This is a genomic window from Pseudarthrobacter ribosi (assembly GCF_055412865.1).
Map to the genome: position 1 here is coordinate 54255 of NZ_JBVAYZ010000008.1, position 56365 is coordinate 110619.

Below are 56365 nucleotides of genomic sequence, written 5' to 3' on the forward strand. Positions count from 1 at the left end.
TATGCAATCTTTGCCTTCCTGTATGCGCTATTCATAGTCATCGGAGACCTTTTCCGTGACCATCAGCTGAGCGGATGGTGGAAGGCCGTCTGGTTCATCTTCCTGGCCTTCGTACCCTTCTTGACGCTGTTGGTGTACATGATTGCCCGTGGCAAGGGCATGACCGAGCGGTCCATGGAACGGGCCCGTCGAAACCAAGAGAGCGCCGATGCGTACATCCGCCAGGTTGCCACCGCGAGCCCGACGGACGAGATCACGCGGGCCAAGGCCCTTCTGGACTCCGGAACTATCAGCGCTGACGAGTTCGAAAGGATCAAGACCAGGGTCATGAGCTGACGCTTCCGCGACCGCATCGCCGGGCGGCTGGAGAGCGACACCGGTCACTACCAAGGGGCCGCCGCGGCTTTTGACAATGTCCGATCCGAACGAAGGAGCGCCCCATGGGGCCGGAACCAGCGGATTCATTCCCAAGCCCCGCTCTCCCCCGTTCCGCCGCTATCCTACTCACTTTGGCCTGTGCAACGGTCGTAGCTTTCGGCCTTGCCGCGCTGCGGGGGATTGTCACCCCAGTGTTCTTTGCTTTTGTGCTGACACTCTGTGTTCATCCGCTACGGCGCTGGATGCAAGGGCACGGAGTGCCCCGGGGACTTGCCACGGGATCCACCATCGGGGCCGTCTTCGCCCTGCTGACCGGTTTCGGCGCAGTGTTGTTTGCCTCTCTCGCCCAGTTCTCCGCGCTATTGCCGCAATACGCTCCCCAACTTGAACAACTGGGCGCCTCCATCACGGAGCTGCTGGAATCCGTGGGCTTCGGCCCCGAGCAATCGCAGGCCGTCGTGCAGGGGCTTACTCCCGGGCGCATCATCGGATTCCTCGGCGGACTCCTGGGCAACATCGCCAGTATTGTGGCCGGCCTCGTGGTGATCCTGACGATGCTGATCCTCATGGCGGTCGACGGCTCGAGCATACCGGCTTTGCTGACCCATCTGAACAACCACCGGCCGGACCTGGTGACTGCTTTCAACGGCTTTGGCTGGGGCGTCCGCCGGTACATGATCGCCACCACCGTCCTTGGAGTGGTGCAGGGCCTCTTCAACTGGCTGGTCCTGGTCCTCCTGCAGATACCGGGCGCCCTGCTCTGGGGGCTGCTCTCCTTCATTTGCAGTTTCATTCCGAACATCGGCTACTTCATCGCGATCATCCCGCCCCTGTTCTTCGGATTCCTCACCGGCGGGTGGCCGACCGTACTGGCCGTCATCGTTGTTTATGGCGGGATCAACGGTGTCATCCAGTCCATCATCCAACCCAGGTACGTCGGCAATGCGGTGGCTCTCAGTGAGACATTGACGTTCGCCTCGGTGCTGTTCTGGGCCGTCATCCTGGGGCCCGTCGGTGCCATCCTCGCCGTGCCACTGACCCTCCTTGCCCGCACAATCCTCCTTGACTCCGACCCGACCATCGCCTGGTGGCGGCCCTTGACAGGGGACAAGAAGGACCTCGAGGTACTTCTCAAGGTAGAAGACGACGCGATCCGCGCCCGCCGGGCACGGCGGGGATCCAACAACACGGACCCCGGCATCCCGCCGAAGGCATGACATGCCGTCGGTTAATCCCCCGGGCCAGGTGACTGCATGCTGAGCGTCATCCCAAGCCTGCTGCTGTTCGCTCTCGCAGGGGCGATCAGCACCGTGCCTGTGAGCATCACCATCATGATCCTGCTCTCCCCCGATCCACGCCGCGGCGCAGTGCCCTTCCTGGTTGGCAGCGTTGCCGGATCAATTGTGGTGGTCGGCCTCTCGGCTGTCGGACTGCAGTTCCTGCCGCGCACGCCCGCCTGGAAGCAGGACGAGCTCTTGGCGTGGCTCGGCTTCTTGATTGGATTCTTCCTGATTGCCTACGCCCTGTACCTCTTCGGGCACAGAAGCCAGGGTGACAGCGCTGTAATGGCCAAGATGCAGACGAGATTCCAAACCGCACGCCCGTGGGAATACGTAGTCCTGGGCCTGGGACTGAATCTGCGTCCCAAGGCAATCCTGCTCGCCGTTACAGCCGGCGCGCTCATCAGCGTCCGGGAACCGCCGGCGCTCCAGGGGATTCTGTTCGTCGTCGCCTATGCCGTCGTCACGCAGTCAGCGGTCGTCGTGCCCATCGCCGCATGGATGCGTTCCCCCGAGCGGGCCGAAGTGCCGCTGGCCGCCATCTACACGTGGATTCAGCGTAACGGCCAGACAATTGCGGCGATCGCAACGCTGGCGATCGGCGTTTTAATTGTCGGCTACACCGTGGTCCAGCTCTGAACGGACCTTGCGGTACCGTTCAGAGCTGCAACGCCAGAGCGCCTGTCGTCAGACCAGGACGCTGCTCTTGATCTTTTCGTACTCGTCAGGACTGATGGTTCCGGCATCCAGAAGAGCCTTGGCTTTTGAAATCTCTTCGGTTGGGCTCGGTGCGGCCACCTGGCGGATGTACGCATCGGAGGCCTCCTTGTGCTTGCGGGACCGTTCCATCATCCTCTCGGTCATGCCCTTACCGCGGGCAATCAGGTACACCAGCACGCTCAGGAAGGGCAGGAAGGCCAGGAAAACGATCCAGACCGCTTTCAACCAGCCGTTCAGCTCTTTGTCGCGAAAGATGTCGCCAATGATCGCGAATAGCGCGAACAGGAATGCGAAGAATACGTACACACAAATGAACCACCAGAAAATGTCCCAAAAATTCTCCCAGAAACTCATGTGGCTGCCCTACTTTCAATTGATGCGGCTTTGTACGTGGACGCAGCCTCGGGTTGGAACGGAGCTAACTGCAGGTCTGGGTCGTCCCCTGTCAGCCTGACCACTGGCAGGTACAATCATTTTCTGCCCGGCGCCCCGGTAAATTCCTCATCCGAGGAGGGTTAATTCCCGCTCTAAGGGCAGGCACTGCAGTGCTCAACCCAAAATGGCGCCTTCTCCAGTACCGGAGGGTTTGGGGTCGGGTAGCCGCATCATGCGGAAGGAGGTGCCGAGGCCGGCGAGTTGTTGCTGGAGTTGCGCGTCGCTCATCGCCTGGGCGTCCTCTTCCAGGACGGTTGCGGCCTGCTGCTTCTCGGCGGGCGGGAGGACCGTGCTGGCATTGGACAAGCCGATGAAGATGGTCGAGAGCGATGCGAGCATGATGCCGCCGGCGAACGCGAGCCCCGAACGATAGACCGAATGATCCGGCGGCCGAGTTCACGCTGGCGGCCTCGCTGACCCGCTCGTCCGAGATCGGGGACAGGGTGTAGTTGTTCAGCCGGGATACCAGCAGCCCCAGGCCAAATCCTGAAATGATCAGCGGGATCAGGAGCCACCAGCCGGAGTCCGCGCGCGGCACGATCGGGACCAGCACCACCAAACCCACGACCAGGAACTGGAACCCCACCGGATGAGGCTGGCCGGGCGCCACTTCCCGGATCTCTTCCCGGCGACCAGGAACATAGTGAGTGAGAGCGAGGAGATCGACAGCCTTGCCTGCATCGCGTTGTAGCCGCGCACCATTTGCAGGTAGACGGGCAGCACGATCATCGTGCCGCCCAGGGCTATCTGCTGGGCCGCGCGCGAGTCTCTGGTTGAACGGCGCCCGCCGGGCCGCCGCCGTCGTCCGGCTTTTCCATCTGTCATCGGCTCCCGGGCTTGCCGGCTGTGCTGCTCCCCCAACGCTAGCCACTCGGCATGGCCGGCAAATCATTCCCGGGGTTTGACCCTGCAGCCAGGCTGCTAACCCTCCCCGACGTGGCGTTCCTTCTTCGCCTCGGCCTCTTCCGCCTCCACCGCCCGGTAGATGTTGCCGTGGATTTTGTCGGCGCCGATACGCTCGATCACCCCGTCCCTTGCCAGGGTGGCCCGGACGGCGGGTTTCAGCCGGGCCAGGCGCAGGGTGACGCCAGCCTCCCGGGCGAGGTCCGCGATGTCTGCCATCTTCGCGGCACCCTGGGAGTCGACGAAATTGATCCCGCCGCAGTCCAGGACGATGCCGGTGAGGCCGGACGTTGAGTGGATCATCTCGCGCAGACGATCCTCCAGTGCGTCCGCGGTGGCGAAGAAGAGGCCGCCGTCGAACCGGATCACGGCGACCCCGGGAATCACCTCGTCACCGGGGTACTCAGCCACTTCGCGGAAAACCTGCGTGCCCCGTTCCCGTCCGAGGGACGGCATCTCCGGGTGGGTGGCCACACCGACGAGCCAGATGAGCGAGAGTCCGATCCCGATGATGACGCCGGCGAGCACACCGAAGACGAGGGTGCCGACAATGGCGGCGACGGCAATCCAGAAGTCAAACCTTTGCACGCGGGCCAGCCGCCGCATCTCCGGCACGTTCATCATGCCCATGACGACGGCCTCGATGATCAGCGCCGCCAGCACAGGTTTGGGCAGGACCGAGAAGAGTGGCGCCAGGAACAGCAGCGTGAGCAAGACGGTGGCACCGGAGGTGAGCGAGGCCAGACCGGTTCTCGCTCCGGAGTGGTCGTTGAGCGAACTCGCCGACAGGCTCGTCGAGACGGGCATCCCCTTAAATACTCCCGCGGCCATGTTGGCGAACGACTGGGCAATGGACTCCTGGTTGATGTCGATCTGGTAGCGGTGCTTGGCGGCAAACGCCCGCGCATCCCCCGCGGTCTGGGAAAAGCCGATCAGGACCAGCGCCACCGCCGCGAGGGCCACGGTTCCCGCGTTGTCCCACATCAACTGGCCATCCGGGATTTCCGGCCGCGGCAGCCCGCTGGGCACGTCACCCACCAGCGCCACTCCCTTCGCCCCGAGATCGAACACCGCCTCCGCCACCAGCCCACCCACCACCAGGACCAGGGCGCCGGGAACCCTGGGCGCGATCGCCTTCAATCCGAAGACCACAACGAGCGAGACAACGCCCACGACCACGGTGCTCTGATGCGCCTCGCCCAAGGTCCCCAGCCACGACCGCAGTTCCTGGATCGGGTTGGAGCCGGTGACCTCGGTGCCAGTGAGCTTCGGAAGTTCCCCAATCACGACGTCGATCGCCGCACCGAAAAGGAATCCGGTGACCACCGCCCGCGAGAGGAATTGCGCAATCCAGCCCATCCTCAGGACGGCAATCAGCAGGAACAGGATGCCTGAGGCGAGGGTGATCCCCGCAACGAACGAGGCGACATCCGGCCCGCTGGTGATGCCGGCCGCGAGCACCGCGCTCGCGGCCACCGCCGCCAGGCCCGAACTCGGGCCCATCGAGATCTGCCGGCACGAGCCGAAGATCCCGTACACGATCGCGCCGGCAGCCGCCGCATAGAGGCCGTTCTGCAGCGGGATCCCCGCGATTCCGGCATACCCCAGGTTCTTGGGAACGATCAGGGCCGCGACGGTCACCCCGGCGATCAGATCGCCTCTCAGCCAGGCGCGGTCGTAGGTGCGGAGCTGGCCGGCGATGGGCAATCCGGTAGGGCGTCCCGGCTGCAACTTCTTCATGCCTCGTCCCCCCGGTCGCGTTTCTCTTTAGGACCCCGTGGCGGTCCTGTCCGTTCCGGGTGCCGCAGTATTGCCGGCGGTGTCGCTGCGTTGGGACTGCAGGCCGTCCGGCGGGTTGGCCGCGAGTTGGTCGGCGTCGACGGCGGCGAGGTTGCGGATCAGGACGATCAGCCAGGCGAAGACCAGCGAGGCGGCGATGAGCTCCACGGCCGTGAGATTGTAGTAGCCGACGGGGAAGTACATCACCACGGCGAAGGCGATGACCGCCAGGAACACCAGACCCAGCACGTTGAACGTCGCCGGAATCGAGGGGACCAGCGAACGCATGCGGACTATCAGGGTTCCGAACACCACGACCATGCCGGACGCTGCCGCGGTGTGGAGCCAGAATTGCTCATCGACGGGGAACAATCCCACGCAGGCGAGGAGAATTCCGATGAGGATAATGCCGCCTTCCAGCTCTCGCACCCGGCGGCGCGAGGGCGCGGTATCTGCCGTCGCTTCGAGCGTGCTGGTGGAGTATCCGGCCAGGGTTGTGACCACGGCGCCGGCAATGATCAGCGTGAGGTTGAACGCCGCCCCCGAGACGTCGGAAGTCGTGCCGAGGGCACTGAGGTTTTCCTGCCACCACTGCGGGTCTTCCGCGGTGAGCATGCTCGTCAGGACACCCGTGACGAGGAAGACGGCGAGGAGCGCGGCGAGCCGGTAGGCGTTCATTGTGACTGCCGACAGGTATGCGATGTAGGCGCTGATGGCTCCGGTGACCCCGACGAGGATTGCCGCGGCCAGGGGGTACAGCACTGCACCCACGAACGCCCGCTGGAAAATCGAGAACAACGCCAGCCAGCCGAGCAGGAAGACGCAGGCATGGGCCAGCGCGAGGGCGCCGATGTCGATGTTATGGCGTGTTCGGCCGCCCGCAGCGGATTGTGATGATCCCGGCCCCCGGCGTTGCAGGGAACCGATCACCACCGCTGCGGCACCGAGCACCGCCGTCCCGAGCGCAGCGATGTCGCCCACCGAACCCCGTCCGGCCAAGGCGACGGGTTCCCGCCCCACCAGCAGGAATGCGACCACGCCGAGGATGAGGAAGCCTGCACTGCCGATGATGAGCGCCCGCGACTCGGCCGTGACCGCACCACGTGTCTTCAGGGTTATCATCGTTCACTTCGCTTCGCCTGGGCTGTGGGGGTTCTGGAAGAGGCACCGTCGCCGGCGGCTCGTCCTGCTTTGGGCGAAACGCCGCGGTGCCTGGTCCGGTTCCGGGGTACCGCCAACGCTACGGTTGCCCCGTCCGGGTGCCGTCACCCGGAAAGGATGAAACCGTCCGGCCCAAACTTAAGGGTGGACCTCAGATATTTCTCGCCGTTCCTGCATACAAGGTGTTGAATGGTAGTAGGTCCGCGCCTCTGCCGAACTCTGCGAGGTGCTGGATTGAGTACCTTTACTTGCCGGTGTCTGGGGGTCCGGTGTGAGACGGGGTCGGCGACGCTCGAGAACCCTCTGAGACCGGGGTTCTCTCCCCCCAGCCGTCGTCGGCCCCTTTGCCCTCTGGGAACGAAAAGGGGCGGGCCAGAACCAAATGGTTCGGGCCCGCCCCTTTTTCGGGACTGCTCGCTGAGAGATCCTAGCGCCCTGCGCCGTTGGCCTTTACCGCGAGGACGGGACGATCGGCCTGGATCAAGATGCGCTGGGCATGGCTGCCCATGATGAACTTGCCCACCTGGGAGCGGTGGCGGAGTCCGATGACGATCAGCGAAGCGTTGACCTCCCGCGCGAGCTCCAGGAACTCATCGGCGAGGTCGTGCTGATAGGACGGCTGCAGCACGGACGTTGTGACGCCGGCATCCGCGGCTCGCTTCGCGGCCTCCTCGAGGAGCCCGGCAGTGGCCACGGCCTTGTCCACCAGCGCACCTTCCCGGGCCGAATTGACGATGACCAGGTCTTCGTTCCGGAGTTGCGCTTCGGCTATGCCCGCCGTGAGCGCGGCCTCTCCCGCTGGTGTGGGGACGAATCCGACTATGATGCTCATACGTTCTCCTTCTCCTTGATGTATTCCGGTGCGGGCGCTCCCGAATCGGAGACCTTCCGTTTGGCGAGCAGTGCGCGGATGCCCGGGAGCACTGCCACAAGCACAAAGACAATCAGCAGGGTCGCGGAGATGGGACGGCTGAAGAAGCCCGCCGGGTCGCCACCGAAGACCAGCAGCGAACGCCGCAAGGAGCTTTCCAGAAGCGAGCCCAGGACGAAGGCCAGCACCAGCGGTCCCGGTTCGAAGCCGAATTTCTTCATCAGGTAGCCAATGACGCCGAAGACCACTACCAAGGTGACGTCGAACATGCTGTTGTTGATGGTGTAAGCGCCCAGCAGCGTGATCAGGGCGGTGACGGGGGCCAGGATGGCTGCGCGCACGCGAAGGATCTTCACGAACAGGCCCACGAGCGGCAGGCTCATGATCAGCAGCAGGATATTGCCGATGTACATCGAGTTCACGACGCCCCAGAACAACTCCGGGTTCTCCTCGACGAGCTGCGGACCCGGGGTGACGCCCTGGATCAGGAGGGCACCGAACATCAGCGCCATGGTGGCGTTGGCCGGGATCCCCAGCGTAAGCAGCGGAATGAACGACGATGTCGCGGCCGCGTTGTTGGCGGTTTCCGGTCCGGCCACGCCTTCCGGGGCTCCCTTGCCGAAACGCTCGGGCTGTTTGGCACGCTTTTTCTCCATGGCGTAGGACGCCATGGAGGCGATGGTCGCGCCGCCGCCGGGCAGGATGCCAAGGAAGAAGCCCAGGACTGAGCCGCGTCCGATGGAACCGGATGCCTGCTTGAGATCCTGTCTCGAGGGCCATACGTTCGTTACCTTGGAGGGGGCTTTTGCCGCCCGGTGGCGCTCCTCGAGGTTGTAGAGGATTTCGCCCAGGCCGAAGACGCCCATGGCGATCGGTACGAAGTCGATGCCGTCGGCCAGCTCCAGGCTCCCGAAGGTGAAGCGGCTCTCACCGGTAAAGATATCGCGGCCGACCGTCGCCAGCAGCAGGCCCAGGGCCGCGGCGATGAGTGCCTTGGTTTTGGAGCCGCTGCTGATCGTGGCCACCAGCAGAATTCCGAGCAGTGCCAGCGCCGAATATTCGGCAGGTCCGAAGTCCAGGGCGAAACTCGCCACGATGGGCGCAAGAAAAGTCAGGCCGATGATGGCGGCAGTGCCGCCGACGAAAGAACCGATGGAAGCCAGGCCGAGGGCCGTTCCGGCTTTGCCCTGTCTGGCCATCTGGTAGCCGTCGAAGACCGTGACCACCGATGATGCCTCACCTGGAAGCTTGAGGAGTACGGAGGTGATGGTTCCGCCGTACTGTGCCCCGTAGAAAATTCCGGCGAGCATGATGATGGCGGTGACGGGTTCGACGTTGTAGGTCAGCGGGAGCAGGATGGCGATAGTTGCCGCGGGCCCCAGTCCGGGCAGCACCCCGATCAGCATGCCGATGACGACGCCGATCAGGCAGTACAGGAGATTGGTCGGCTCCAGGACGACGGCAAAGCCGTTGATCACGGGATTCAGAAAATCCACGGGGGTCTCCTAGAAAAGGTGGGGAATGGAGGTGTTGAGCGCCAGGACGAAGATGCCGTAGAACGCTGCAACGACGATGGCGCTTACCAGCAGCGTTGAGCGCCAGGTTTCGCCGCCGAGGAACCGCATCCAGATGACGCACAGGACGAGGGCGGGCAGCTCAAACCCGATAACCGGCATGAGTGCAACCATGGCGGCGAGGGTGACGAGGCCGGTGAGGGGCGCCGTGGACATGCGGGTGAACTTCTCGGCGTCCCGGTTGTGCCGCCCGACGATGAGCTGGAAAAGTCCCAGAAGCACCATGACGCAACTGATCATGAACGGCCACAGTCCGGGCTGCGGTGCGGCCGGGGTTCCCAGCCCCATTGCCACCGACAGGACTAGCGCGCCGATGCCGACGCCAAGGACCACAAGCGAGGAGGCCGAATTGGCCAGGGCACCGGCGGCCGGTGGCTTCTCTTCCTCCCACTGGGCGGCGAGCTGTTCCGGTGTGAAGTCCTCCGGAAGGTCAACAGGAATGCCGGGGGCGTCCCCGCCGGAGCGGACAGCCGCGTGGCTTCCCTCTCCGGCGGGCACTTTGGGTGTTGCTGTCACTCGGATCACTTCGTCCCGTTGAGGCTGATGCTGTACTTCTCCACCAATGCCTTGTACTTGGCGGCGTAGTCCTTCCACTGCGTGACAACTTCCTCGCCGGAGATTTCCTTCGGGGTCAGCAGGTTCTGCTCGTTGAATGCCTTGTAGGCATCCGACTTGAAGGTCTCCCGGAACGCGGCGAGCAGCTTGTCCTTCACGTCCTGCGGGGTGCCCTTGGGGGCAGCGACTGCCCGGTACTGGGCCACGGGGACGTCATAGCCCGATTCCTTGGCAGTCGGGGTGTCCGGGAGGAAGGAGTTCCGCTCCTCGGAGAAGACGAGGAGCGGGGCGACCTTGCCGGCCTTGATCTGCGGCATTGCTTCGCCGAGCTGAACCGTCGCCAGTTCCACCTGGTTACCCAGGACCGCGGTCAGTGCCGGCTTGCCGCTGTCGAACGGAACGTCAGTTCCCTTCACATCGGCCTGCTTGAACAGCACGGTCTGCGCCAGCTGGCTGCCGGTACCAACGCCGGTGGTGCCGAAGGTGATGTTCCGGCCAGCTCCGGTCACATCTGTGATCGTCTTGAATCCGGACTTTTCGCTGGCCACCAGCACGTAGTCGTCCTGGGACAACCCGGCAATGACATCGAAGTCATCGATGTTCACAGCCTCATCCGCGGTGACCGCCAGCGGGGTGATGGTGATCAGGGACGCGTTGAGCAGGATCAGGTTCTGTCCGTCAGCGGGCTTGCCGGCTACCTCTTTGCTGGCCAGGGCGCCGTTGGCACCTGGCTTGTTTACCACCGGCACCGGGGCGCCGAGAGACTTGGACGCGCCCTCGGAGATGGCCCGGGCGATCAGGTCGGTACTGCCGCCGGGCGCCTGTCCCACAGTGAGGTTGACGGGCCCGTTGGGATACTTGGCGGAATCGGCGCTCCCGCCGGCGACGTTGCCGCAGGCGGTCAGCGCCAAGAGTGTGACGGCGGACGCCGCTCCGAGCACGGTGCGACGCGAAGGGAAGTGCATCATTGGAACTCCTCGTTGGTGGTCGGGGCCTTGCCCCGGAAGCATTGTGAACCGCATCACGCCGGTTCGCTTAACCGAGTGTAGGGAGCCGCTATGATGCCTGTCTAAGCCCAAATATGCATGGGGTGATACCAGGAAGGCATCATGTTTACCTTTGACCAGCTGGCCGGCTTCATCGCGGTCGCGGAAGAACTCCACTTCGGACGCGCGGCGGAGCGCCTGCAGATGACGCAGCCGCCGCTGAGCCGCCAGATCCAAAAACTGGAGCGGAGCGTCGGCGCGGAACTCCTCGAGCGAGACAACCGGAAGGTCCAGCTCACGCACGCGGGGGTAGCCTTTCTCGACGAGGCCCGGCGCCTGCTGGCGCTCGCCGAGCGTGCCCCCGTGACCGCGCGCCGCATCGCCTCCGGCCGCTCGGGCCTGCTGCGCATCGGCTTCACTGCCGCCAGCGGCCTCAGCATCCTGGGTCCGCTGCTCGAAGAGATTTCCACGCGGCTGCCCGACGTCGACATCGACCTCCAGGAGTTGGTGACCGGCGAGCAGATCCAGGCGCTGCAGACCGGCGAACTGGATCTGGGCCTGGCCCGGCCGCCCTTTGACCGCGATGTTTTTGATTCCCACCTGCTGTACCGCGAGTCCATGGTCCTCGCCGTCCCGTCCGGTCACCGGCTGGCAGGCCTGGGCCGGGACATCGACAACGACGAGCTGAAGGACGAGCCGCTCATCATGCACTCGCCGCTGCAGGCCCGGTACTTCTACGACCTCGTGATCCGCACGTTCCCCATCCAGCACGGCAATGTAGTCCACACCGTGAGCCAGATCCTGACCATGGTTTCGCTGGTCGCCGCCAAGCGCGGCGTCGCCTTCGTGCCGCACTCCGCCACGGCCCTGGGAATCCACGGTGTTGAATTCCTGCCGTTGAGCGGCAGCCCGGGGGAACCCGTGGAACTGCACGCCATCTGGAACCGCAAGGTGGCAAACCCGGCACTGGGCCGGCTCCTGACTGAGCTCGACTACCAAATGGAGTAAATCTCTGATGATGCACAGAGAGTATCAATACATACAAAAATGAACTTAGACAGGCATGATCGCCGAGCCTACGCTGGAGGGGAACCGACCCACTCACGCCCATCTCGGCGCTCACCCGGAGGACCACATCGTGACAAAGTACACACCCCAGGAACTCGCAGACACCCTCAAGAACGGCCTGTTGTCGTTCCCCGTGACCTCATTCGATGCGCAGCTGCAATTCGATGAGGAGAACTACCGCAAGCACCTGGCCTGGCAGGCTAGTTTCCCGGTGGCGGGCCTCTTTGCCGCCGGCGGCACCGGCGAAGGCTTCTCCCTGACACCGGACGAGTCGGCAAGGGTGGTCCGTGCCGCCGTCGAGGAGGTCGGTGCACTGGTGCCCGTCCTGGCCTCAGCTGGCGGGTCCACCGCGCAGGCCATCGGCAACGCCCAGGCCGCCGAAGCGGCCGGCGCGGACGGCATCCTGCTCCTGCCGCCCTACCTGACGGAAGCGGACCAGGGCGGCTTGATCGACCACGTGGGCGCCATCTGCGAGTCCACCTCACTCGGCGTCATTATCTACAACCGCGCCAATGCCATTTACAAGGACACCACGGTGGCCACCCTGGCGGACCGCCATGAGAACCTGATCGGTTTCAAGGACGGCGTGGGCGATCTTGAGCACGACGCCCGCGTCTACGCCAAGCTCGGCGACCGCCTGTTCTACCTCGGGGGCCTTCCCACTGCGGAGACGTTTGCCCTGCCGCTGCTCCAGCTGGGCATGAGCACCTATTCCAGCGCGATGTACAACTTCGTCCCGCAGTTCGCCCTGGACTTCTACCAGGACGTCCGCAACGAGGACCGCGTTGCCGTCAACAAGAAGCTCAACGACTTCGTGATCCCCTACCTGGACATCCGCGACCGGGTGAAGGGCTACTCCGTTTCCATCGTGAAGGGCGGCCTCGACGCGATTGGCCGCTCCGCCGGCGGAGTGCGCCCACCCCTGCAGAACCTCGCACCGGAGGACCTCGCCGACCTCACAGCCCTCATCGCAACCCTTTCCTAGGAGGACGCACCGTGACCCTCAACGGACACTCACTGATCGCAGGCCAGCCGGTACCCGGGGACGGCAAGACCGCCCATGGCTACAACCCCGTCAACAACGAGCAGCTGGAGCCCGGTTACTCGCTGCTGACCGAAGGACAGCTCGCGACGGCGACCTCCGCCGCCGCCGCAGCCTACCCGTCCTTCAGCACCCTTGACCCGGAGACCCATGCGGGCTTCCTGGAGGCCATCGCCGATAACATCGAGGCGATCGGCGAGGAGCTCATCACGCGTGCCGGTCTCGAGACCGGCCTGCCGGCCGCGAGACTGCAGGGCGAGCGGGCACGCACCGCCGGCCAGCTCCGCCTCTTCGCTGCGGTTGTCCGGCAGGGCGATTTCCGCGGCGTCCGGGTCGACCCCGCACTGCCGGACCGCGCTCCCCTGCCGCGGGCTGACATCCGGCAGCGACAGATCCCGCTGGGTCCGGTGGCAGTCTTTGGCGCCAGCAACTTCCCGCTGGCCTTCTCGACGGCGGGCGGGGACACCGCCTCCGCCCTCGCCGCCGGCTGCCCGGTGGTCTTCAAGGCGCACAACGCCCACCCGGGCACCGGCGAGCTCGTCGGCCAGGCGATTGTCAAAGCCGTCAAGGACTTCGGCCTCCACCCGGGCGTGTTCTCCCTTATCTACGGACCCGGCAGCAGCATTGGCCAGGCCCTCGTCGCTGATCCGGCGATCAAGGCCGTCGGCTTCACCGGCTCACAGTCAGCCGGCATCGCCCTGATGCGCACCGCCGCCGCGCGGCCGGAGCCGATTCCCGTCTACGCGGAAATGTCCTCACTCAACCCGGTCTTCGTCTTCCCCGGAGCCCTCGCCGGCGACGCCGATGAAATCGACGCCCTGGCGTCCCAGTACGTTGCGGCCGTCACGGGCAGCTCAGGACAGCTGTGCACCTCCCCCGGGCTGCTGTTCGCGCCCACCGGTGCGGCGGGCGATAAATTTGCCGCCGCCGTCGGCCGGGCTGTGGCCTCCTGCGCCGGGCAGACCATGCTGACCGCGGGAATCGCCGGATCCCGGAACTCCGGCGCGGAGGCGCTGGGCTCCGCCGACAATGTCAGCGTCCTCGGGCTGGGCGCCGAAGGTGCCACCGAGAACGCCCCGCCCCCCGCCATCTTCGGCACCAGTGTCGCCGAGTTCGTGTCCAACCCCGTGCTGCACGCGGAGGTCTTCGGCGCCGCCAGCCTGGTGATCCGGTATTCGGACACCAAGGAACTCATCGACGCCGCCAGCCGGCTCGAGGGTCAGCTCACCGCATCCCTGCAACTCGCCCCGGCCGACTACCGGTCGGCGGCGCCCCTCGTGCCGGTACTGGAGCAGAAGGTCGGCAGGATCATCGTCAACGGCTGGCCCACCGGCGTCGAGGTCGGGCATGCCATGGTCCACGGCGGCCCGTTCCCCGCCACCTCGGACACCCGGACCACCTCCGTGGGCACCCTGGCCATCAACCGCTTCCTGCGGCCGGTCGCGTACCAGAACCTGCCCCAGGAACTGCTGCCGGCGCCGCTCCGGGACGGCAATCCGTGGCGGCTGAACCGCCGAATCAACGGCGTCGTCGACACTGCTGCAGCAACCGAGAAAGCGGAGGTCAACGCGTGACCACGCAGCCCACCATTGCCCATGTCGAAGTCGTTCCCGTCGCGGGCCACGACAGCATGCTGATGAACCTTAGCGGCGCGCATGGCCCGTTCTTCACCCGCAACATCGTCATCGTGACCGATTCGGACGGCCGCACCGGCCTCGGTGAAGTGCCCGGCGGGGAGAAGATCCGCAGCACCATCGAGGAGGCGGGCAAGCTGATCGCGGGCCGGCCCGTGGCACGTTACCGCTCGTTGCTGCGGGAAGTCTCGACGGCCTTTGCGGACCGCGACGCCGGCGGCCGGGGTCTGCAGACCTTCGACCTGCGCACCACCGTGCACGCCGTCACCGCCGTCGAATCAGCACTGCTGGACCTCCATGGCCAGTTCCTCGGCGTCCCCGTCGCGGAACTCCTGGGCGACGGGCAGCAGCGCGGCTCGGTACCGATGCTCGGATACCTCTTCTTCATCGGCGACCACACCCGGACGGACCTGCCGTATCTGGTGGAGGAAAACCCGGCAGACCGCTGGGAGACGCTGCGCCGGCAGGAGGCCATGACCCCCGAGGCCGTGGTGGCCCTGGCTGAAGCCGCCCAGGAACGCTACGGCTTCAGCGACTTCAAGCTCAAGGGCGGTGTGCTCTCCGGCGACGCCGAGGTGGACGTGGTCACTGCCCTGGCCCGGCGCTTCCCGGAAGCGCGGATCACGCTGGATCCCAACGGCGCCTGGCTCCTGGACGAAGCCGTCCGCCTGGGCAAGCGGATGCAGGGCGTGGTGGCCTACGCCGAGGACCCCTGCGGCGCTGAGGGCCGGTTCTCCGGCCGCGAGGTGATGGCGGAGTTCCGCCGCGCCACCGGGCTGAGAACGGCCACCAACATGATCGCCACGGACTGGCGCGAGATGTCCCATGCCATCCGGAGCAACGCCGTCGACATCCCCCTGGCCGACCCGCATTTCTGGACCATGCACGGCTCGGTCCGGGTGGCGCAGCTATGCCACGAATTCGGATTGACCTGGGGCTCGCACTCGAACAACCACTTCGACATCTCCCTGGCCATGTTCACCCACACAGGAGCGGCCGCCCCGGGCGAGATCACGGCGCTGGACACGCACTGGATCTGGCAGGACGGCCAGGGCCTCACCCGGGAACCGCTGCAGATCCGGGACGGCGCGATCGAAGTTCCGGCGGCTCCGGGGCTTGGAATCGAGCTGGACCGCGCCGCTCTGGACAAGGCACACCAGCTGTATCTGGAGCACGGGCTCGACGCCCGCGACGACAGCATGGGCATGCAGTACTACGTCGACGGCTGGACCTTCGACCCCAAGCGGCCCTGCCTGGTCCGCTAGTCGGCGCGGCCCAGGTCGCCCCTGAAACCCCGCACGGCCGTCTCCCCTCGCAACCGGAGCCGGCCGTGCGGATTCCCATGTCCGGCCGGAAACCGGCCCGCAGCTACCTTCGAAGGACCAATTTTGGGCGGCGTTGTCTCAGGAATCCTGATTGTCTCCGCAGTCATCGCCGTCGGCTATTGCGCCGCGCGGCTGCGGATCCTGGGGCCCGAGGTCCAGGGCGCCCTCACCCGCACCGCCTTTTACGTCACCAACCCCGCGCTGCTGTTCACCGTCGTCGCCGGAAGTGACATCCGCGCCGCGCTGGGCACGGATGCCCCGCTGGCGCTGCTGTCCGCGGCGGCCGTGGGGGTTCTCTACTGCCTGCTCAGCTTCCTTTTCTTCCGGCGGCCCGTCGCCGAGACCGCCGTCGGCGCCATGGCCAGCAGTTATGCCAACGCCAACAACATCGGCATCCCCGTGTCGCTCTACGCCGTCGGAACCGCGCAGCACGTGGCCCCGGTGCTGTTGGTGCAGATCCTGGTCATGGCCCCGTTCTACCTCACCGTCCTGGGACTGGCCGGGGGCTCCAGGATCTCCTGGAAAAGGCTTCTGCTGCAGCCGTTCGCGAATCCGATGATCATCGCGTCCGGGCTGGGCGCCGCCGCCGCCCTGACCGGCTGGAACGCACCGGAGCTGCTCCAGAAACCCATCGATATGCTCGCCGGCGGGGCCGTCCCCATGGTCCTGCTCGCTTTTGGCCTCTCCCTGGCCGGCAAGGCGCCCCTGCAGAAGGGGGACGGCCGCACCGAGACACTGGTCGCCACCGCCCTCAAGATTGCCGGGATGCCGCTCATCGTGTGGGCGCTGGGCCGCTTCGTCTTTGGCCTGGAGGGCCAGCACCTGCTGGCGATCGTCATCATGGCGGCCCTGCCCACCGCCCAGAACGTGTTCCTCTTCGCTTCCCCTTACGGGCGGGGCATGACGATGGCCCGCGACGTGATCCTCTGCACCACCATCCTCAGCGCCGGAGCGCTCCTCGTCGCCGCCTGGCTGCTCGGCTAGGGTTTTTTCCAGAAATACTTGTTATACAAGTTATTGACTTGTATCCTAAGTAGGTGCGGGGCGGTGAAGCCCGGCAATACTTCCAGGGAGAATCCATGACCAGCGTAGATCTGATCCGCCACGTAAAACTTTCCACCGCGCGGCTGCCGCTCGCCGTCCCCATCAGTGACGCGAAAGTCTTCACCGGGCGCCAGAAGCCCATGACTGAAGTTGTCTTCCTCTTCGCCGAAATCACCACCGAGCAGGGCCACAGCGGAATCGGCTTCAGCTACTCCAAGCGCGCCGGAGGCCCGGCCCAGTACGCCCACGCCAAGGAGGTCGCCGAAGGGATTATCGGAGAGGACCCGAACGACATCGGCAAGCTCTACACCAAGCTCCTTTGGGCGGGTGCGTCCGTCGGCCGTTCCGGCGTCGCCACGCAGGCACTCGCCGCCATTGACATCGCGCTCTACGACCTCAAGGCCAAGCGCGCCGGACTGCCGCTGGCCAAGTTCCTCGGCTCCTACCGCGACTCCGTGCAGACCTACAACACCTCCGGCGGCTTCCTGAACGCCTCGCTCGACGAGGTCAAGGCCCGCGCCACGACCCTTCTGGACGACGGAATCGGCGGCATCAAGATCAAGGTGGGCCTGCCGGACACGGCCGAGGACCTCCGCCGTGTGGCCGGTATCCGCGAACACATCGGCTGGGACGTGCCGCTGATGGTCGACGCCAACCAGCAGTGGGACCGCGCCACCGCCCTGCGGATGGGCCGCCAGCTGGAGGAATTCAACCTTGTCTGGATCGAGGAGCCCCTCGACGCCTACGACTTCGAAGGCCACGCACACCTCGCCCAAATCCTGGATACCCCCATCGCCACCGGCGAAATGCTGGCTTCCGTCGCCGAACACCAGGGCCTCATCAAGGCCAACGGCTGCGACATCATCCAGCCCGATGCGCCGCGCGTCGGCGGCATCACCCAGTTCCTCCGCCTCGCTGCCATGGCGGATGAGCGCGGCCTGGGCCTGGCCCCGCACTTCGCGATGGAAATCCACCTGCACCTCGCCGCAGCCTACCCGCGCGAACCGTGGGTGGAGCACTTCGACTGGCTGGATCCGCTCTTCAACGAACGCCTCGAAACCAAGAACGGCCGCATGCTGGTTCCGGACCGTCCCGGACTGGGCATCACGCTCAGCGACCAGGCGCGGGCCTGGACGACCGAATCGGTGGAATTCGGCAAGTAACCTTGTACTCATGAGCCGGAACCTGACCGCGGACCTCGCCGCCGATCTTCGCATGCGCATTGTCGATGGCGTCATCCAGCCGGGAGAGAAGCTTCCTAGCGAAAACACCCTGATCGGCGAGTTCGGCGTCAGCCGGACAGTGGTCCGCTCCGCGCTCACCCGCTTGCAGGCCGAAGGGCTCGTCGAAACCGAACGGGGGCGGGGCAGTTTTGCGCTGACCCCTCCCCCGGCGGACGCGCATCCGGTGCCCGGAACCCGGCCGGTGGTCAGCCTGGAAGACCGCGCCAAGCTGCTCGAGTTCCGCATCGGCGTCGAGTCCGAGGCTGCCGCCCTGGCGGCCGGGAACCGCTCGGAACGGCAGCTGCAGGCGGTCCGGACGGCGCTGGCGGAGTTCATCGCCAGCGGGAGCCACCCGGCGCACGCCATGAAATCCGACTATGAGTTCCACCGGGCCATCGCCGCCGCCACCGGGAACCCGTTCTATTCCGACTGCCTGGCGGCGCTGGGACAGACCATGATCGCCATGCCCCGGACCCGCCTCATGACCGGCGGCGAGCACCACGTGCGGGAGCATTTCGAGCAAGTGGTGCTGGAACACGAGTCCATCTACGCCGCCATCGCCGAGGGCGACGGAGCGTCGTCGTCGGCCGCCATGCGCAGCCATCTGGCAAACTCCCGTCGCCGGCTCCGCACGCCCGCTGCCGGGCGCCGGGCCGACAGCTAGGGACTGACCGGATGCAGTCTGCGGACACCGCTGTCACCGACCTGGCAACCGCCACGACGAAGTTCTTCCGGCGGGTGCTGCCCATCATGCTGGTCATGCTCGTGTGCAACCAGCTCAACCGGTCCAACATCGGCTACGCCCAGGCACAGCTGGAAGCAGACGTGGGCATCGGTGCCGCAGCCTACGGCCTGGGCGCCGGACTGTTTTTCATCGCCTACGCCATCTTCGAACTGCCCAGCAACGTCATGATGGAGAAGTTCGGGGCGAAGATCTGGCTCTCCCGGATCATGGTCAGCTGGGGTGTCGTCTCTTTCCTGATGGCGTTCGTGCAGAACGAGACCTGGTTCTTCGTCCTGCGGTTCCTGCTGGGCGCCGCCGAGGCCGGATTCTTCCCAGCGGTCATCTTCTACTTCGCCCGATGGGTGCCGGCAGGCCAGCGCGGCAAGGCCACGGCGATCTTTATCGCTGGATCCTCAGTCGCCGCCGCCATCTCAGGGCCCGTCGCCGGAATGCTGCTCAGCCTTCACGACGCTCTGGGCCTGCGCGGCTGGCAGTGGCTGTTCGGCTTCGAAGGCCTGCTCTCCGTGGTGGTCGGGATAACCGTGTATTTCCTGCTGGACGCCACAGTCCAGGACGCCAAGTGGCTGAGCCGCGGTGAAAAGTCCGCCCTGAGCGCTGCCATCGCGGAAGAGGACGCCCGGCACGACGGCGCCAGGGCAGGACGTGCCAGCCGCTGGAAGATGCTCCTGGATCCGCAGATCCTGCTGCTGTGCGGCATCTACTTCGCCATCCAGCTCTCGGTCTACGCCAACACCTTCTGGCTCCCGAGCATCATCAGGCGGATCCCGGGAACCACGGACCTCAGTGTCGGATTCCTGTCCTCCATTCCGTGGGTGTGCGCCATCGTTGCCATGTACTTCATGGCCAGGTGGCAGGACAAGGCGATGTCCAAGCGCCCGCTGTTGGTGGCTGCGCTGCTGGTCGCCGCTGCCGGGACGCTCGCGGCGGCCGTCGCCTCCCCGGTCCTGGCGCTGGTTTTCCTGTCCGTCGCCGCGATGGGCTTCAAGAGCGCATCCCCCCTGTTCTGGACCATCCCCCAGGCCGGCCTCCATCCGCTGGTCCTCGCTCCGGCGATCGCCATCATCAACTCACTGGGCAACCTGGGCGGCTTCGTGGCGCCCTTCGGATTCGGGATCATCAAGGAACAGACGGGAATCGTGGCGCCGGGGCTCTTCGCCTTGGCCGCCGCCTCCACGGCCGCCGCCGGCCTGGTTTATTTCCTCAGGGAACGCAGCACCCACAGCGGCTCCCGGGCACAGGACGGGGCCGGGCGGACTTCCCGGGAAGCCGTCACTGCGCCGTAGCCGTCCGCACCGCCTCGCGCAGGGAAGTTGCGGGCCGGCCGATGAGCCTGCGGAGGTCACCGCTGGTCACGAGCAGTTCACCGCGCGCGATGCCCCGGTCGCTGTCCGCGAGGATGGCCGCGTAGCCCGCGGGCAGTCCGGCACCCACCAGCAGTTCCGCGTATTCCTGCACGGGCAGGTCACGGTAGGTCACCGGCCGGCCGGCGGCGGCACTGACTTCCTCAGCCAGCTCGCTGAGGGTGAAAGGCACATCGCCGCCGAGCTCATGAACCTTCCCGGCCTGGTCATCGCGGAGAAGCACCGCCGCGGCGGCGCGGGCATAGTCGGCGCGGGTGGCCGCGCTGACCCGCCCGTCTCCGGCGCTGCCGAGCACGGCGCCGTGCTGGAGGTAGCTGCCCAGCTGGTCCGTGTAGTTCTCCAGGTACCAGCCGTTGCGGAGCAGTGTGAACGGCAGTCCGGACGCCGACAGGGCCTCTTCCGTGGCCTGGTGTTCCGCCGCCAACTGCATGTCCGTGCGGTCGGCGTTCGCGATGCTGGTGTAGGCGATCAGCCCGACGCCGGCGTCCTTGGCCGCCTCGATGGCATTCCGGTGCTGCTCAAGGCGCTGGCCGACCTCACTGCCCGAGATCAGCAGCACCTTGCCGGCACCAACAAAGGCGTGCCGCAGGGAGGCCGGGTCCTGGTAGTCGATCTGCCGGACCTGGACGCCCCGGCCGGCGAGGTCTGCGACCTTGCCCAGATCCCGGCCGGCGGCCACGATCTGCCCCGCGGGTAGGCCGCTCTCGAGGAGGGCTTCAACAACGAGGCGCCCGAGCTGTCCGGTGGCGCCGGTGATAACGATGGTCATGATGGTCCTTTCACGGGGATGGCTGACATCCATACCAACGGCACCGAAACGGCAATACTTCCCGAAAGAGAGTACGCACTTTGAAGTAAGGTACTGCTATGAAAGTAAGTACAGACGTGGCCCTGCTTCCGCTGCAGGGCGCGGATGGGATCTTCCCCGCCGGTTGTCCCAGCCGGACGGTCCTCGATCACGTCTCCAGCAAATGGGGCGTGCTGATCCTGGTGGCGCTGTGGAACGGCCCGCAGCGCTGGAGCGAACTGCGGCGCCGGGCCGAAGGCATCAGCGAGAAGATGCTGGCCCAAACCCTCAAGACGCTGGAAGGGGACGGCTTGCTCCATCGCGATGCCCAGCCGGTCATCCCGCCCAGGGTCGACTACAGTCTCAGCGACCGTGGCCGGGAACTTGTTGCCGTGCTCCTCCCGCTGGTGACCTGGATTGCGGAGCACGCCGACGAGATCGTCAACGCCCCCGGCGCCGCCGGCTCTGCGGGAACCGCAGAAGCCGCGAACAGGCCAGCAGCGCCGTGACGGAACTCGATCTTGACGTGCGCTGGTACGCGGGGACGAGGTCCGGCCGACGCGGCGCGGCCGCGCCGATCCAGGTGCACCCGGCCGCGGCCGGCACGGTCCTGCTCCGGCAGAGCATCGAGACGAATTTTGAGGCACCGTTCCTCTACCTGCTGTTCGGTGAGGACCGTGCCTTCCTTCTAGATACGGGCGCGACGGCGGACGCCACCGGATTTCCGCTTCGGGCGACGGTCGACACCCTCATAGACGGCTGGCTGCGCGCGCGCCCCAGGGACGGTTACGAACTCATCGTCGCCCACTCGCACGCCCACGGGGACCACGTCGCCGGGGACCGGCAGTTCACAGACCGGCCGCACACCCGGGTCGTGGGACATTCCGCCGAGGACGTTGCCGCGTTCTTCGGGATCGACGACTGGCCCCGCGGCAGAGCCCGCGTGGACCTTGGCGGCCGGGTGCTTGAGGTGATCCCGACGCCGGGGCACCATCCGTCCGCCGTCGCCATTTATGACGAGGACACGGGCATGCTGCTCACGGGGGACACGGTCTATCCCGGCCGGCTCTATGTGCAGGATTTTCCGGCCTTCCAGGATTCGCTGCGCGCTCTCTGCGACTTCAGCGCGGCACATCCCGTCAGGGTGGTTCTTGGCGCCCACATCGAAATGTCGGCCCGGCCGTTCAGGGACTTTCCGCTCGGCTCAACCTGCCACCCCGGTGAAGCTCCCCTCCCGCTGACGGTCGCGGACCTGCACGCGATCCGGGACGCGGCCGCCCGGACCGCCGGCCGCCCCGGGGCGCACCGTTCCGCGAACTTCATCATCTGGAACGGGCCCTGCCGGCTGGAGTCCGCTTTCCAGGCCGTCCGGCTCCTGCTCGTCCGGGCTTTCGGCCTGCTCCGGGCACTGGGCCGGTAGCGCTGTCCCGGAGGGTTGGTCAGTGGCGGCAGGTCACGGCAGCGGGCCCGTGGCCAGGGAGGACCGGTGGAAGTCCGTGCGCCACACCCAGGCGGCTTGTTCGCCGCCGTCGGTAACGACGTATTCGGGCCAGCGGTCAAACGCCGAGCAGGGGTGCGATATCCCGAAGTCAACTACGTCGGTGACGTCCAGTCCGCTCACCCCGGTGAGGACTGCATGGTGGTCGAACAGGTTCCGCACGACGGCGGTTGCCCCGTCCCTGAGGGCGCCGTCCGCGGTGCGGGCTGACAGCAAAACCGGCAGACCGGCGTCGTAGGGAAGGTCCCGTTTGCCGGCCCCGACGACGGCCATCCCCGGTTCAGGCGTGGACAGGACCACGGCCCGGACCGAAACCGCGGGAACCAGGCCCGGCACCGGGCTGACGCCGGCGTAGGTGCCGTGATCGTGGGTGACATAGCAGCCGGACCGGAGGATCCTCCGGGTACCGGGCACCAGGCTGTCGTCCGGAAGGTACGCCACGACGCGGTCCGGGAAGGCGGACCCGCCCATGGAGTAGATGGGGGCGGCTGTCTCGAAGTACTGCGCGGCGCCCAGATACACATCCCGCACCAGCCTGCAGTGCCGGTCGACGGCGTCGACCGTGGACTCCGACCGGCTGTTGGGCACCACGCCTTCGTAACCGGCAACACCGACGAGCCGGAGGCCGGGCGTCCCCTGGACCAGCCCTGCCAGGCGAAGGGCATCGTCGAGGCTCCGGGTACCCGTGCGGCCGTCCGGTGTCCCGACGTCGATCAGCACCTCCAGGCTGACGGCGGCCCCGGCGAAGACCCGGGCTGCCGCCTCGACACCGGCAGCAGAATCCACGAAGCACCGGATTTCCCGTCCGGAATCTTCCTCCAGCCAGGACCGGAGGCGCATCAGGCCGTACCGATCGACGACCTCGTTGGCCACAAGAACGTGCCGGTGTCCCCAGCCCAGCGCCGAGGCGACCTGGTCCGCGGTGGCGACGGTGACACCGACGGCGCCGGCAGCCACCTGACGGGCAATGACCGGCGCGGACATCGTTGTCTTGACGTGGGGGGCCAGCTCCACCCCCCGCTGCCCGCACCAGGAGGCCATCACCCGGATGTTGTTTTCGAGGGCATCGATATTGAGCCGCAATTGTGGATACGCCGGGGCGGCTGGCATCCCCGCCGCCGCGTTGTCATCGGGGACACTCTGGGGCTGATTCGGGCTGCTCACGGGGCTATTGTGCCATGACGCCCGCCAAAATCGACCTGCCAAACTCGAGCTGCCAGGTTTGCCGCCCGGGAGGATAATGGCACCGAGAGCCAGCAGCCGCTGCGGACGGGAGGGGACCGAATGCAAACGCCGCCGCGCATCACGGTGGAGGTGCCCGTACTCACCATTGGCGCCGGGACCGCTGACTACGAGGAACTGGGCAGCCAGGTCGACGCGCTGCGCAGGCAGCGGGGGCTGCACCTGACCCTGCTGCACATCGGCGTCCTCGCGGACTTCGCCCGGGACATCGCGGAGTGGACCAGGGGCATCACGACCGCCGAGGACGCCGCAGGCACGGCGGTCTCCTGGTTGGAGGAGCTGCCCGTGCTGGGAGGCTTCTCCGGGACGTCCGAGCGGCTGGTCCTGCTGGGCGGCGGGCGCGTCAGCGGGCTGGAAGTGGAAGTGCCCCAGCATGTGCGGGACTACCAGGTTTCCCTCGTGACGGCGCTGCATGAACTGTTGGACGAGCTGCTGGTGGACAACGTCGATGACTTCATCCTCGGCTCACCCGCCCTCGGTTTCAGGTACCCGCACTGGACACCCCACATCGCCGTCGGCCGCCCCAGATCCCGGGGCCGCGGACCGTGGCCAATCACCCCGTTGGCCATCGACTTCGGCGCATCACGGATCCGGAACCGCCAGTTCCTCCCGGCCAGCGGCGCCGGAGCAGGACCGGACCAGGACCCCGCGCCGCCCCGGACAGAAGGTGGGCAATGACAGTACGGAGCGCTGGTATTCTCCTGTACCGCCGGGGCGGTGGAGGCGACGTCGAGGTGTGGATAGCCCATATGGGCGGACCGTTCTGGGCGCGCAAGGATGCCCGCGCCTGGTCGATTCCCAAGGGCGAGTACCTTCCCGACGAGGACCCGCTGGCCGCCGCCGAACGTGAGTTCGCCGAAGAAATGGGAACTCCTGCGCCATCCGCCGACTACTGCGAACTCGGCGCCTTTCGGCAACCCTCAGGAAAGATCATCACGGTCTTTTCGGCCGAGTCCGACTTCGCTCCCGAACGGATCGTGAGCAACACCTTCGCCCTGGAATGGCCGAAGGGATCCGGCACGGTCCGCAACTACCCCGAGGTTGACGACGCCAGGTGGACCGGGGTGGAGGAAGCCCGCACCAAGCTGGTCAGCGGCCAGCTGCCGATCCTTGACGCGCTGATCCAACATCTGGAGCGCCGCGGCACCTGATGGCGGCGTCCCGGCCGCCTCCCTGACCGCCGCCTGCCATTGCTGGCCCGGCAGCGGACTGCCATCCTTGGGTAATCCGCACTCCCGGAAGCGAACGAAAGGGAATAACGATGCCGCTCTATCTGTCGAAGTTCAGCTATACCCCTGAGACGTGGGCCAGGATGATCAGCAACCCGGAGGACCGCGGCAAAGCCGCCCAGGCGTACATCGAGTCGGTCGGTGGTAAGCTCCACGGCTTCTGGTATGCGTTCGGCAGCCACGACGGCTACAACCTGTGGGAGGCCCCGAACAACGTGTCCATGGCCGCGGTGGCGCTGGCCATCACGGGAGGCGGAGCACTGAGTTCGCTGGAAACAACAGTGCTGCTGACAGTCGACGAAACTCTGGACGCCCTGCGGATGGCCGCGGAGGTCGGGTACCGGGCTCCTGGCACCTGACGTTCCCGTCCCACGCACAGAGAGGACTCCCCCGATGAGTGCAATCGAACCGACCGGGCGGCGTGAGCTGTCTGCCGTCCACCGCGCAGCGAGCCTCAAGGAGCGCGTCTACATCAGCTTCACCAGCCTGGCTGTGGTGCTGGCCCTTCGAAGCCACGCAGACGAGACGACGCCCGCTGCCGCGGCCGTAACCCTCAGCATCGTGGTCGTTGGTTCCCTGCTGGGGATCTTCGTTGCCGATCTGCTCAGCCATCTGACGGTTCACGCCCAGCTCCCCAGCGGTCCGGAACTGCACCACATGATTGCCGTCAGCACCGAGTCCCTCAGCGTCCTGGTGACTCCGCTGCTGCTCCTCACGGCGGCCGGCCTCGGCCTCTGGTCGACTGCCGTGGCACTGCAGTGGGCAACCGTCGTCCTTGTCGTGACGCTCCTCGTCGTCGGCTACCTCGCGATCCGGCGGCTCGATCTGCCGGTCCGCCACAAAGCCCTGATCATGTTCGCCGAAGTAGTGTTGAGCCTGGTGGTCATCGGGCTCGAACTGCTGGCGCACAATCTCTGACAGCGGCACCGCGGACCGCCCCGGCCGGGGAACAAGCCTGGCTTCCATTCGTTGGGGTGGGTAGCGGCCCAACACCCACCCCCACCAAAGGAGACTGCTTGCTGATCGTGCTCATCGGAATTGACGGTTCAGGAAAAACGACGGCGGCACGCGGCCTGGTTGATGCCGCCCGCGACGCGGGGAACGGCGCCCTGTTTCTCGGCAATTATGCCGGTCGCCGGCAGATGTCTCTTATCAGTGCCAGGCTCGGGGTTCACCTGCCCGCGCGGCTGGCGGACGTTATTGAAACGGCAGTCCGGACGTTTAACGTCCTGAATTCACACCGCCGCGCCGGGCGCTTTCACGGCCTGGTGGTCATGGACCGGGACCTGCATTGCCAGCTCGCGCTGCGCCGGATGTACGGACTGCCCCGCGGACGTGTGCTGCCGTTCCTGATCCGCGCACTCCCCCGGCCCGATCTGCTCATCTACCTCGACATTGACCCGCGCGTGGCGCACGAACGGATCCTCGCGCGGGGCACCGATTCCGAGCGCTTCGAAGACCTTGAGTCCTTAGGCGAGGCCTACCGGTCACTCCCGGAATTCCCGGGGTTTACCAGAATCCCCGCCGACGGGCAGCCGGCCGAGGTGCTGGCCCGGCTGCAAGCCGCCATCACCCGTGCCTGCGGAGGGCCGGCCGGGGAGCACTCCCCCGCCGGCCCCGCCTGACGTCCCACGGACCGGGAACCCGGCCGGGCCCCGGCACCTAACGTGCGAGGTATTCCTCGTGCTGCCGGTGCGCTTCCGCGACCAGCGCCCGGATCTTGTCAATGTCCTTGGCCTTGTTCCGGTACTTCGGATCCATGGCCAGAATCTGTGACTCTTCATCGGTCAGCATCCGGTATATCCGCTCACGTTCGGACGAGTCAGCCGTGTATTCCAGGTCAAGGTAATTGACGGCATGCCGGCGCGCATTGTTGATGGAGGTCTGGGCTTTGCCGGCCTTGCTCAGCAGCGACGCCACCACGGTCAGGACCAGCACCCCAACGATGACGGCCAGGGAGGTGGCCGTGGTGATCTCGATGACGGGAACCGGCTGGCCGCCGTTGATGAACGGCAGGTTGTTCTCATGCAGGGCGTGGAGCACCAGCTTGACGCCGATGAAGGCAAGGATGACCGCCAGACCGTACGCAAGGTAGATGAGGCGGTCCAGGAGCCCGTCGATCAGGAAGTACAGCTGGCGCAGACCCATGAGGGAAAACGCCGTGGCGGTGAAGACGATGTACACGTTCTGGGTCAGCCCGAAGATCGCCGGGATTGAATCCAGGGCAAACAGTATGTCGGTTCCCCCGATGGCCACCATGACCAGCAGCATCGGCGTCAGCGCCTTCTTGCCGTCCTGGATGGTGAAGAGCTTGTCCCCGTCATAGTGGTCCGTGGTGTGGAAGAACTTCCTGGCGATCCGGATCATGAAATTATCGGCCTGGTCCTCGCCGTGGGCGTCCGGCCGGAGCAGGTTGCCCGCGGTGATCAGCAGAATCAGTCCGAAGATATAGAAAACCCACGCGAAGGAATTGATGAGCGCGGCGCCGAGGAAGATGAATCCGGTGCGGGCGATCAGCGAGAAGATGATGCCGAAGAGCAGCACCTTCTGCTGATCTTCGCGGGGCACCCGGAAGCTCGCGATGATGATCAGGAAAACAAAGAGGTTGTCGACCGAGAGCGCCTTCTCCGTGATGTAGCCGGCGAAGTACTCCGATCCCATCTCGCTGCCGCCGAAAATCCACACCAGGACACCGAAGACGACAGCCAGGCCCACGTAGAGAGCCGACCACGCGGCGGCCTCCTTGAGCGTGGGCACATGGGCCTTGCGGATGTGGAAAAAGTAGTCGAAAGCCAGCAAGGCCAGGATCACGGCAATGGTGATGGCCCAGACAAGGGGGGAAACGGTCATGGTGCTCAACTTCCGTCTAGGATCCGGCCCGCGGGTCCGGTTCAGTCGGCAATTCAGGTGGTATGAGAAGTTTAAGCGCTGGTGGCATCCTGCACCTCGCCGACGAGTTCCTCAATGATGTCCTCGAGGAACAGCACTCCAGTTGTTGTCCCATGGGCGTCAAATACTCTGGCCACGTGGGCTCCCGTGCGGCGCATCACGGCCAGCGCGTCCTCGAGTTCGCTGCCGCTGAAGGCGGAGGCCAGCTTCCGGATCCGCTTGGCGGGCACCGCGTCGCTGAACGCGGCCGGCGTCGTGAGGTCCATGACGTCCTTGAGGTGCAGGTAGCCGGAGGGGGCGCCGTCGTCGTCCGTGAGGATGTAACGGGAATAGCCGTGCGCCGCGACCGCACGTTGGATGTCAGCCGGGGTGGCCGTCGAGGGCAGCAGCACCATCGAATCGATCGGCACTTCCACGTCGGCGACCGTCTTGGCCGTGAACTCGAAGGCCGCGGTCAGGGTCCCGCTGGTGTCCGTCAGCATCCCGTCCCGGGTGGACTGCTCCACGATGTTCGCGACCTCGTCCAGCGTGTAGGCGCTGGTGGCCTCGTCCTTGGGCTCAACTTTGAAGAGCCGCAGGATCGAGTTGGCGATGCCGTTCAGGGTCCAGATGACCGGTTTGAAGACCCGGGCCACGAGCACCAGCGGCGGGGCCAGGAGTAGCGCCGCCCGCGTCGGAACGGAGAAGGAAATGTTCTTCGGCACCATCTCGCCGAACACCACGTGCAGGAAGGTCACCAGCAGCAGGGCGACGACGAACGCGACGATGCCGATCGTCTCGGCCGACAGGGAGGTCAGGCCCAGGGGGATCTCCAGCAGGTGGTGGATCGCCGGTTCCGAGACGTTCAGGATGACCAGGGAACACACCGTGATGCCCAGTTGGCTGGTCGCCAGCATCAGGGTGGCGTGCTCCATCGCCCAGAGGGTGGTCTTGGCGGCCTTGCTTCCGGCCTCGGCCTTCGGCTCGATCTGCGAACGCCGGGCGGAGATGACGGCAAATTCAGCACCGACAAAGAAGGCATTGACGGCCAGCAGGACGACGAGCCAGATGATGCCTGGCAGATATTCACTCATGGGTCAGCTCCCGCGTCAGATTGTCGATGATCCGGTCATGGGCGCTCTGCGGGGGATCCGTGGATTCATCCGGGGTAAACCGGAGCCGCTCGACGTGCGTCCCGACCACGCGTTCCACCCGCAGGGTCCCGCCGTGGATGGCCGCCTCGTCGCCGAGTTCGGGGATCCGGTCCAGCCGGTCCGTGACGAACCCGGCCATCGTGTCGTACTCCTCGCCGTCCGGGACGGAGATGCCGGTCCGGTCCAGGAGTTCATCCGGCCGGAGGGAGGCATCAAAAGTCAGCGAACGGCCCACCCGCACGACGCCGGTGCGGGCACGGTCGTGCTCATCTTCGAGTTCCCCGACGATTTCCTCCACCAGGTCCTCGAGCGTGACGATGCCGGCGGTGCCGCCATGCTCGTCCGAGACGATCGCCACCTGCAGGCCCTGCCAGCGCAGGAGACCCAGAAGGGTGTCGACGCCCATGGACTCAGGCACCCGCAGCAGCTCGATCATCAGGTCGGATGCCGAGACTCCCGATCGGTCGTCGAGGGCCACTGCGAAGGCTTGTTTGACGTGCAGCACACCGATGACGTCGTCCCGGTCCCGGCCGATCACCGGGAAGCGCGAATAGCCGGTGGCGGTCGCCAGGCTGACGATCTGCTCGGCCGTGTCGTCGGCTCCGATCGTCGCCATCCGCACCCGCGGGGTCATCACGTCGGCGGCGCTGTGGTCGGAGAACCGCAGTGTCCGGTGCAGCAGGGCAGCGTGGTCCAGGTCGAGGACGCCTTCGAGCGCGGAGCGGCGAACCAGGGAGCTCAACTCCTCGGCGCTGCGTGCGCCGGAGAGCTCTTCCTTGGGGTCAATGCCGAACGACCTGATGATGGAATTGGCCGTGTTGTTGAACAGGACAATCACGGGCTTGAATACCGTAGTGAACAGCGTCTGGAACGGAACCACCATTTTTGCCGTGGCCAGCGGCAGCGCCAGGGCGAAGTTCTTGGGGACGAGTTCGCCAATCACCATGGAGAAAATCGTGGCCAGGAAGATGCCGATGACGGCCCCCACGCCGGGGACAAATGCCTCGGGGACACCGGCGCTGCTCAACGGTCCGCTGAGCATTTTGCTGAGGGCCGGCTCGAACGTGTACCCGGTCAGCAGGGTGGTCAACGTGATGCCGAGCTGCGCGCCGGAGAGGTGCGTCGACGTGATCTTGAGGGCCTCAATGGTCGGCGCCAGCCGTTTTTCACCGCGCGCCTGGCGGGCTTCAAGGTCGTTGCGGTCCAGGTTGACCAGGGCGAATTCGGAGGCAACGAACATCCCCGTGCCGACTGTCAGGACGAGGCCGACGCCGATCATGATCCATTCATACATTCGGGTGCCCCTCTCCTGCGATGGCCGGTATTCCGGTCAGGAAGACGAGGGGCGAGGGCATATGTGAGGGAGGGTCATCCATGGTGCGTGCCAGTCTATCCGCCCGGCCGTGACGCCGCGCAGCGATCCGCCGCAGGCGAACCCGTCATCCGGTCATCCTTGCCGGGCGACGGCGTCAAGCGATTCGCACAGCATTTTCACAGGTAAGGGCTATTGAAGATACAGCCGGATCCACAAGAACAGTCGCAACTGATAGTTGTATCCGCGGACTCAATGATGACCGCGGCCTACCGACGATCAGTGGCGAGCGTTTCGACCACCCGAGCTGAAACCGACTAACGACGGGTTTCCGAGCATGTTGACTCTGCGCAGGCACGTTCTTCCTTCGGTCCTGGCCGTGCTCCTGCTGTCGGCGACCGCCTGTACGTCCGATTCCGCGGCCGGCTCCCGGCCGGACTTCCTGCCCGAAGAAGTGACCAGCGGCCCCGGCAGCGGCGCGTCATCCGCCGATCCCAGCGCGGCTGCTCCACGGCTGGGCCCCGCCGCTGCAGTCGCCGCACGAACGGTGCTGGAGTCCTTCAGGGGCCGGGGCGTGGTGGCACATCTGGAGGCCTTGCAACGCGTCGCTGATGAGAATAACGGCAACCGCGCTTCCGGCACCTCGGGCTATGAGGACTCCGCCAGATACGTCGAAGACCAATTGCGCGCTGCCGGGTACACTCCGGTCCGGCAGACGTTCACCTACCGGCGCGACGACGAGCGGGTGGAGACCTTCAACATTCTCGCCGACACGGAGGGCAGTGCCGAGAACACCATAGTGGTGGGCGGCCACCTGGACTCCGTGCGTAAGGGGCCGGGAATCAACGACAACGGCAGCGGCGTCGCGGCAGTGCTGGAAACCGCACGGTGGATGAAGGAGACCGGGATGCAGCGGCAAACCGGGTCCGGTTCGCATTCTGGGCCGCCGAAGAGGATGACCTCGACGGTTCGCGGCATTACGTCGACGAACTGAGCGCGGCCGACGTCCGCCGGACGGCGCTCTACCTGAATGTGGACATGGCGGCCTCGCCGAACGGCGTTAGGTCCATTCACGACGGCGACGGGTCGGATTTCGAGGAGGCCGGGCCGGCCGGTTCCAAGCAGATCGAGGATGTCCTCTTCCGGTTCTTCGAGGACACTTCGCTGCCGGCGGAAACCACACCCTTCGAAGGCGACGACTCAGATTACGAACCGTTCCTGCGGGCCGGCATTCCCGGCGGCGGGCTGTTCACCGGCGACGAGGAATCCAAGACCCAGGCACAGATGCGGGCCTACGGCGGTGTGGCAGGCAAGGACCTCGATTCCTGCTATCACAAGGCCTGCGACACCATCAGCAACACCAACGCGGACCTGCTCACGGAGATGTCCGCGGCCCTGGCCTACGCCACCGCCACCTACGCCATGGCCCCGCGGGGGTGATTTCCCGGCCCCCGGATAGTCACGGCGGCCGGCCCTGCACGATCACGAAAAGCAGCCGCTCGCCGGATCACTTGCCGCCAAGGCATGGCCGCACCGGTGCCGAGCAGGTAGAACTGAGTCATGACTACCTCACCCCTGGTGCTCGGCCCGATGATGCGGTACGTGGATGAGACCTCGGCGAGCGTCTGGGTGGAGACCCGGACTGCTGCCCGGGTCACCCTTCGCGCGGGCGGCCGGGACTGGGTAACCCCCACCTTCGCCGTTCACGGCCACCACTATGCCCTGGTGGAACTGGACGGGCTGGAGCCTGGCACAGTGACGCCGTACACCCTCGACGTCAACGGAAGCCAGGTCTGGCCGGATCCCGCATCGGAGTTCCCGCCGTCCATGATCGCGACGCTTGAGACCGGCAAGCCGCTGCGGATGGCCTTCGGCTCCTGCCGGACCAGTGTGCCGCACGATAAGTCCGGCAACCGGACCCACGGCGTCGACTCGCTGCGGGCGTACGCACTGAAGATGGCCTCCGGCGATCATTCGCCGTGGCCGGACCTGGTGGCTTTCCTCGGTGACCAGGTGTACGCCGACGTAACCAGCGAGCAGATGCAGGAGTTCATCCGCGCCCGGCGGGACATCGATGAACCGCCCGGCGAGGAGCTCAAGGACTATGAGGAATACGCCCACCTCTACAATTTGGCCTGGTCGGACCCCGCGAACAGGTGGCTGCTCTCCACCCTGCCCAGCGCCATGATTTTCGATGACCACGACATCCGCGACGACTGGAACACCTCGCTCAGCTGGAAGAAGGAGATGGAGGCCACCTCCTGGTGGCATGGGCGGATTGTCGCGGGCCTGGCCTCGTACTGGGTCTATCAGCACCTGGGGAACCTGTCACCGCAGGAGCGGGCCGGGGACGCCATCTGGCGGCGGATCGCCGGACACGTGGGCGAGGATGAGATCGACGTGAGCGCCGAACTGGACAGTTTCGCGGACCGCGCCGATCAGGACCCGGGATCGTACCGGTGGAGCTTCTGCCGGGATTTCGGGGACACCCGGCTGATTGTGGTGGATTCCCGGGCCGCCCGGGACCTGACGCCGGACGACCGCGCCCTGGTGGACGCAGCGGAAACGGCCTGGCTCGACGGACGGATGCGCGGCGGTTTCCGTCACCTGCTGGTGGCGACGTCGCTGCCTTTCCTGCTGCCGATGGGCCTGCACTACGTCGAATCCTGGAATGAGGCCATTTCCCAAGGTGCGTGGGGGAAACGTGCCGCCCGTGCCGGCGAAAAGCTGCGCCAGGCCGTGGACCTGGAACATTGGGGCGCCTTCCAGAACAGCTTCGGGGAAGTGGCGGCCATGGTGACAGAGATAGCCGACGGCAAACGAGGCCAGGCACCGGAAACCATCGCTTTTCTCTCCGGAGACGTCCATTATTCCTACGTTTCGGAAGTGGAGCGCTCCTCGGGTAGCCGGATCGTGCAGGCCGTCTGCTCCCCCATCCGCAACCCGCTGCCCCGGCTGATGCGGTCCTTCGCGGCCATCATGTCCTATGGCCTGGCCACACCGGTAGGCGCTCTGGTAGCGCGCTCGGCCAAAGTCCCGGACCCGCCGTTTCGCTGGTCCGGCGTCAAGGGGCCCTGGTTCGACAACAACCTGGCCTGCCTGGAGGTGGCCCCGGAAGGGCTGAAATTGTGGTGGCAGACAGGCGTCGTGGACGGCGATGACGAGCTGCATCCCCGACTGAAACTCGTCTCTTCCGTCACGGTGGCTCCCCGGCGGGCCGGGGAGCCCGCCGGGTGAGCTAGGACTCAGGACACCAGTTCGCGGAATAGCCGGAACCCTCGAAGACTTGTTCTCATTGGACGGCCACGGGGCCGCCGCCAGAAAAGGACTCTTCGTGCCGACTGCTTTTGTACCCTTCACCCTGCTCGCCACCGCGAGGGAAGGCCACCAGCGTGCCTTCCAGACGGACATTGAGCGGCTGGTATCCGACCACCGTGCACCGCTGTCCACCGTCAAGTCCACGGCGACGATGGCCTGCCTGCGGGGTGCGATCGCGAAAAGCGAGCACACCGCGACCGAGGCGGGCCTCGCCAAGTTCCTGGCCGACCGCCTGGTCACCAACGGCATCTACCTCGACCTCACGGTGTGCCTGGAGCCTTAGCCCTGATGGGCAGCGGGTGGCGACAGCAGCGGCTCTTCCCGCGGCCCGGCCGGCTCGTACCGCTCCAGGGCTGTGCCGACGGCGACGATCTTCCTCAGGTCCGCGAGCCCTCCTGACAGTTCACCCGCGGCGCGGGCCTGGACCAGCACGTTGCCGAGGGCGGTCGCTTCAACAGGACCCGCAATGACCGGTTTGCCGGTGGCATCGGCGGTGAGCTGGCACAGGAGCCGGTTTTGCGAGCCGCCACCAACAATATGGACGACGCCGACCGTCCTATCGGCGAGCCGTTCGGCGTCGCGGATGGTCCAGGCGTAACCGGCCGCGAGGCTGTCCAGGATGCAGCGGACGACCGCCGCGGGCTCGTCCGGAACGACGGCCCCGGCCCGGTGAGCGGCTTCGCGGATCCGCGCGGGCATGTTGTCCGGCGCCGTGAAAGCCGGATCGTCGGCGTTGATCAGGGGTCCCCCGGCCGGCAAGGCCGCGGCGCCGTCGAGCAGCTCCGTCAGGGAAACGGCGAGGCCCTGGGCAGCCCACGTGCGCTGGCATTCGCTGAGGAGCCAGAGTCCGCCGGCATTGCGCAGGTAGCGGATGGTGCCGTCGACGCCGCGTTCATTGGTGAAGTTCGCCAGCCGGCTCGCCTCGGTGAGGACAGGGTGCCGGAGTTCCACACCCACCAGGGACCACGTGCCCGAGGAGATATAGGCGAAGTCCTCCGTCTCCGCGGGGACGGCGACCACGGCCGAGGCGGTGTCGTGCGAGCCGACCGCCACCACCGCGGTCGCCTCCGGCAGCGCGGTGGTGGCGGCAATGGCCGGCAGCAGGGTGCCGATTTTTGCGCCGGGCCGGATCAGCGGCGGGAACAGGTCCGGCGGCAGTTCCAGGGCGGTCAGGAATTCCGTGGCCCACTCCCCCGCGACGGCGTCGAAGAGTCCCGTGGTGGAGGCGTTTGTGGCCTCGGTCCGGCGCTGGCCGGTGAGGAGGAAGGCGATCAGGTCCGGAATGAGCAGGGCCTGGAGGCTGTGGAGGCCCGGTTCGCTGGCGAGCTGGTAGATCGTGTTGAACTCCAGGAACTGCAGCCCGGTAGTGGCGTACAGGCGTTCCGGATCGAGCCGCCGGTGGACCTTCGCCACGGCACCGCGGCTCCGGTCATCCCGGTAGCTGAAGGGCTGAGCCACCAGCTCGCCGGCGGTGTTCACCCGCCCGTAGTCCACGGCCCAGGTGTCGATCCCGATGCTGGTGATCCGTTCCCCCTGCGCCGCCGCGCTGCTCGCGGCGGCCGCCAGCCCGGTGAGCACCTCGGCGAACAGTGCGCTGAAGTCCCAGCGCAGGCCGCCGGATTCCACCACCCCGTTGGGGAACCGGTGGACCGTCTCCAGCACCACACCCGGGGTCCCGCCGCCGCGGGTGATACGTCCCAGAATCACTCGGCCGGAGGACGCTCCGATATCGACCGCGGCGAACACTCCGCCGGCCGGGGAGGGCGCGGTGGTCATCGGAGGAAGGCGGTGGCGACGCCGGCGTCCACCGGGATGTGCAGTCCGGTGGTGTGCGAGAGTTCGCTGCCGGTGAGGACTGCCACGGCGTTGGCCACGTTTTCCGGCAGGACCTCGCGCTTGAGGAGGGTCCGCTGGGCGTAGTACTTGCCCAGGTCCTGCTCGTCGACGCCGTACACGGCGGCGCGTTTGGCGCCCCAGCCGCCGGCGAAGATCCCGGAGCCGCGGACGACGCCGTCGGGGTTGATCCCGTTGACCCGGATGCCGTGCTCGCCCAGTTCCGCCGCGAGCAGCCGGACCTGGTGCGCCTGGTCCGCTTTGGTGGCGGAGTAGGCGATGTTGTTCGGGCCGGCGAAGACGGAGTTCTTTGAGGAGATGTAGACGATGTCCCCGCCCATGCCCTGGTCGATGAGGACCCTCGCGGCGGCCTTGGAGACCAGGAAGGAGCCCTTGGCCATGACGTTGTGCTGGAGGTCCCAGTCCTGCTCGGTGGTTTCCAGCAGCGGCTTGGAGATGGACAGCCCGGCGTTGTTGACCACCAGGTCCAGGCCGCCGAAGGCCAGCACCGCGGCGTTCACCGCGGCGACGACCTGAGCCTCGTCGGTGACATCGGCCTGGATTCCGACGGCGACGTCGGAGCCGCCGAGCTCGGCCGCGGCAGCCCGGGCGGTGTCCAGGTTCAGGTCCGCGATGACCACGCACGCGCCCTCGGCCGCGAGGCGGGTGGCGATAGCCTTGCCGATGCCTGACGCCGCCCCGGTCACCAGCGCGATCCGGGTGGCGTGGGACTTCGGCTGGGGCAGCCGGGCCAGCTTGGCCTCCTCCAGCGCCCAGTATTCGATCCGGAACTTCTCAGCTTCCTCGATCGGAGCGTAAGTGGAGATGGCCTCCGCGCCGCGCATCACGTTGATCGCGTTGAGGTAGTACTCCCCGGCGACCCGGGCGGTCTGCTTGTCCTTGCCGTAGGAGAACATGCCCACCCCAGGGACCAGGACGATGGCCGGGTCCGCGCCGCGCAGGGCCGGTGAATCCGCGGTCGCGTGGCGGTCGTAGTACCCCTGGTAGTCCTCCCGGTAGGCGGCATGGAGTTCCTTCAGCCGGGTAACGGAGTCCTCGATCGAGGACTCCGCCGGCAGGTCCAGGACCAGCGGCTTGACCTTGGTGCGCAGGAAATGGTCCGGGCAGGAGGTGCCCAGCGCGCCGAGGCGCGGGTGTTCGGCCCCTTCCAGGAAGTCCAGGACGGCGGCATCGTCGCTGAAGTGCCCGACGACCGGTTTGTCACTGGAGGCCAGCCCGCGGATCACCGGCGCCAGCGCGGCCGCCTTGGCCCGCCGCGCGGCCTCCGGCAGGGCGCCGTAGCCGGGAAGCTTCGGTCCGAAGGGTTCGGGCCGGCCATGTTCCGCGATGTACTTTTCGGCCTGCTCGATGATCCACAGCGAGTTCGTTTCGGCCTCCTCACTGGTGGCGCCCCAGGCGGTGGTGCCGTGGCCGCCCAGGATGGTGCCGACGGCCTGCGGGTTGGCGTCCTTGATCGCGGCGATGTCCAGGCCCAGCTGGAACCCGGGACGGCGCCACGGCACCCAGGCCACCTTGTCGCCGAAGATCCTGGCGGTCAGCGCCTCGCCGTCGGCAGCCGTGGCGATCGCGATGCCCGCGTCCGGGTGGAGGTGGTCCACATGGGCGGCGTCGACCAGGCCGTGCATGGCGGTGTCGATCGAGGGCGCGGCCCCGCCCTTGCCGTGCAGGCAGTAATCGAACGCGGCCACCATCTCATCTTCCCGGTCGACGCCGGGGTAGACCTCTTTCAGGGCCTGCAGGCGGTCCAGGCGGAGGACCGCGAGCCCGGATTCGGTCAGCGTGCCCAGGTCACCGCCGGAGCCCTTGACCCACAGCAGCTGCACGTCCTCGCCGGTGACAGGGTCCTTTGCGGTGCCTTTGGCGGAGGTGTTGCCGCCGGCGTAGTTGGTGTTCCGCTTGTCCGCGCCGAGGCGGTTGGAACGGGCGACGAGCTGTTTCACGGTTGCATTGGTCATGGTCTTAGGCTCCCCATCCGGCCTGGTGGCCGCCCTGGCGGTCGGCATTGATCTTTTCCTGGTATCCGCTGGCGGCGAAGGCTGCCAGCGGGTCGGCGGGCAGGCCCCGCGATTCGCGCCATTCCGCCAGTCCGGGGCGGACGTCGGTGTAGAACGCGTCCATCAGGACCGCGTTGGCCGCGAGGACATCGCCCGCGTATTGCGCGGCCTCGAGGGCGGCAGTATCGACGAGGAGGGCCCGCGCCGTCATTTCCTGGACGTTGAGCACGGAACGGATCTGGCCGGGGATCTTCCCTTCGATGTTGTGGCACTGGTCCAGCATGAACGCCACGCCGGCGGCCGGCTCAAGCCCGCCCCCGCGGATGACCTCGTGCATGATGCGGAAGAGCTGGAACGGATCCGCGGCCCCCACAATCAGGTCATCATCGGCGTAGAAGCGGGAGTTGAAGTCGAAGGAACCGAGCTTGCCCAGGCGCAGGAGCTGCGCGACGATGAACTCGATATTGGTTCCCGGCGCGTGGTGTCCGGTGTCCAGGCAGACCTTGGCCTTCTCGCCCAGGGCGGCGCAGTGCACGTAGGAGGTGCCCCAGTCCGGGACGTCGGTGTGATAGAACGCCGGTTCGAAGAACTTGTACTCCAGCACCATCCGCTGGTCCTCGCCGAGGCGGTCGTAGACCTTCCGCAGGGATTCGGCCAGCCAGTCCTGGCGGGCCCGCATGTTGCCCTGTCCCGGGTAGTTGGTGCCGTCGGCCAGCCAGATCTTCAGATCCTGCGAGCCGGTCATGTTCATTACTTCAAGGCACTCGTACATGTGGTCCACGGCCTTCTGGCGCACGGCGGGATCGCTGTGGGTGAGGCTGCCGAACTTGTAGTCATCGTCCTGGAAGGTGTTGCTGTTGATCGTCCCGAGCTTGACGCCCAGGCCGGACGCATAGTCCGACAGCGCGGCGTAGTCGTCGACTTTGTCCCAGGGGATGTGCAGGGCAACCGAGGGGGCCAGCCCCGTCAGTGCGTTGACCTGGGCGGCGTCGGCCAGCTTTTCCTCGATGGTGCGGGGGGTTCCCGGTGTGGCGAAGACCTTGAAGCGGGTGCCGGAGTTGCCGAACGCCCAGGACGGCAGTTCGATGCTCTGATGTTCGAGCGTGGTTAAGACGTCGGTTGGGATAGACATGTCAGTCTCCTAGGGACTTGGACCGGGTGAGGGCTGACGCGGCGGCGGCCAGCTGGTCCTCGAGGTTGAATACTTCGGTCAGCTGGAGGAACCCCGCATCGGGGGTCCCGTCCAGGTCTTCGAAAAATCCGGACATCTCGGCCTGCCAGCGGGCGTTGACGTCCGTGGCTGCCATCCGGGCCTGGGCTTCCTTGAGGTTCTCGGTTTCGAAGTAGCCGATCAGCAGCCCGTCGGGGCGGAGGAAGAGTGAGTAGTTGTTCCAGCCGGCGGACTTCAGGGCCTGGAGCATGTCCGGCCACACGGCGGCGTGGCGGGCCGTGTATTCGGCGATGAGTCCGGGTTTGACCTGGAGCTGGAAGCAGACGCGCCGGGTGCTCATGACAGGACCACCTGCCGGTGCTCGATGCCCAGCAGGGACGCGGCTGCCTTGATGTCGGCGCCGCGGTGTCCGAGGCAGAGTGCCCAGTGGTGGCCGATGCCGGTCTGGCTCCACTGGTCCACCCAGAGTCCCGGGTCACCGCCGAAGTCCACCCGCGAGGTCGTGTTGCCGATCGCCAGGAGCGGGCCGGGCACGACTTCCCCTTCGGAGGTGATGAACACGTAGCTGCCGTCCGGGTCCTGGCCGAGCCCGAACGTGGTGACCGGGCCGGGCCGGACGTCGAATTCGACCGACACTCCCCAGCCGCGCTTGCCGTGGAAGACGCCCAGGCCGCGCAGCAGCGGCTGTTGCGCCGAGACAGCCAGATGGGCGGGACCGTCGTGGCCCATTTCCACCACGTTGTCGAAGAAGTTCAGGGCCTGGATTTCGGTGAACGATCCGCCGGCACCGATTGCCTGCGCGGCGAGCATGGCGATGGAGGTCCGCAGTTCGAACTCGCCGGCCATCGGGATGCCCCGGGCCGTGAGGATGGAGGATCCGAGGATCATCCCGGCGCCGAGGCGTTCGTGCTGTTCGCCGGCGAGGCCGCGGTGGTAGTAGGCCACCGAGTCCAGGTCGAAGTCCTCCACGAGCCGGTCCAGGCCGACGGAGACTTTGGCGCCCCAGGCGAAGTCCTCGTCGTTCACGGAACCGTCGAGGGCAAACAGCTGCCGGGCCAGGTCGAGCCGTTCTGCGACCTCTGCCGCGGTGACCGCGTGCACCCGTTCCCGGAGGTCATCGAATTCCAGCACCTCCACATGGGAGCCGAACGTCGTTGAGACGGTGGTGAGGTCGGTGGCGACGTCCAGCATGCCCGGATACAGGTGGCCCATCAGGCCGTGCCGGGCGTTGCGCAGGCGGGCGCGGACGGCGGCGGCGTGCACCCACTGGGTGATGCGGGCCCAGGCGGATTCCTGTTTGAGGTGCCCGGAGACGGAGCGGAACTCGATGCCGGCCCGGCGGAAGACGTTGGCGACCTCGGGGACCGGGCACTGGCCGCAGTAGGCCAGCCATTTTCCGGTGTCGAAGTTGGCGTGGTCCATGGCCTCGGTGGGCTGCAGGTCGATCACCAGGACCGGGGTTTTGGCGCGCTGGGCGATCGGCAGCACCATGGACGAGGTCAGGTACGTAGTGAGAAAGATGACGATGAGGTCGCAGTCGGCGACGCGCAGCTTTTCGCCGGCCGCGGCTGCTTCCTGCGCATCCGAGATGAAGCCGGTGTCGACGACGTCGGCGTCGAGGGCCTCGAAGCGGCCCGTCACGTAGCGGACGGACTCCTGCAGCTGCGGCAGCAGCCCGGGAAACTGGGGCCAGTAGGCACCGAGGCCGCCGGAGACCAATCCGATGCGGGTGGGCCGGCGGCGGTGCGGTAGGAGCAGCCGCGCATCCGGTTGTTTCTGGTTCATGTGAGGGGGCCTTCCGGCATGGAAAAGGAACTCATGGGGCTCAGTGCGTCCGCTCCCTGAGGGGGCGGTGCAGCACGGGCGGTGCGGGAGGGGCGGTGCGGTGTGTCACCGGGCAGGCTGTCACCAGCCTGCCCGGCGGCTCAGATCGGAGGGCTCAGAGGCGGCGGCTCAGAAGTCGTACTTGTCGATGTTCTCGGCGTTGAAGACCGTGGGCGGTCCGACGATCACGACGCCGCCCCTTTCGACCTTGCGTTCGCCCAGCTCGCCGGCGGTGAAGGTGTCCCCTTCGGCGCCGGTCATCTTGCCGTCGGTGAGCGCCTTGCCGGCGAAGGCGGCAACGTAGCCCAGCTGGGCCGGATCCCAGAGGGCGAATTCCTTCACGGTTCCGTCCTTGACGAAGGGGCGCATTTCATTGGGCAGCCCCAGTCCGGTGAGGGCGACTTTGCCCTTGTACTCGGAGGTGGAGAGGTACCGGGCGGTGGCCGCAATGCCGACGGTGGTCGGTGAAATGATGCCCTTCAGGTCCGGGTGGGCCTGCAGGAGGCCCTGGGCTTCCTGGAAGGACTTGGTGTCGTTGTCGTCGCCGTAGACCTTGGCCACGAGTTTGATGTCCTTGTAGGCGGGGTTGGACGCCAGCTCCTCCTCCATGAACTTGATCCACTCGTTCTGGTTCGTGGCGTTCGCCGTGGCCGACAGGATGGCGATTTCGCCGCTGCCGCCGATCTGCTCGGAGATCAGCTTGGTCTGGATCAGCGCCACTTCCTTGGCCACCACCTGGCTGATGAAGACGTCGCGGCAGTCCGGGTTGGCGTCCGAGTCGAACGCGACGATCTTGGCTCCGGCGGTCCGGGCCTCGCCGAGCGCCGTGCAGACGGCGTCGGGATCGTTGGCGGCGATCGCAATGACGTTGGTGCCGGCCTGGGTCTCGGCGTTGATGAAGGAGACCTGGCTGGACGCGGAGGCCTCGAGCGGCCCGACGACCTGGGAGGAGGCGAAGCCCGCTTCGGTGGCGCCCTTCTCGCCGCCGCCCAGGACAACGTCGGTGTAGGGGTTGTTGAGCTGCTTGGGGATGAAGGTGATCTTCAGGTCCCCACCCGCGGCGGGGCTGCTGCCACCGGTGGATCCCGAGCCGCTATTGCAGGCGGTCAGGGCTAGCGCGGCGGCGGCCGCAATGGCCACCATGCCCGCCAAACGGCCGTTCTGGCCTGTGCTCTTGCGGTTCAACATCATTGTTCTTCCCTTTTCCTCGTGCGGTCGGTGCCGCCGGTCCGTTCTGGACGCGGCGGGTGGTGCAGTGGGCGAAATTTTCAGCTGGAGCTGCCGGTGAAACTTCGACGGACCCGTCTGGTGTGGCGCCATTGTTTGATCGCGGATCCGACGCTGGGTGCCACGACGGAGACAATCAGCAGCAGCCCGGTCACGGTGATGAGCACGACGTCGGACACCCGGGCCAGCCGGAGGGCGTAATTGAGGGTTCCGATCAGCAGGACGCCGGCGATCACGCCGGGGATGGATCCCTTGCCGCCGAAGATGGAGACGCCGCCCAGCAGGACGGCGGCGATGACGGCCAGTTCCAGGCCGGACGCGTTGTCGCTGCGGGCGCTCGTGTAGCGCAGCGTCCAGTAGATCCCGGCCAGGGCCGAGACTGCACCGGATGCCAAGTAGAGCCAGAACTTGCTGCGGGCCACCTTGATGCCGACAAAGCTGGCCGCTTCCTTGCTGTAGCCGATGGCGAACAGCCCGCGGCCAAAGGGCGTGAAGTGCAGCAGGACGCCGAAGAAGACAACGACGGCCACGACGCCGATCATGACGGTGGGGATGCCTGTGCCCCCCAGCTTGGAGGTGAAGAAAGCCGTTAGGGGTTTCGGGAAGTTGGCCACGGCGTTGTCGCCGATGGTCACCAGGGCCAGTCCCCGGAAGAGCGCGAGGGTGCCGATCGTGACCGCCAGGGAGGGCAGCCCAAGGACAGCGATCAGGAAGCCGTTGAACATGCCGGCCGCGATCCCGGCCAGCAGGCTGATCGCCAGGACCAGCCAGATGTCCATGCCGCCTGCCCAAAGCACACCCATCAGCGCGCTGGTCAGTCCGGCAATACTCGCCACGGAAAGGTCGATTTCCCCGGTGATGATGATCAGGGTCATCGGCATGGCGATCAGCAGGACCGGGATGACGTCCAAGAGCAGGAATCCAGTGGTGATGGGTGAGGCGAAACGCGGGATGGCGATGGCCGCGTAGACGAGGAACGCCAGCAGGGCATAGATCGTGATGGCGTCCCGGCCTGCCAGGATCCGCGCGGCGCCAGTCCGGCCCTTGGGTTCGGAGGCCAGCGGCTTGGTGCTGTCAGCCACCGGAGCCGGTGCAGTGCCGGTTGTCGATGTGGATTCAGACATTACGTGCCTCGCTTATCCGCAGTTTCTTGGCAGTGCGCAGGCTTGCCACGCGGTCGATGATGATGGCCGTGAGGATCAGCACGCCGACGATGGCTTGTTGCCAGAATTTGTCGACGCGCAGGGCGGTCAGGGAGCTGGTGATGGTGGTGAGCAGCAGCGCGCCGAGGGCGGCTCCGGTCACCGTTCCGCTGCCGCCGAAGATGGCCACTCCCCCGACGACGGCGGCGGCCACGACGGCCAGTTCCATACCCGTGCCGGTGGTGGCGCCGACGGAGTTGAAGCGGCTGGCGTAGAGCACGCCGGCCAGCCCCGCCAGGGCGCCGTTGGCCAGGAAGGCGAGGAGCACGCGCTTGGACACCTTGATGCCGAAGGCGGTGGCCGCGTCCGGATCCGAACCGATGGCGTAGAGGTCGCGTCCCGGACGGGTGCCGGCCATGTAGACCGCCACTGCGGCGACGACCAGGATGGCCAGCAGTGTAATGATGGGGAACCCCAGCACGGTGTCCACCGAGAGGGCGCCGAAGGCGTCCGGCCGGTCCCCGGCGAAGTACTGTTTCCCGCCCGCCCAGGCGTTGTTCAGGCCGCGGAAAACGTACAGGGTTCCAAGGGTGATGACGAGGGCGGGCACTTTTGCTGCGGTCACCAGGACGCCGTTGATCGCCCCGAGCAAGGCGCCGAATGCCATGCCAATGACGAACACCGCAAAAATCGGAATATCGGGCATGGCGGCGAAGATGGAGCCGGTGCCGAAGGCCACCAGCCCCAGCATCGACCCGACGGACAGGTCGATGTTCCGGGTGATGATCAGCAGGGTCTGCCCGACCGCCAGGATCATCACGATGGTGGCATTCAGCAGCAGGTCCTTGACGCCCTGAGGCGTGAGGAACAACGGGTTGATCAGGTAGGTGACGAGCACCAGCAGCACCAGCGCGATGATCACGGGCAGTTCCCGCAACCTTAAAACGGAGGCCAGGGCGCCACGGGCGCTGCCGGCGGGCGCCGCCGTCGTTGGCTTCTTGTGGTCCAGAGCTGAGCTCACAGGGTTCCTCCAGCGGAAGATGTTGCGGCGTGCATGACGGATTCAGGGCTGGCCACGACGCGGTCCAGTTCGGCGGTGATCCGCCCTTCGCGCATGACCAGGACCCGGTCCGCCATGCCGAGGACTTCGGGCAGTTCGGAGGAGATCATGAGGATGGCGATCCCCCGCCCCGCCAGGTCGGAAATGAGCCGGTGGACCTCGCTCTTGGTCCCGACGTCGATCCCGCGGGTGGGTTCGTCGATGATCAGGAGCTGCGGGTCGGTGGCCAGCCATTTGGCGAGCACCACTTTCTGCTGGTTTCCGCCGGAGAGGGTGGAGACAGCGTGTTCCGGCGATCCGGCCTTGACCTGGAGCCGCTTGCTCCAGTCCTGGGCGGCACGGCGTTCGGCGGCGCCGTTGATCAGGCCCGCGGTTGCCAGCTGGTTGCGCAGCGTGAGCGTGACGTTGCGGGCCACGGAGAGGTTCATGACCAGGCCCTGCTTGCGGCGGTCTTCGGGGACGAATCCCATACCCGCGGTGATGGCCGCCTGCGGATCGCGCGGTTTGAGTTTGCTGCCCTTGAAGCTGATCTCACCGGCGTCGTAGGGGTCGATGCCGAAGACGGCGCGCGCGACCTCCGTGCGGCCGGCGCCCACCAGGCCGGCCAGGGCCACGATCTCCCCGGACCGGACCTCGAAGCTGATGTCGTTGAAGACCCCGGCCCGGCTGAGGCCGTCGACCTTCAGGACGGTGTCGCCGATCTCGGCAACCGTTTTGGGGAAGAGCGCCTCGATGTCGCGGCCGACCATCTCGCGGACAATCTCCGCTACGGTGACGTCAGTCGTCCGGTGCGTGGAGATGTACCGGCCGTCCCGCATGACCGTGATCCGGTCGCACAGATCAAAAACCTCGTCGAAGCGGTGCGAGATGAAGAGGATCCCGGTGCCCTTGTCCCGGAGGCTGCGGGCGACGGCGAACAGCCGCTCCACCTCCACTCCGCTGAGCGCGGCGGTCGGCTCGTCCATCACGAGCACCTTGGCGTCGAGCGAGATGGCCTTGGCGATTTCGATGATCTGCTGGTCCGCGATGGACAGGCCCTCGGCGATCCGGGTCGGATCGATGGGGACGCCGAGGCGGTCGAAGAGCTTGCTGGCCTCCCGGACCATGGCGGCCCTGCTGATCAGGCCGAACCGGCCCTTGGGCTGGCGTCCGACGAAAATGTTCTCCGCGACGCTGAGGTCCGGAAAGAGTGTGGGTTCCTGGTAGATGACCGAGATCCCCGCGGCTTTGCTCTCACCGACGTTGCGGAACTGGACGCTCTCCCCGCCGACCCTGAAGTCGCCGGAGTCCGGGTGGTGCAGCCCGGCCAGGATCTTGACGAGGGTGGACTTTCCGGCGCCGTTCTCGCCGACCAGCGCGTGGACTTCGCCGGCCCGGATTTCGATGGTGCCGTCGGCCAGCGCCACCACCGGCCCGAAGGTCTTGGCCGCATGGGAAAGGGAAAGTACCGGCCCCGGGGTGTCCGCTGAGACACCGGATCGGGAACTGTCTGTCTGCTGCATGAAAATAACCGCACCTTTGGGGCTGAGTGAACACAATAATGAATCGTTTCAGAGTTACCGTGATTTGAATCATAGGAGCACGGCAGGGAGGTCGTCAAGAGACGTCAGAATTCTCCGGCGGGTATTATTTGATTCGTTTCAATGAAAGGGTTCAAAATCTGCCCGTGGCAGGTATCCTGAGGGCATCAACTTCGGTACGCCTGTTTGCCCCTCCCCGCGGCAGCAGCGTCTGCATTCAGGAGCTCAGGCATGGTTTCAGCCAGCGTCAAAGACGTCGCGGCCCTGGCCGGCGTCTCCGTCGGGACGGTATCGAACGTGCTGAACCGGCCGGAGAAGGTGTCCGCGCAGGTCGCCTCCCGCGTGCAGGCCGCGATCGACAAACTCGGCTTCGTGCGCAACGACGCCGCCCGCCAGCTCCGCGCCGGCATGAGCCACAGCGTTGGCTTGGTGGTGCTCGACGCCGCCAACCCCTTTTTCACCGATCTGGCCAGAGGAGCCGAGGACCGGGCGGCTGCCGAACATTTCACTGTCCTGGTGGGCAACAGCAACGAGGACCCGGGACGGGAGGCGGCCTATCTGGATCTGTTTGAACAACAGCGGGTCCGCGGGGTGCTGATCTCCCCCGTCGGCAATGTGATCCCCCGGCTGGAACAGCTGCGCCGCCGGGGCATCCCCACGGTCCTGGTGGACCGGCAGACGGACAACCTGAGTTTCTCCTCGGTCGCCGTGGACGACCTGGCCGGCGGCGAAATGGCCGTCGCGCACCTGCTGTCCGTGGGCCGGCGGCGGATCGCCTTCGTGGGCGGCCCGGAAAGCATCCGCCAGGTGGCAGACCGGCTGTCCGGTGCGCGCAAAGCCATCGAAGCCTCGCCCGGCGCCAGCCTGGAAGTCATCGGGACGGAGTCGCTGACCGTCCTGTCCGGCCGTGCCGCCGGTGAGGCCATCCGGCGCCGGCCCGCGGCGGAACGTCCCGATGCGATCTTCGCGGCCAACGATCTGCTCGCGGTGGGTGTCCTGCAGGGCCTAATGCTGATGGGCGGCGTGCCGGTGCCGCAGGAGATTGCGCTGATCGGCTACGACGATATCGAGTTCGCCGCGGCCGCGGTGGTGCCCCTGTCGTCCATCCGGCAGCCCAGCGCCCTGATTGGATCGACCGCCCTGGAGCTGCTACTCCGCGAGGCCAACCCGGACAACGGGTTTGTGCCGCGCCAGGTCGTCTTTCCCCCTGAACTGGTGGTCCGGGAGTCCACCCAGGCCTGACGGACTCGGGCGCCGGCCGGGAGGGGGTAGGTGCCGCAGATCCTGCGGCCACGAGGACGCCCGACAGGGCAACGGCTCAGGTTCCGCAGAACGTCCGGTAGGCGCCGAAGTCCTCGGGCGCGGCGGCGGCGTACCGCTCCAGGCCGGGGCGCTCCTCGTACGGCGTGGTCACAGCGTCCAGCAGGCGAGCGAGCGGACCCAGATCGCCGCCCGTGGCGGCGGCCAGGGCCTCCTCCACCAGGTGGTTGCGCGGGATGTAGGCGGGGTTGACCCGGTCCATCGCGTCGGCGTCGGGACTCAGGGCGCTCCAGCGCGCGAACCACGCATCGAACGCTGACGGATCAGGCAGCAGGCTCCGCACCGGTTCGGTATCACCCCGGGCGGCCGTGCTAAGACTCCGAAAGAACGAGGTGTAGTCAGCCCCGCCCGCCTGGAGAAGGCTGAGCACCTCGTCCACGAGAGGCGAGGCCACGCCGTCGTCGAACCCGGCAGGCAGGCCGAGTTTGGCCGCCATGCCGGCCGACCACTCCGCGCTGTACTGCCGGCGGAACGCGGCGAGGGATTCTTGTGCCTGGGCGACCGCCTGCTCCTGCTCCTCGTGGAGGAGGGGCAGCAGGGACTCCGCGAGCCGCGTGAGGTTCCATTCCGCGATGAGCGGCTGGTTGCGGTACGCGTAGCGCCCGGTCTCGTCGATCGAGCTGTAGACCGTGGCCGGGTCGAAGGCGTCCAGGAAGGCGCAAGGCCCGTAGTCGATGGTCTCGCCGGAGATGGTCATGTTGTCGGTGTTCATGACGCCATGGACGAATCCCACAAGCATCCACCGGGCCACCGGCGACGCCTGTGCGGCGACGACTGCCTGGAATAGGGCGAGATAGGGCTGCTCGGCGTCCGCGGCGCCGGGGTGGTGGCGGGCAATCGCATGGTCGGCGAGGCGGCGAAGGAGGTTGAGGTCTCCCGTGGCCCGGGCGTACTGGAAGCTGCCCACGCGCAGGTGGCTGGCGGCGACCCGTGTGAGCACGGCGCCTGGCAGCATGGTTTCGCGCAGCACCGCGCGGCCGGTCGCCACCACCGCGAGGGAGCGTGTGGTGGGGATGCCCAGGGCGTGCATCGCTTCGCTCACGATGTACTCCCGCAGCATCGGGCCGACCGTCGCCAAACCGTCGCCGCCGCGGGCGAACGGCGTGCGCCCGGAGCCCTTAAGGTGGACATCGCGCAGCTGGCCGTCCGTGTCCGTGATCTCGCCAAGCAGCAGCGCCCGGCCATCGCCGAGCCGTGGGGCCAACCAGCCGAACTGGTGGCCGGTGTAGGCCTGGGCCACAGGAGTGGCGCCGGTGGGGACCAGGTTGCCGATCAGGAAAAGCACCCCGTCGGAATCACGGAGATAGGCGGGGTCCAAGCCCAGCTCGGCGGCCAGGGGCTCGTTGAGCACGAGGAGTCTCGGGTCCGGTGCCTCCTCCGCCTGCCAGGGTATGGCCATTTCCGCGAGCTCCCGGGCGAAGCGTCCGTCAAAGGCGACGGTTGAAGGGGCTGCGGCAGTCATACACCCAGAATATCCTGCGGCACCCTCAGTTTGACGGGGCGGACACGTTCTCGATGGCGACCGTCTCGATGATCCTGGTGGACGGCTCTCCGACCAGCGCCGGCGCAGTCACACCGGTCTTCCAGGTGTCGTTCTGCAGCCGGCCCAGGAAATCCACGGCAGCTGCCTGCGTATCGAAATCCATCTCCAGCATCACGTAGTCCTCCTGGTCCAGGGGACGCGAGATCCGGTACGACCGCACCCCCGACGCGGCGCGGTTCAGGGGGTCGCTGTCGAAGGCCCTCCTCCACATGCCGAAGTCCCGGACCTGGTGTTCGATCTGCAGGGTAATCACTGGGGCACTCCTGTCGACGGCCTGTACATGCCCAACTGTAGGCCCGGAAGGCCGCTCCACGTAAGACGGCGGACAGGAGAGAGTTTCTGCCCGGGTCCGCAGCGTCGGTGCTGTTGCCGGGCGTGAGGCTGCGCCGTCCCCGCAAAGCCTCGGCATCATGCAGGGGCGGCGCTACCGGGCTCCAGCGCTACAGGCCTTCGGAGACGTTGAGAATGTTGCCCTCGCTATCGAGGAACCACGCAACCTTGCCTGCCGGAGTCGGAGCGATCCCGTTCTCGGTCTTCAGACCAGGGAAGTCATACTCCTCGAACACAACGCCGCGGCCGCGCAGATCCTGCATCTCGGCGTCGATGTCGCCTGTTACCCAGCCCATCTGGGTGTTCTTCGCCGTTCCGGCATTGTCGGTCTTGTAGAGCAGGAATGCCGTTCCCTTGCCGCAGCGGAACAGCAGGTTCTCCTCGTCCAGGGTGTCGGCGGGCTCGAGCCCGAGCACGTCACGGTAGTAGTTGCTCGCCCGGACGATGTCCTTGGCGGGGAGGACTGCGATGATTTCGAGATCTTTCAGCATGATTGTTTCTCCCTTTTGATCAGTGTTGATCAGGTTCCTGGAAGTCACCCCAGCTGCCATCCACTATGAAAAAGACGTCCGCCGGAAACTGGGTGTACCCGGCCCCGTCGTGCCGGCCCCGGGCCTCGATTCCCGGGTCAGCACCATGCTCGGCATCAGCGATGGGCGCACCGATCTGCTCCTCGCAGGTGCTGATGCGCATAATCGGAGGCTCGGGGCCGTGGGAGTCAAGACCGTCCGACATCACTGCCGGCGCGGCAGGAAATTTGTGGCCTGTGGCGGGTGACGGCATCGGTGAGGATGGCTAGGATTCGACCTCCGTGGTGCTGGTCGGGGCGCTGGCCTGGTCGGATTGGTGGCGCTGCCGGCGGCTCGCCAGCAGGAACGGCACGGCGATCAACTCGATCACGCCGCCGATCGCCAGCGAGGCAGGGTAGCCGTACACGTCGGCCGCCCGGCCAAGGACCGGCTGGACCACGACGCCCCCGCTGGAGCTGATGAGCGAGTCGAAGCTCAGCACCGTCGCCCGCTGCTTCGAGGAGATCATGTCGTTCAGGTAGGCCTGCCGCACCGGGGTGCCCGCCGAGGAGACCACGGCCCAGAGCGCCAGCAGCACGAGGGCCACCCAGAACACCCGGGTGAACCCGAGGACGACCAGAATCATGGCACTCATGATGCTGCTCAGAATCAGCACCGTCGTGCGTTTGCGGACAAGGTTACGGATGCCCGGCGCCAGCCAACCGCCGAGCACTTCCGCTCCCGCCACGAGTGCCGCCGCCAGGCCCGCCACGGAGTACGCGCGCGGGTCGCCGAAGAGCTCAAGGAGGTACGGCTGGAGGGCATAGAACACGTAGAACCCGACGCCGGCGCTGAACGGCGCGGCCAGCATCACGTAGCGCACGGGCGGGTTTTTCAAGCCGTTCTCGATAGAGGCGGAAAGGACGGCGCGGGTTGCCTGCAGAGGATGGGTCGAACGTTCGGGGGTGAATCCGACGTCGCGCATGAGGGCAAAGGCCACGACGAACATCGCCAGCAGGACACCCACGCGCAGCAGGAACGGCACGCCCAGGTTGGTGGCCTGCGCGATGACACCGCCGGCGACCGACCCGACGAGCATCCCTACGCCCGAGACCATTAGTCCGCGCCCGAGTACCGCCTCCAGCCCGCCTTCATAGCCCGAGAAGCGCAGCGCGTCGACGAGCCACGCCTCGACCGCGCCGGAGAAGAACGTGAATCCCAGACCGAGCAAGACCGACACCACCGCCCACCACAAGAACGGGGCGGAAAGCTGCCAGAGCAGGTAGTAGAGGTAGGTCGCGGCTGCCAGGGTCACGGTGCCGAGCAGGAACGAGACGCGGCGCCCCCACCCGTCGGCAACCACCCCGGTGGGCACCTCGAACAGGACCATACCGGCCGTGAAGAAGGCGTTCGCGGCAAAGGCCTCGAGGTTGCTGAGACCGGCATCCAACAGGAAGAGCGTATTGATCCCCCAGATGAAGGAGGCCGCGAGGGTATTGCCCAGCGTCAGCGTGAGGTAGATGCGCTGGATCTTGCGGGCGGCGGCGTTCATCGGAGGGCCGTCCCGGTCGGGGGCGAGGGGGACCACGGGCCCATTCTCGTCTCCTTCGTCCGCCCGCACCAGAGAAGGAGGAAACCGGGATGCGTCCGGGCGTGCTAAGACCTCCTCGGGCACGCCAAAGTGAATCGTCGACTGGTCCCCGGCGCCACTGTTCCGTGGAGCCTAGAGTGAACCGCCTGCGACCTCCGGCGTCCCCGCGTCATCGGACGGTCCCCCGTGGCCGCCTCCGTGGCCATGATGCCCGCCCTGCCTTCCGCCGTACTGGCCGGCGTCGCCCACCCTTTCGCGGGCAAGGAACGTTTCGACGTCGAAGAGGTTGTCGGCCCGGCGTGCGACATTGAGCAGTGTGGACATCGATGCCACCTCCTCGACCTGTTCCTTGAGGAACCAGAGCATAAACTGTTCGCCCAGCGGGTCGTTTTCCGCCCGGGCCGCCGCGAACAGTTCCTTGATGCGGTCCGTGACCTCCACCTCCTGGGCGAGTGCGAGGACCAGTGGTTCCTCCGCCGAGGCGAAGTCGTTCCGGACCGGGTCGATTCCCGGGATGGTGATCTTGATGCCGCGGTCCAGGATGTAGCGGACCATCATCATGGCGTGGTTCCGCTCCTCCAGCGATTGGCGGTAGAAGTGCTTGGCAAGCTGGGGCAGGTCCTGACCGTCGAACCAGGCAGCGATCGCGATGTACTGCTGGGAGGCCGCGAACTCATTGCCCACCTGGCGGGTCAGCAGCTCGTTGAATTGTGGGCTCATGGTGCTCTCCTCGAGTAGGCGTTCAAGGGTATGGACCTGGGGCGCCAAGGTTCTGCTGGTCCGGGACTGCCGGAGGGCCTGTATCGAGCGTCCTCCGCTTTGGTTCACCCCGTCAAGATCCCCGCCTCTGCCCGGTCCGGTTGCCGGGCTGAACACTGTTTGGGTGTCGCGGCCCCGGCACGTTGCTTGCACGCCTTGACACTTCCCGCCAGCCGGGAGTATCAACTGGGACTAAGGCAATTCCACGGGCCACTGCCCGTACTGGCAGGAGCAGGTCATGATCGCCCTCCACACCGTAATAGCGATCGTCGTCGTCGTCGTTCTTATCATCAAGGTCAAGGTCGATCCGGTGATCTCGCTGATGATCGGTTCGCTGTACTTGGGCCTCGCGACTGGTGTCGGCTTCACGGCGACGATCACGGCTATCGCCACTGGTTTCGGCGGCATCATGGGCGAGGTCGGCCTGCTCATCGGCTTCGGCGTGCTCATCGGGGCGATGCTCCATGCGATGGGCGCGTTCCGGAAGATGGTGACCATGCTCGTCAACGGCGTGGGCGCGAGCCGGCTCCCTTATGCACTGACTGCAGCGATGTCGACGATCTTTCCCTCGATCTACGTGGACGTGCAGGTTGTACTGGCCTCTCCGGTGGCGCGCTCGACCGGGCCCTTCATCGGCAGGACCGGCTTGCCGCAAATGTGCGGTGCTCTGGGGACGGGGATTTTTGCTGGCTACGTCTTCGTGATCCCGGGACTGGCCGCGGTCTCCATCGCGGGTCTGCTGAACATCCCGCTCGGCACCTGGCTGATCTACGGCTTCGTGCTCGGGCCGTTAACGGCGATCGTGACGACGTTGATCTTCCGACTGCTCCTGCGCGGCCGCTACTGGAAACCGGCCAAGGATGAAGAGGTCGATGAGGCGATGGTGGTGCAGGAGACCACCGAGCTGGCCGAGGAGGACACCGCGACGCCGCCGATGTTCGTCTGCCTGCTGCCTATTCTCGTGCCGCTGGTGATGATCGCGTTCGGTGCCTTCGCCCAGCTGTTCAATTTCTCCAATGATTTCATCGCATTCATCGGCGACGCCAACTTCGCGCTCTTCGTCGGCCTGCTCGGTGCCTACGTGCTTTGCCGGCGCACCCTCGGCTCGGAGGGTACAGGGACGGCGATGAGCGAGGGCTTCCACACCAGCGGCGAGATCCTACTCATCACCGGCATCGGCGGGTCCCTGGGTGCCGTCATTAGGGAGACCGGGCTGGACACGATCCTGGCCGATCTCTTCACCGCCGACGCACAGGCTCCGGTCATTCTCAGCATCCTGCTCGCCTGGTTCATCGCCGCGGTGCTGCACCTGGCGATCGGGTCGGTATCGGTGGCGGCCATAACGGCCGCCGGGATCATCGCACCGGTACTCGCGTCGATCAATGTCCCGCCGATCGCCGTCGGCCTCGCCATCGCCTCCGGCGCGATGTTCGCCCTTCAGGTCAACAGCAACTTCTTCTGGATGTTCAAGTCGCTGCTCGGGCTGTCGACCCAAGGAACCTTCAAGACCCTGACAATGGTCACCTCCATCGCCTCTGTGGTCTCGCTGCCGTTGGTCATGGCGGTGGCATTCATCGCCTAGTCAAGGATGAGCCATGGTGACTGACGGCACCCGCCCGGGCGGGCCGGTCGAGAGCATCGCAGCGGGCAGACCACCCCTCGGCACGACGGCGGCTGTCACCACGATGATGCGCCGGAGCGCCGTCCCGGGCCTCTCCCTAGCCGTCGTGAACCGCGATCGGGTGATCTTCGCCGCCGGTTACGGCCTCGCCGACCGTGCTACGAAGACTCCGGCAACCGCCTCGACGTCGTACCTGTGGTTCTCCATGTCCAAGATCGTGACCGCGACGGCGGCGTGCCGGCTCGCTGACGAAGGCCGCCTCGATCTGGACGCCCCGGTCGACGAGTACGTTGAATACCTGCAGGCGGCGCCCGGGACGACGACGCCGAACGTGGGCCAGCTGCTCAACCACACCGCCGGTTTCGGCAACCCGATGCCCGTGCGCTGGGTCCACCCGGCCGCCGCGGATCCGCCGGATCCCGAGGCCCTTCTCCGCCGTCTGATGGGCAGGCGCCGCGCCTACCGGTACCCGGCGGGGCGGACTGCCAGGTACTCCAACGTCGGCTACCTTGCCGCCGGACAGGTCATCGCCGCCGCGTCCGGGATGCCCTTCGAGGCTTATGTCCGCCAGTCCGTCCTGCGGCCTGTGGGCATGGAACACACCGGATTCCGCTATCAGGACGGCGCGGACCAGGCGACCGGTTACGTCAAGGCGCCGCGGATCGTGGACCCCCTGCTGCGCGGCCTTCTGCCCGGCGGGATCGCCGGGTCCCGCCACGGGCCGGACCTGTCACTGAACCTCTTCTACGTGGACGGGCCCGCCTACGGCGGCCTGGTGGGCGATGTGCTGGATGCCGGCAGGTTCCTCCGCCTGCACCTTGGCGACGGCGAGATCGACGGCACCCGGGTCCTCTCCCCCGGGTCGGCCCGCCGCATGCGCACCATCGACCAGGCGGGTAAACCGTTCGACCACGGAACCGGCTGGTTCCGCCGGCCGACGAAGACCCCGGGGCAGTGGGTGGAGCATTTCGGCGCCGGCGCGGGCTTCTGGAACGTCATGCGCCTCTACCCCGGCATCGGTCTCGGCATCGGTGTTATGGGCAACAGCACCCGCATGTACGAGTTCGAACCTCTGTTCGCCCTTCTGGCATCAGCGCCATGGGCCTGATCGCCGTCACCACCCGGCACTGTACCCTCAGGCCTGGCGCCCGCGCCGCCCCAGCAGATAGACACCGACGCCGGCCAGGCACCCCCAAAACGGAGACACGACACCCCACGGGGCAATGCCCGACGCCGTCACGGCCAGTGTAATCAGCGCGGCCTCCTGTTCGGCCGGGCGCCCCTCAGCGCCCAGGACCACGTCCCGGACGGCTCCCTGGAACGCGCCGAGCAGTGCCACCCCCGCCAGGGCGGTCAGCATCGGTGCGGGGACGACAGCAAACAAGGCCACGACGGCCGTGCTGAAAATCCCGAAAACCAGGTAGAAAACTCCGCAGGCAACACCGGCCATGTACCGCCGCCTGGAATCCTCGTGGGCTTCCGGCCCCGCACAAATGCCCGCCGTGATGGCGGCAAGGTTGATGGCGTGGCTCCCGAACGGGGCAAAAATCACGGAAGCGACGCCGGCTCCGCCCAGAAGCAGCCTGTCATTGGGCACATATCCGCTGCTGGTCATCATCGCCAGCCCTGGTCCGTTCTGGCCCGCCGTCGTGACAATCAGCAGCGGCACGGCAATCCCCATGACCGCCGAAATGCTGAACGTGGGTGTCGTCCACAAGGGGCCCGCCAGCGCGAGGGACAGCTGCGGGGTGGAAATTCCACCGGTCAATATCCCCAGCAGCACCCCGGCGAAGAGCGCCACTATAACCGCGTAGCGGGGAACAAACCGCTTCGCCGCGAAATACGCCATCACCAGCCCGCCCGCCATCAGCGGCGAGGACACGACTGCGCCGGCTGCGTTGAGCACGAACGGCAACAGCACACCCGCCAGCACGCCGGCGAGTATTGGCCCGGGCACTACAGACAGCAGCCGGCCGAAGAGACCGGTAACGCCCAGCACGGTCGCCAGCACGCCTGCGACCAGGTAGGCGCCAATGGCATCCGAGTAGGAATAGTTCCCCAGTGCGGTCAGGAGCAACGCGGCTCCCGGCACTGACCAGGCGACCATCACAGGCTGCCTGGTGACCAGGCTGAGCACCGAGCACACCACGCCGCTGGCGATGGAAATCGCCCAAACCCAGGACGTGGTCTGACCGGTGCTGAGTCCCGCATTCTTGGCTGACTGGAGAACCACCAGCAGCGGTCCCGAGTAGGAAACCACGACGGCGACGAGCCCGGCCATCACAGCGGACAGGGACATTGCCGCGCGCAGGCTCGAGGGCCCCGCTGCGCGCGGATGCGCTGGCGGCGTCTTCGATGTCAACGCCATGAATCGCCGCCGCTAGAGGGCAAGGTCCGACGGGTGCCCGGCAAGGGGCGTGATGTCCATCTTCATGTGCGGGAACAAGGGCAGCCCCCACAGGATCTCGTGCAGGCGTTCGTTGCTGGCGACGTCGAAGATACTGAGGTTTGCGTACTCGCCGACGCAACGCCAGATGTTCCTCCATTCGCCGGTGCGCTGGAGTTCCTGCGAGTAGGCCTTTTCCCTGGCGAGGAGCTCCGTTCTGGCCTGGGGGTCCATATCGAACGGGATGCTGACATCCATTCGGACTGCAAAGTGCATGTGTTGTTCCTTCCCTGGGTTGTACCTGGAGCTGTCGGTGACGCCCGCCAGGCTCAGGCGCGGACAGTGTCCAGCACGAAGTCGTACGTCACTTCGTTGCCCGGTGCAGCCGCCCGGGCAGTCGGGGCCAGGACCAGTTCGGGCTTGACGGCCGAGGCGATGTCGTCGGAGAGGTGCTGGTCGCCTTCGAAGTAGAGCTGTGCCGTGAGCAGCTGGCGGCCGGGCGCGGACACTTTCAGGTGCAGGTGCGCGGGCCGCCAGGCGTGCCATCCGGCCGCCGCAATGAGCTTGCCGCAGGCACCGTCGGTCGGGATCTGGTACGGGGCCGGCTGGACGGTGTTGAGCGCGAAGTTGCCCTCGGCGTCTGCGACGACGGTGCCGCGGAGGTTCCACTCGGGCAGGCCGGGCGCGAACTGGGAGTAGAACCCGTTGTCGTCCGCGTGCCAGATTTCCACCTTCGCGCCGGGCAACGGGGTGCCGTCAACGCCGCGGACCTGGCCCTGGAACAGCAGGGGTGTGCCGCCTTCGCCGTCCCGCATCGGCAGCGTGGCCGGCGTTGGGAACTCCGGCGAACCCGGAATGTAGTACGGGCCCTCGATGGTGCCCTTGTTGCCCTCGCGGTCCTCCGTGGAGACCTCTTCAACGACGTGTTCCACCCAGACATCCAGGAATAGCGGCCACTCCCCGTCCTCGCCCACGCCGATCAGCCAGGCTTTCAGGGCGTTGAACTCGTCATAGCTGACCTT

The 56365-nt window shown here is 66.5% G+C and carries 56 protein-coding genes (2 of these 56 only partly in view); 25 read left to right on the forward strand and 31 right to left on the reverse strand.

Annotation, left to right across the window (positions count from 1 at the left end; translation table 11 throughout):
• The 3 genes from ACZYZ5_RS10535 to ACZYZ5_RS10545 form a co-directional block, all read left to right on the forward strand.
• Positions 1-336, forward strand: the 3' portion of a protein-coding gene (locus ACZYZ5_RS10535) for an SHOCT domain-containing protein (RefSeq protein WP_463901603.1). The gene continues 51 nt to the left of window position 1, outside the view; the window shows 336 of its 387 coding nt (coding positions 52-387); the start codon falls outside the window, past its left edge; its stop codon occupies positions 334-336.
• A 104-nt stretch (positions 337-440) separates the two neighbouring features.
• A complete protein-coding gene (locus tag ACZYZ5_RS10540; protein WP_463901605.1) occupies positions 441-1595 on the forward strand; it encodes an AI-2E family transporter in 1155 nt (384 codons plus the stop codon).
• Between the two features lie 36 nt (positions 1596-1631).
• Positions 1632-2297, forward strand: a complete 666-nt coding sequence (locus ACZYZ5_RS10545; protein WP_463901607.1) for a GAP family protein — start codon at positions 1632-1634, stop codon at positions 2295-2297.
• Positions 2298-2345: 48 nt separating this feature from the next.
• Here ACZYZ5_RS10545 and ACZYZ5_RS10550 read toward each other — a convergent pair whose 3' ends face one another.
• From ACZYZ5_RS10550 to ACZYZ5_RS10585, 8 genes are all read right to left on the reverse strand, one after another.
• Positions 2346-2732: an SHOCT domain-containing protein gene (locus ACZYZ5_RS10550; RefSeq protein ID WP_463901609.1), complete on the reverse strand. Its 387-nt coding sequence runs from the start codon at positions 2730-2732 to the stop codon at positions 2346-2348.
• Between the two features lie 195 nt (positions 2733-2927).
• Positions 2928-3152 (reverse strand): hypothetical protein, encoded by a 225-nt coding sequence (locus tag ACZYZ5_RS10555; RefSeq protein WP_463901611.1) that lies wholly within the window; start codon positions 3150-3152, stop codon positions 2928-2930.
• Between the two features lie 582 nt (positions 3153-3734).
• Positions 3735-5456: a SulP family inorganic anion transporter gene (locus ACZYZ5_RS10560; protein ID WP_463901613.1), complete on the reverse strand. Its 1722-nt coding sequence runs from the start codon at positions 5454-5456 to the stop codon at positions 3735-3737.
• Between the two features lie 27 nt (positions 5457-5483).
• Entirely contained in the window at positions 5484-6617 is a 1134-nt protein-coding gene (locus tag ACZYZ5_RS10565; protein ID WP_463901615.1) for a hypothetical protein, read from the reverse strand.
• A gap of 466 nt (positions 6618-7083) precedes the next feature.
• The gene (locus ACZYZ5_RS10570; RefSeq protein ID WP_463901617.1) at positions 7084-7488 is read right to left on the reverse strand and encodes a universal stress protein; all 405 of its coding nucleotides are present in this window, start codon (positions 7486-7488) and stop codon (positions 7084-7086) included.
• Positions 7485-9023 (reverse strand): tripartite tricarboxylate transporter permease, encoded by a 1539-nt coding sequence (locus tag ACZYZ5_RS10575; RefSeq protein WP_463901619.1) that lies wholly within the window; start codon positions 9021-9023, stop codon positions 7485-7487. Before ACZYZ5_RS10575 ends, ACZYZ5_RS10570 begins: the two co-directional genes overlap by 4 nt.
• A gap of 9 nt (positions 9024-9032) precedes the next feature.
• A complete protein-coding gene (locus ACZYZ5_RS10580) occupies positions 9033-9617 on the reverse strand; it encodes a tripartite tricarboxylate transporter TctB family protein (protein ID WP_463901621.1) in 585 nt (194 codons plus the stop codon).
• A 5-nt stretch (positions 9618-9622) separates the two neighbouring features.
• On the reverse strand, positions 9623-10624 hold the full coding sequence (locus tag ACZYZ5_RS10585) for a Bug family tripartite tricarboxylate transporter substrate binding protein (protein WP_463901623.1): 1002 nt from the start codon (positions 10622-10624) through the stop codon (positions 9623-9625).
• A gap of 141 nt (positions 10625-10765) precedes the next feature.
• On the opposite strand from ACZYZ5_RS10585, the gene ACZYZ5_RS10590 reads away from it, so the two are divergent.
• The 8 genes from ACZYZ5_RS10590 (at position 10766) to ACZYZ5_RS10625 (ending at position 20006) form a co-directional block, all read left to right on the forward strand.
• The gene (locus ACZYZ5_RS10590) at positions 10766-11650 is read left to right on the forward strand and encodes a LysR family transcriptional regulator (RefSeq protein ID WP_463901625.1); all 885 of its coding nucleotides are present in this window, start codon (positions 10766-10768) and stop codon (positions 11648-11650) included.
• A gap of 130 nt (positions 11651-11780) precedes the next feature.
• On the forward strand, positions 11781-12695 hold the full coding sequence (kdgD, locus tag ACZYZ5_RS10595; protein ID WP_463901627.1) for a 5-dehydro-4-deoxyglucarate dehydratase: 915 nt from the start codon (positions 11781-11783) through the stop codon (positions 12693-12695).
• An 11-nt stretch (positions 12696-12706) separates the two neighbouring features.
• Entirely contained in the window at positions 12707-14326 is a 1620-nt protein-coding gene (locus ACZYZ5_RS10600; protein ID WP_463901629.1) for an aldehyde dehydrogenase (NADP(+)), read from the forward strand.
• Positions 14323-15651 (forward strand): enolase C-terminal domain-like protein, encoded by a 1329-nt coding sequence (locus tag ACZYZ5_RS10605; protein ID WP_463901631.1) that lies wholly within the window; start codon positions 14323-14325, stop codon positions 15649-15651. The genes ACZYZ5_RS10600 and ACZYZ5_RS10605 overlap by 4 nt, the downstream gene beginning before the upstream one ends.
• A gap of 123 nt (positions 15652-15774) precedes the next feature.
• On the forward strand, positions 15775-16695 hold the full coding sequence (locus tag ACZYZ5_RS10610) for an AEC family transporter (protein ID WP_463901633.1): 921 nt from the start codon (positions 15775-15777) through the stop codon (positions 16693-16695).
• Positions 16696-16790: 95 nt separating this feature from the next.
• Complete coding sequence (locus ACZYZ5_RS10615) at positions 16791-17918, forward strand: L-talarate/galactarate dehydratase (protein ID WP_463901635.1); 1128 nt, start codon at positions 16791-16793, stop codon at positions 17916-17918.
• A 10-nt stretch (positions 17919-17928) separates the two neighbouring features.
• Complete coding sequence (locus tag ACZYZ5_RS10620) at positions 17929-18642, forward strand: FadR/GntR family transcriptional regulator (protein WP_463901637.1); 714 nt, start codon at positions 17929-17931, stop codon at positions 18640-18642.
• Between the two features lie 11 nt (positions 18643-18653).
• Complete coding sequence (locus tag ACZYZ5_RS10625; RefSeq protein WP_463901639.1) at positions 18654-20006, forward strand: MFS transporter; 1353 nt, start codon at positions 18654-18656, stop codon at positions 20004-20006.
• Here the strand turns inward: ACZYZ5_RS10625 and ACZYZ5_RS10630 are convergent.
• Complete coding sequence (locus ACZYZ5_RS10630; RefSeq protein ID WP_463901641.1) at positions 19993-20853, reverse strand: SDR family oxidoreductase; 861 nt, start codon at positions 20851-20853, stop codon at positions 19993-19995. The genes ACZYZ5_RS10625 and ACZYZ5_RS10630 overlap by 14 nt on opposite strands.
• Before the next feature lie 98 nt (positions 20854-20951).
• Between ACZYZ5_RS10630 and ACZYZ5_RS10635 the strand changes: the two genes are divergently transcribed.
• Both ACZYZ5_RS10635 and ACZYZ5_RS10640 read left to right on the forward strand, forming a co-directional pair.
• Positions 20952-21380 carry a winged helix-turn-helix transcriptional regulator gene (locus tag ACZYZ5_RS10635; protein ID WP_463901643.1) on the forward strand — a complete coding sequence of 143 codons (429 nt, stop codon included), beginning with the start codon at positions 20952-20954 and terminating at the stop codon, positions 21378-21380.
• Positions 21377-22291: an MBL fold metallo-hydrolase gene (locus ACZYZ5_RS10640; protein ID WP_463901645.1), complete on the forward strand. Its 915-nt coding sequence runs from the start codon at positions 21377-21379 to the stop codon at positions 22289-22291. The genes ACZYZ5_RS10635 and ACZYZ5_RS10640 overlap by 4 nt, the downstream gene beginning before the upstream one ends.
• A gap of 33 nt (positions 22292-22324) precedes the next feature.
• Here ACZYZ5_RS10640 and ACZYZ5_RS10645 read toward each other — a convergent pair whose 3' ends face one another.
• Positions 22325-23533, reverse strand: coding sequence for an alanine racemase (locus ACZYZ5_RS10645; protein WP_463901647.1), 1209 nt, complete (start codon positions 23531-23533; stop codon positions 22325-22327).
• 120 nt (positions 23534-23653) lie between these two features.
• Between ACZYZ5_RS10645 and ACZYZ5_RS10650 the strand changes: the two genes are divergently transcribed.
• The 5 genes from ACZYZ5_RS10650 to ACZYZ5_RS10670 all read left to right on the forward strand — a co-directional run bounded on the left by ACZYZ5_RS10650 (position 23654) and on the right by ACZYZ5_RS10670 (position 26465).
• The gene (locus tag ACZYZ5_RS10650) at positions 23654-24289 is read left to right on the forward strand and encodes a hypothetical protein (protein ID WP_463901649.1); all 636 of its coding nucleotides are present in this window, start codon (positions 23654-23656) and stop codon (positions 24287-24289) included.
• A complete protein-coding gene (locus ACZYZ5_RS10655; RefSeq protein WP_463901651.1) occupies positions 24286-24762 on the forward strand; it encodes an NUDIX hydrolase in 477 nt (158 codons plus the stop codon). Before ACZYZ5_RS10650 ends, ACZYZ5_RS10655 begins: the two co-directional genes overlap by 4 nt.
• A 110-nt stretch (positions 24763-24872) precedes the next feature.
• The gene (locus ACZYZ5_RS10660; RefSeq protein ID WP_463901653.1) at positions 24873-25199 is read left to right on the forward strand and encodes a GYD domain-containing protein; all 327 of its coding nucleotides are present in this window, start codon (positions 24873-24875) and stop codon (positions 25197-25199) included.
• Positions 25200-25233: 34 nt separating this feature from the next.
• Positions 25234-25758: a hypothetical protein gene (locus ACZYZ5_RS10665; protein WP_463901655.1), complete on the forward strand. Its 525-nt coding sequence runs from the start codon at positions 25234-25236 to the stop codon at positions 25756-25758.
• Between the two features lie 98 nt (positions 25759-25856).
• Positions 25857-26465 carry a nucleoside/nucleotide kinase family protein gene (locus ACZYZ5_RS10670; protein ID WP_463901657.1) on the forward strand — a complete coding sequence of 203 codons (609 nt, stop codon included), beginning with the start codon at positions 25857-25859 and terminating at the stop codon, positions 26463-26465.
• 37 nt (positions 26466-26502) lie between these two features.
• Here ACZYZ5_RS10670 and ACZYZ5_RS10675 read toward each other — a convergent pair whose 3' ends face one another.
• The 3 genes from ACZYZ5_RS10675 to ACZYZ5_RS10685 all read right to left on the reverse strand — a co-directional run bounded on the left by ACZYZ5_RS10675 (position 26503) and on the right by ACZYZ5_RS10685 (position 30156).
• A complete protein-coding gene (locus tag ACZYZ5_RS10675) occupies positions 26503-27690 on the reverse strand; it encodes a TerC family protein (protein WP_463901659.1) in 1188 nt (395 codons plus the stop codon).
• 71 nt (positions 27691-27761) lie between these two features.
• Positions 27762-28802, reverse strand: coding sequence for a hemolysin family protein (locus ACZYZ5_RS10680; RefSeq protein WP_463901661.1), 1041 nt, complete (start codon positions 28800-28802; stop codon positions 27762-27764).
• Positions 28795-30156, reverse strand: coding sequence for a hemolysin family protein (locus ACZYZ5_RS10685; protein ID WP_463901663.1), 1362 nt, complete (start codon positions 30154-30156; stop codon positions 28795-28797). Before ACZYZ5_RS10685 ends, ACZYZ5_RS10680 begins: the two co-directional genes overlap by 8 nt.
• 355 nt (positions 30157-30511) lie before the next feature.
• Here ACZYZ5_RS10685 and ACZYZ5_RS10690 point away from each other — a divergent pair, with 355 nt between their 5' ends.
• The 4 genes from ACZYZ5_RS10690 to ACZYZ5_RS10705 all read left to right on the forward strand — a co-directional run bounded on the left by ACZYZ5_RS10690 (position 30512) and on the right by ACZYZ5_RS10705 (position 33775).
• On the forward strand, positions 30512-31168 hold the full coding sequence (locus ACZYZ5_RS10690) for a M28 family peptidase (RefSeq protein WP_463901665.1): 657 nt from the start codon (positions 30512-30514) through the stop codon (positions 31166-31168).
• Complete coding sequence (locus tag ACZYZ5_RS10695) at positions 31063-31614, forward strand: M28 family peptidase (RefSeq protein ID WP_463901667.1); 552 nt, start codon at positions 31063-31065, stop codon at positions 31612-31614. The genes ACZYZ5_RS10690 and ACZYZ5_RS10695 overlap by 106 nt, the downstream gene beginning before the upstream one ends.
• A 120-nt stretch (positions 31615-31734) precedes the next feature.
• Positions 31735-33411 (forward strand): alkaline phosphatase D family protein, encoded by a 1677-nt coding sequence (locus tag ACZYZ5_RS10700; protein ID WP_463901669.1) that lies wholly within the window; start codon positions 31735-31737, stop codon positions 33409-33411.
• A 97-nt stretch (positions 33412-33508) separates the two neighbouring features.
• Positions 33509-33775, forward strand: coding sequence for a hypothetical protein (locus ACZYZ5_RS10705; protein WP_463901671.1), 267 nt, complete (start codon positions 33509-33511; stop codon positions 33773-33775).
• Here ACZYZ5_RS10705 and ACZYZ5_RS10710 read toward each other — a convergent pair.
• The 9 genes from ACZYZ5_RS10710 to ACZYZ5_RS10750 all read right to left on the reverse strand — a co-directional run bounded on the left by ACZYZ5_RS10710 (position 33772) and on the right by ACZYZ5_RS10750 (position 45266).
• Positions 33772-35268 (reverse strand): rhamnulokinase, encoded by a 1497-nt coding sequence (locus tag ACZYZ5_RS10710; RefSeq protein ID WP_463901673.1) that lies wholly within the window; start codon positions 35266-35268, stop codon positions 33772-33774. The genes ACZYZ5_RS10705 and ACZYZ5_RS10710 overlap by 4 nt on opposite strands.
• Positions 35265-37301, reverse strand: coding sequence for a bifunctional aldolase/short-chain dehydrogenase (locus ACZYZ5_RS10715; RefSeq protein ID WP_463901675.1), 2037 nt, complete (start codon positions 37299-37301; stop codon positions 35265-35267). Before ACZYZ5_RS10715 ends, ACZYZ5_RS10710 begins: the two co-directional genes overlap by 4 nt.
• A 4-nt stretch (positions 37302-37305) precedes the next feature.
• Positions 37306-38472, reverse strand: coding sequence for an L-rhamnose isomerase (gene rhaI, locus ACZYZ5_RS10720; RefSeq protein WP_463901677.1), 1167 nt, complete (start codon positions 38470-38472; stop codon positions 37306-37308).
• A gap of 1 nt (position 38473) precedes the next feature.
• A complete protein-coding gene (locus tag ACZYZ5_RS10725; protein ID WP_463901678.1) occupies positions 38474-38851 on the reverse strand; it encodes an L-rhamnose mutarotase in 378 nt (125 codons plus the stop codon).
• Entirely contained in the window at positions 38848-40296 is a 1449-nt protein-coding gene (locus ACZYZ5_RS10730) for an arabinose isomerase (RefSeq protein WP_463901679.1), read from the reverse strand. Before ACZYZ5_RS10730 ends, ACZYZ5_RS10725 begins: the two co-directional genes overlap by 4 nt.
• 168 nt (positions 40297-40464) lie before the next feature.
• Positions 40465-41526, reverse strand: a complete 1062-nt coding sequence (rhaS, locus tag ACZYZ5_RS10735; protein ID WP_463901680.1) for a rhamnose ABC transporter substrate-binding protein — start codon at positions 41524-41526, stop codon at positions 40465-40467.
• 77 nt (positions 41527-41603) lie between these two features.
• A complete protein-coding gene (locus ACZYZ5_RS10740; protein ID WP_463901681.1) occupies positions 41604-42686 on the reverse strand; it encodes an ABC transporter permease in 1083 nt (360 codons plus the stop codon).
• On the reverse strand, positions 42679-43725 hold the full coding sequence (locus ACZYZ5_RS10745) for an ABC transporter permease (RefSeq protein WP_463901682.1): 1047 nt from the start codon (positions 43723-43725) through the stop codon (positions 42679-42681). Before ACZYZ5_RS10745 ends, ACZYZ5_RS10740 begins: the two co-directional genes overlap by 8 nt.
• A complete protein-coding gene (locus ACZYZ5_RS10750; RefSeq protein ID WP_463901683.1) occupies positions 43722-45266 on the reverse strand; it encodes a sugar ABC transporter ATP-binding protein in 1545 nt (514 codons plus the stop codon). The genes ACZYZ5_RS10745 and ACZYZ5_RS10750 overlap by 4 nt, the downstream gene beginning before the upstream one ends.
• 249 nt (positions 45267-45515) lie before the next feature.
• Here ACZYZ5_RS10750 and ACZYZ5_RS10755 point away from each other — a divergent pair, with 249 nt between their 5' ends.
• Positions 45516-46526, forward strand: a complete 1011-nt coding sequence (locus ACZYZ5_RS10755) for a LacI family DNA-binding transcriptional regulator (RefSeq protein WP_463901685.1) — start codon at positions 45516-45518, stop codon at positions 46524-46526.
• Positions 46527-46602: 76 nt separating this feature from the next.
• Here ACZYZ5_RS10755 and ACZYZ5_RS10760 read toward each other — a convergent pair whose 3' ends face one another.
• From ACZYZ5_RS10760 to ACZYZ5_RS10785, 6 genes are all read right to left on the reverse strand, one after another.
• Positions 46603-48066 (reverse strand): protein adenylyltransferase SelO, encoded by a 1464-nt coding sequence (locus tag ACZYZ5_RS10760; RefSeq protein WP_463901687.1) that lies wholly within the window; start codon positions 48064-48066, stop codon positions 46603-46605.
• A gap of 25 nt (positions 48067-48091) precedes the next feature.
• Positions 48092-48400, reverse strand: a complete 309-nt coding sequence (locus tag ACZYZ5_RS10765; protein WP_463901689.1) for a hypothetical protein — start codon at positions 48398-48400, stop codon at positions 48092-48094.
• Positions 48401-48587: 187 nt separating this feature from the next.
• Positions 48588-48968 carry a VOC family protein gene (locus tag ACZYZ5_RS10770; RefSeq protein WP_463901691.1) on the reverse strand — a complete coding sequence of 127 codons (381 nt, stop codon included), beginning with the start codon at positions 48966-48968 and terminating at the stop codon, positions 48588-48590.
• 19 nt (positions 48969-48987) lie between these two features.
• Positions 48988-49170, reverse strand: a complete 183-nt coding sequence (locus tag ACZYZ5_RS10775; RefSeq protein WP_463901693.1) for a hypothetical protein — start codon at positions 49168-49170, stop codon at positions 48988-48990.
• 102 nt (positions 49171-49272) lie between these two features.
• Positions 49273-50538 carry an MFS transporter gene (locus ACZYZ5_RS10780; RefSeq protein WP_463901806.1) on the reverse strand — a complete coding sequence of 422 codons (1266 nt, stop codon included), beginning with the start codon at positions 50536-50538 and terminating at the stop codon, positions 49273-49275.
• Between the two features lie 171 nt (positions 50539-50709).
• A complete protein-coding gene (locus ACZYZ5_RS10785) occupies positions 50710-51297 on the reverse strand; it encodes a ferritin (protein WP_463901694.1) in 588 nt (195 codons plus the stop codon).
• Between the two features lie 277 nt (positions 51298-51574).
• Here ACZYZ5_RS10785 and ACZYZ5_RS10790 point away from each other — a divergent pair, with 277 nt between their 5' ends.
• On the forward strand, positions 51575-52918 hold the full coding sequence (locus ACZYZ5_RS10790) for a GntP family permease (RefSeq protein ID WP_463901695.1): 1344 nt from the start codon (positions 51575-51577) through the stop codon (positions 52916-52918).
• 13 nt (positions 52919-52931) lie between these two features.
• A complete protein-coding gene (locus ACZYZ5_RS10795; protein ID WP_463901697.1) occupies positions 52932-54065 on the forward strand; it encodes a serine hydrolase domain-containing protein in 1134 nt (377 codons plus the stop codon).
• Positions 54066-54092: 27 nt separating this feature from the next.
• On the opposite strand, the gene ACZYZ5_RS10800 is transcribed toward ACZYZ5_RS10795, so the two are convergent.
• The 3 genes from ACZYZ5_RS10800 to catA all read right to left on the reverse strand — a co-directional run.
• Complete coding sequence (locus ACZYZ5_RS10800; RefSeq protein WP_463901699.1) at positions 54093-55256, reverse strand: benzoate/H(+) symporter BenE family transporter; 1164 nt, start codon at positions 55254-55256, stop codon at positions 54093-54095.
• A gap of 81 nt (positions 55257-55337) precedes the next feature.
• On the reverse strand, positions 55338-55619 hold the full coding sequence (gene catC, locus ACZYZ5_RS10805) for a muconolactone Delta-isomerase (RefSeq protein ID WP_463901700.1): 282 nt from the start codon (positions 55617-55619) through the stop codon (positions 55338-55340).
• A gap of 53 nt (positions 55620-55672) precedes the next feature.
• Positions 55673-56365 carry the 3' portion of a catechol 1,2-dioxygenase gene (gene catA, locus ACZYZ5_RS10810; protein ID WP_463901702.1) on the reverse strand. It continues 174 nt past the right edge of the window, so 693 of the gene's 867 nt are visible here — the last part of the coding sequence; the start codon falls outside the window, past its right edge — the gene reads right to left on this strand; its stop codon occupies positions 55673-55675.

Bases quoted from the DNA above. Each gene is read 5' to 3' on its own strand.
- ACZYZ5_RS10550 (WP_463901609.1), bottom strand. From the start codon at position 2,732: ATGAGTTTCTGGGAGAATTTTTGGGACATTTTCTGGTGGTTCATTTGT.
- ACZYZ5_RS10690 (WP_463901665.1), top strand. From the start codon at position 30,512: ATGTTGACTCTGCGCAGGCACGTTCTTCCTTCGGTCCTGGCCGTGCTC.
- ACZYZ5_RS10680 (WP_463901661.1), bottom strand. From the start codon at position 28,802: ATGAGTGAATATCTGCCAGGCATCATCTGGCTCGTCGTCCTGCTGGCC.
- ACZYZ5_RS10780 (WP_463901806.1), bottom strand. From the start codon at position 50,538: ATGAACGCCGCCGCCCGCAAGATCCAGCGCATCTACCTCACGCTGACG.
- ACZYZ5_RS10570 (WP_463901617.1), bottom strand. From the start codon at position 7,488: ATGAGCATCATAGTCGGATTCGTCCCCACACCAGCGGGAGAGGCCGCG.
- ACZYZ5_RS10620 (WP_463901637.1), top strand. From the start codon at position 17,929: ATGAGCCGGAACCTGACCGCGGACCTCGCCGCCGATCTTCGCATGCGC.
- ACZYZ5_RS10590 (WP_463901625.1), top strand. From the start codon at position 10,766: ATGTTTACCTTTGACCAGCTGGCCGGCTTCATCGCGGTCGCGGAAGAA.
- ACZYZ5_RS10750 (WP_463901683.1), bottom strand. From the start codon at position 45,266: ATGCAGCAGACAGACAGTTCCCGATCCGGTGTCTCAGCGGACACCCCG.
- ACZYZ5_RS10725 (WP_463901678.1), bottom strand. From the start codon at position 38,851: ATGAGCACCCGGCGCGTCTGCTTCCAGCTCCAGGTCAAACCCGGACTC.
- ACZYZ5_RS10685 (WP_463901663.1), bottom strand. From the start codon at position 30,156: ATGTATGAATGGATCATGATCGGCGTCGGCCTCGTCCTGACAGTCGGC.
- ACZYZ5_RS10615 (WP_463901635.1), top strand. From the start codon at position 16,791: ATGACCAGCGTAGATCTGATCCGCCACGTAAAACTTTCCACCGCGCGG.
- ACZYZ5_RS10665 (WP_463901655.1), top strand. From the start codon at position 25,234: ATGAGTGCAATCGAACCGACCGGGCGGCGTGAGCTGTCTGCCGTCCAC.
- ACZYZ5_RS10790 (WP_463901695.1), top strand. From the start codon at position 51,575: ATGATCGCCCTCCACACCGTAATAGCGATCGTCGTCGTCGTCGTTCTT.
- ACZYZ5_RS10555 (WP_463901611.1), bottom strand. From the start codon at position 3,152: ATGCTCGCATCGCTCTCGACCATCTTCATCGGCTTGTCCAATGCCAGC.
- rhaI (WP_463901677.1), bottom strand. From the start codon at position 38,472: ATGTCTATCCCAACCGACGTCTTAACCACGCTCGAACATCAGAGCATC.
- ACZYZ5_RS10785 (WP_463901694.1), bottom strand. From the start codon at position 51,297: ATGAGCCCACAATTCAACGAGCTGCTGACCCGCCAGGTGGGCAATGAG.
- ACZYZ5_RS10545 (WP_463901607.1), top strand. From the start codon at position 1,632: ATGCTGAGCGTCATCCCAAGCCTGCTGCTGTTCGCTCTCGCAGGGGCG.
- ACZYZ5_RS10740 (WP_463901681.1), bottom strand. From the start codon at position 42,686: ATGTCTGAATCCACATCGACAACCGGCACTGCACCGGCTCCGGTGGCT.
- ACZYZ5_RS10585 (WP_463901623.1), bottom strand. From the start codon at position 10,624: ATGATGCACTTCCCTTCGCGTCGCACCGTGCTCGGAGCGGCGTCCGCC.
- ACZYZ5_RS10635 (WP_463901643.1), top strand. From the start codon at position 20,952: ATGAAAGTAAGTACAGACGTGGCCCTGCTTCCGCTGCAGGGCGCGGAT.
- ACZYZ5_RS10540 (WP_463901605.1), top strand. From the start codon at position 441: ATGGGGCCGGAACCAGCGGATTCATTCCCAAGCCCCGCTCTCCCCCGT.
- ACZYZ5_RS10800 (WP_463901699.1), bottom strand. From the start codon at position 55,256: ATGTCCCTGTCCGCTGTGATGGCCGGGCTCGTCGCCGTCGTGGTTTCC.
- ACZYZ5_RS10565 (WP_463901615.1), bottom strand. From the start codon at position 6,617: ATGATAACCCTGAAGACACGTGGTGCGGTCACGGCCGAGTCGCGGGCG.
- ACZYZ5_RS10655 (WP_463901651.1), top strand. From the start codon at position 24,286: ATGACAGTACGGAGCGCTGGTATTCTCCTGTACCGCCGGGGCGGTGGA.
- ACZYZ5_RS10755 (WP_463901685.1), top strand. From the start codon at position 45,516: ATGGTTTCAGCCAGCGTCAAAGACGTCGCGGCCCTGGCCGGCGTCTCC.
- ACZYZ5_RS10650 (WP_463901649.1), top strand. From the start codon at position 23,654: ATGCAAACGCCGCCGCGCATCACGGTGGAGGTGCCCGTACTCACCATT.
- ACZYZ5_RS10630 (WP_463901641.1), bottom strand. From the start codon at position 20,853: ATGACCATCGTTATCACCGGCGCCACCGGACAGCTCGGGCGCCTCGTT.
- ACZYZ5_RS10770 (WP_463901691.1), bottom strand. From the start codon at position 48,968: ATGCTGAAAGATCTCGAAATCATCGCAGTCCTCCCCGCCAAGGACATC.
- ACZYZ5_RS10760 (WP_463901687.1), bottom strand. From the start codon at position 48,066: ATGACTGCCGCAGCCCCTTCAACCGTCGCCTTTGACGGACGCTTCGCC.
- ACZYZ5_RS10775 (WP_463901693.1), bottom strand. From the start codon at position 49,170: ATGCGCATCAGCACCTGCGAGGAGCAGATCGGTGCGCCCATCGCTGAT.
- ACZYZ5_RS10795 (WP_463901697.1), top strand. From the start codon at position 52,932: ATGGTGACTGACGGCACCCGCCCGGGCGGGCCGGTCGAGAGCATCGCA.
- ACZYZ5_RS10625 (WP_463901639.1), top strand. From the start codon at position 18,654: ATGCAGTCTGCGGACACCGCTGTCACCGACCTGGCAACCGCCACGACG.
- ACZYZ5_RS10700 (WP_463901669.1), top strand. From the start codon at position 31,735: ATGACTACCTCACCCCTGGTGCTCGGCCCGATGATGCGGTACGTGGAT.
- ACZYZ5_RS10715 (WP_463901675.1), bottom strand. From the start codon at position 37,301: ATGACCAATGCAACCGTGAAACAGCTCGTCGCCCGTTCCAACCGCCTC.
- ACZYZ5_RS10660 (WP_463901653.1), top strand. From the start codon at position 24,873: ATGCCGCTCTATCTGTCGAAGTTCAGCTATACCCCTGAGACGTGGGCC.
- ACZYZ5_RS10560 (WP_463901613.1), bottom strand. From the start codon at position 5,456: ATGAAGAAGTTGCAGCCGGGACGCCCTACCGGATTGCCCATCGCCGGC.
- ACZYZ5_RS10710 (WP_463901673.1), bottom strand. From the start codon at position 35,268: ATGACCACCGCGCCCTCCCCGGCCGGCGGAGTGTTCGCCGCGGTCGAT.
- ACZYZ5_RS10730 (WP_463901679.1), bottom strand. From the start codon at position 40,296: ATGAACCAGAAACAACCGGATGCGCGGCTGCTCCTACCGCACCGCCGC.
- catC (WP_463901700.1), bottom strand. From the start codon at position 55,619: ATGCACTTTGCAGTCCGAATGGATGTCAGCATCCCGTTCGATATGGAC.
- ACZYZ5_RS10675 (WP_463901659.1), bottom strand. From the start codon at position 27,690: ATGACCGTTTCCCCCCTTGTCTGGGCCATCACCATTGCCGTGATCCTG.
- rhaS (WP_463901680.1), bottom strand. From the start codon at position 41,526: ATGATGTTGAACCGCAAGAGCACAGGCCAGAACGGCCGTTTGGCGGGC.